The organism is Pseudomonas sp. LBUM1641, assembly GCF_059716235.1.
Window position 1 is genome coordinate 1,437,106 of record NZ_CP166815.1, and the last position, 56,502, is coordinate 1,493,607.

At 60.7% G+C, this 56,502-nt stretch carries 52 protein-coding genes (2 of these 52 cut by a window edge); 17 read left to right on the plus strand and 35 right to left on the minus strand.

The window, feature by feature from the left end:
- The 5 genes from ACA046_RS06480 to ACA046_RS06500 all read right to left on the minus strand — a co-directional run.
- Window positions 1-522 carry the 5' portion of a transporter substrate-binding domain-containing protein gene (locus ACA046_RS06480; protein WP_076016569.1) on the minus strand. It extends 258 nt beyond the left edge of the window, so 522 of the gene's 780 nt are visible here — the first part of the coding sequence; the start codon lies at window positions 520-522; the stop codon falls past the left edge of the window.
- A gap of 329 nt (window positions 523-851) precedes the next feature.
- Entirely contained in the window at window positions 852-2,486 is a 1,635-nt protein-coding gene (locus ACA046_RS06485) for an ATP-dependent DNA ligase (RefSeq protein ID WP_497676123.1), read from the minus strand.
- On the minus strand, window positions 2,483-3,487 hold the full coding sequence (locus ACA046_RS06490; RefSeq protein ID WP_459026515.1) for a ligase-associated DNA damage response exonuclease: 1,005 nt from the start codon (window positions 3,485-3,487) through the stop codon (window positions 2,483-2,485). The genes ACA046_RS06485 and ACA046_RS06490 overlap by 4 nt, the downstream gene beginning before the upstream one ends.
- 199 nt (window positions 3,488-3,686) lie before the next feature.
- Window positions 3,687-6,128 carry a penicillin acylase family protein gene (locus tag ACA046_RS06495; protein WP_497676124.1) on the minus strand — a complete coding sequence of 814 codons (2,442 nt, stop codon included), beginning with the start codon at window positions 6,126-6,128 and terminating at the stop codon, window positions 3,687-3,689.
- 130 nt (window positions 6,129-6,258) lie between these two features.
- Window positions 6,259-6,903, minus strand: coding sequence for a glutathione binding-like protein (locus ACA046_RS06500; protein WP_497676125.1), 645 nt, complete (start codon window positions 6,901-6,903; stop codon window positions 6,259-6,261).
- A gap of 96 nt (window positions 6,904-6,999) precedes the next feature.
- On the opposite strand from ACA046_RS06500, the gene ACA046_RS06505 reads away from it, so the two are divergent.
- On the plus strand, window positions 7,000-7,551 hold the full coding sequence (locus ACA046_RS06505) for a cysteine hydrolase family protein (RefSeq protein WP_459026521.1): 552 nt from the start codon (window positions 7,000-7,002) through the stop codon (window positions 7,549-7,551).
- Window positions 7,552-7,666: 115 nt separating this feature from the next.
- Here the strand turns inward: ACA046_RS06505 and ACA046_RS06510 are convergent, their stop codons facing one another.
- The 3 genes from ACA046_RS06510 to ACA046_RS06520 all read right to left on the minus strand — a co-directional run bounded on the left by ACA046_RS06510 (window position 7,667) and on the right by ACA046_RS06520 (window position 10,790).
- Window positions 7,667-8,455: an ABC transporter ATP-binding protein gene (locus ACA046_RS06510; protein WP_497676126.1), complete on the minus strand. Its 789-nt coding sequence runs from the start codon at window positions 8,453-8,455 to the stop codon at window positions 7,667-7,669.
- Window positions 8,452-9,510, minus strand: a complete 1,059-nt coding sequence (locus ACA046_RS06515) for a FecCD family ABC transporter permease (protein ID WP_459026525.1) — start codon at window positions 9,508-9,510, stop codon at window positions 8,452-8,454. Before ACA046_RS06515 ends, ACA046_RS06510 begins: the two co-directional genes overlap by 4 nt.
- Before the next feature lie 164 nt (window positions 9,511-9,674).
- Window positions 9,675-10,790, minus strand: a complete 1,116-nt coding sequence (locus ACA046_RS06520) for an ABC transporter substrate-binding protein (RefSeq protein ID WP_497676127.1) — start codon at window positions 10,788-10,790, stop codon at window positions 9,675-9,677.
- A gap of 213 nt (window positions 10,791-11,003) precedes the next feature.
- On the opposite strand from ACA046_RS06520, the gene ACA046_RS06525 reads away from it, so the two are divergent.
- Window positions 11,004-11,714 carry a response regulator gene (locus tag ACA046_RS06525; protein WP_017479384.1) on the plus strand — a complete coding sequence of 237 codons (711 nt, stop codon included), beginning with the start codon at window positions 11,004-11,006 and terminating at the stop codon, window positions 11,712-11,714.
- On the plus strand, window positions 11,711-13,096 hold the full coding sequence (locus ACA046_RS06530; protein ID WP_497676128.1) for an ATP-binding protein: 1,386 nt from the start codon (window positions 11,711-11,713) through the stop codon (window positions 13,094-13,096). The genes ACA046_RS06525 and ACA046_RS06530 overlap by 4 nt, the downstream gene beginning before the upstream one ends.
- Window positions 13,097-13,242: 146 nt before the next feature.
- Here the strand turns inward: ACA046_RS06530 and ACA046_RS06535 are convergent, their stop codons facing one another.
- The 4 genes from ACA046_RS06535 to ACA046_RS06550 form a co-directional block, all read right to left on the minus strand.
- Window positions 13,243-13,443, minus strand: a complete 201-nt coding sequence (locus ACA046_RS06535) for an SEC-C metal-binding domain-containing protein (RefSeq protein ID WP_003213695.1) — start codon at window positions 13,441-13,443, stop codon at window positions 13,243-13,245.
- Window positions 13,440-13,940: an LEA/WHy family protein gene (locus ACA046_RS06540; RefSeq protein ID WP_497676129.1), complete on the minus strand. Its 501-nt coding sequence runs from the start codon at window positions 13,938-13,940 to the stop codon at window positions 13,440-13,442. The genes ACA046_RS06535 and ACA046_RS06540 overlap by 4 nt, the downstream gene beginning before the upstream one ends.
- Before the next feature lie 61 nt (window positions 13,941-14,001).
- Complete coding sequence (locus tag ACA046_RS06545; RefSeq protein WP_076016582.1) at window positions 14,002-14,472, minus strand: YchJ family protein; 471 nt, start codon at window positions 14,470-14,472, stop codon at window positions 14,002-14,004.
- Between the two features lie 4 nt (window positions 14,473-14,476).
- Window positions 14,477-14,974, minus strand: coding sequence for a DUF6231 family protein (locus tag ACA046_RS06550; RefSeq protein ID WP_076016583.1), 498 nt, complete (start codon window positions 14,972-14,974; stop codon window positions 14,477-14,479).
- A 180-nt stretch (window positions 14,975-15,154) separates the two neighbouring features.
- On the opposite strand from ACA046_RS06550, the gene ACA046_RS06555 reads away from it, so the two are divergent.
- The 3 genes from ACA046_RS06555 (at window position 15,155) to ACA046_RS06565 (ending at window position 17,023) form a co-directional block, all read left to right on the plus strand.
- Entirely contained in the window at window positions 15,155-15,850 is a 696-nt protein-coding gene (locus tag ACA046_RS06555) for a PA1041 family peptidoglycan-binding anchor lipoprotein (RefSeq protein ID WP_497676130.1), read from the plus strand.
- Between the two features lie 128 nt (window positions 15,851-15,978).
- On the plus strand, window positions 15,979-16,272 hold the full coding sequence (locus ACA046_RS06560; RefSeq protein ID WP_258344038.1) for a DUF1145 domain-containing protein: 294 nt from the start codon (window positions 15,979-15,981) through the stop codon (window positions 16,270-16,272).
- Complete coding sequence (locus ACA046_RS06565) at window positions 16,265-17,023, plus strand: collagen-like protein (protein ID WP_497676131.1); 759 nt, start codon at window positions 16,265-16,267, stop codon at window positions 17,021-17,023. The genes ACA046_RS06560 and ACA046_RS06565 overlap by 8 nt, the downstream gene beginning before the upstream one ends.
- A gap of 119 nt (window positions 17,024-17,142) precedes the next feature.
- Here ACA046_RS06565 and ACA046_RS06570 read toward each other — a convergent pair whose 3' ends face one another.
- Window positions 17,143-17,607: a CopD family protein gene (locus ACA046_RS06570; protein ID WP_497676132.1), complete on the minus strand. Its 465-nt coding sequence runs from the start codon at window positions 17,605-17,607 to the stop codon at window positions 17,143-17,145.
- A 99-nt stretch (window positions 17,608-17,706) separates the two neighbouring features.
- On the opposite strand from ACA046_RS06570, the gene dinG reads away from it, so the two are divergent.
- The 6 genes from dinG (at window position 17,707) to ACA046_RS06600 (ending at window position 26,236) form a co-directional block, all read left to right on the plus strand.
- Complete coding sequence (dinG, locus tag ACA046_RS06575) at window positions 17,707-19,851, plus strand: ATP-dependent DNA helicase DinG (protein ID WP_076016588.1); 2,145 nt, start codon at window positions 17,707-17,709, stop codon at window positions 19,849-19,851.
- 95 nt (window positions 19,852-19,946) lie between these two features.
- On the plus strand, window positions 19,947-22,274 hold the full coding sequence (locus ACA046_RS06580; RefSeq protein ID WP_497676133.1) for a beta-galactosidase: 2,328 nt from the start codon (window positions 19,947-19,949) through the stop codon (window positions 22,272-22,274).
- A gap of 92 nt (window positions 22,275-22,366) precedes the next feature.
- Window positions 22,367-23,512: a serine hydrolase domain-containing protein gene (locus ACA046_RS06585; protein ID WP_497676134.1), complete on the plus strand. Its 1,146-nt coding sequence runs from the start codon at window positions 22,367-22,369 to the stop codon at window positions 23,510-23,512.
- A 142-nt stretch (window positions 23,513-23,654) separates the two neighbouring features.
- Window positions 23,655-24,815, plus strand: coding sequence for an OmpA family protein (locus tag ACA046_RS06590; RefSeq protein ID WP_497676135.1), 1,161 nt, complete (start codon window positions 23,655-23,657; stop codon window positions 24,813-24,815).
- 27 nt (window positions 24,816-24,842) lie between these two features.
- Window positions 24,843-25,490, plus strand: a complete 648-nt coding sequence (gene pdxH, locus ACA046_RS06595; RefSeq protein ID WP_497676136.1) for a pyridoxamine 5'-phosphate oxidase — start codon at window positions 24,843-24,845, stop codon at window positions 25,488-25,490.
- Between the two features lie 281 nt (window positions 25,491-25,771).
- On the plus strand, window positions 25,772-26,236 hold the full coding sequence (locus tag ACA046_RS06600; RefSeq protein ID WP_056857494.1) for an outer membrane lipoprotein: 465 nt from the start codon (window positions 25,772-25,774) through the stop codon (window positions 26,234-26,236).
- Window positions 26,237-26,311: 75 nt separating this feature from the next.
- Here the strand turns inward: ACA046_RS06600 and ACA046_RS06605 are convergent, their stop codons facing one another.
- The 3 genes from ACA046_RS06605 to nhaA form a co-directional block, all read right to left on the minus strand.
- Window positions 26,312-26,647 carry a hypothetical protein gene (locus ACA046_RS06605; RefSeq protein WP_497676137.1) on the minus strand — a complete coding sequence of 112 codons (336 nt, stop codon included), beginning with the start codon at window positions 26,645-26,647 and terminating at the stop codon, window positions 26,312-26,314.
- The gene (locus ACA046_RS06610) at window positions 26,644-27,873 is read right to left on the minus strand and encodes an S-type pyocin domain-containing protein (RefSeq protein WP_497676138.1); all 1,230 of its coding nucleotides are present in this window, start codon (window positions 27,871-27,873) and stop codon (window positions 26,644-26,646) included. The genes ACA046_RS06605 and ACA046_RS06610 overlap by 4 nt, the downstream gene beginning before the upstream one ends.
- A 156-nt stretch (window positions 27,874-28,029) precedes the next feature.
- Window positions 28,030-29,217, minus strand: a complete 1,188-nt coding sequence (gene nhaA / locus ACA046_RS06615; RefSeq protein ID WP_497676139.1) for a Na+/H+ antiporter NhaA — start codon at window positions 29,215-29,217, stop codon at window positions 28,030-28,032.
- A gap of 213 nt (window positions 29,218-29,430) precedes the next feature.
- Here nhaA and ACA046_RS06620 point away from each other — a divergent pair, with 213 nt between their 5' ends.
- Window positions 29,431-30,528, plus strand: a complete 1,098-nt coding sequence (locus ACA046_RS06620; protein WP_497677049.1) for a PLP-dependent cysteine synthase family protein — start codon at window positions 29,431-29,433, stop codon at window positions 30,526-30,528.
- Window positions 30,529-30,663: 135 nt separating this feature from the next.
- On the opposite strand, the gene ACA046_RS06625 is transcribed toward ACA046_RS06620, so the two are convergent.
- The 3 genes from ACA046_RS06625 to ACA046_RS06635 form a co-directional block, all read right to left on the minus strand.
- Window positions 30,664-32,277 carry an NAD(P)/FAD-dependent oxidoreductase gene (locus ACA046_RS06625; protein ID WP_497676140.1) on the minus strand — a complete coding sequence of 538 codons (1,614 nt, stop codon included), beginning with the start codon at window positions 32,275-32,277 and terminating at the stop codon, window positions 30,664-30,666.
- Window positions 32,278-32,384: 107 nt separating this feature from the next.
- Window positions 32,385-33,056, minus strand: coding sequence for a COG3650 family protein (locus tag ACA046_RS06630; RefSeq protein ID WP_459026558.1), 672 nt, complete (start codon window positions 33,054-33,056; stop codon window positions 32,385-32,387).
- Window positions 33,057-33,130: 74 nt separating this feature from the next.
- Window positions 33,131-33,730 carry a short chain dehydrogenase gene (locus ACA046_RS06635; RefSeq protein ID WP_010176697.1) on the minus strand — a complete coding sequence of 200 codons (600 nt, stop codon included), beginning with the start codon at window positions 33,728-33,730 and terminating at the stop codon, window positions 33,131-33,133.
- Between the two features lie 104 nt (window positions 33,731-33,834).
- Here ACA046_RS06635 and ACA046_RS06640 point away from each other — a divergent pair, with 104 nt between their 5' ends.
- Window positions 33,835-34,743: a LysR family transcriptional regulator gene (locus ACA046_RS06640; RefSeq protein ID WP_459026560.1), complete on the plus strand. Its 909-nt coding sequence runs from the start codon at window positions 33,835-33,837 to the stop codon at window positions 34,741-34,743.
- On the opposite strand, the gene ACA046_RS06645 is transcribed toward ACA046_RS06640, so the two are convergent.
- The 10 genes from ACA046_RS06645 to ACA046_RS06690 form a co-directional block, all read right to left on the minus strand.
- The gene (locus ACA046_RS06645; RefSeq protein ID WP_421525472.1) at window positions 34,740-35,225 is read right to left on the minus strand and encodes a DoxX family protein; all 486 of its coding nucleotides are present in this window, start codon (window positions 35,223-35,225) and stop codon (window positions 34,740-34,742) included. The genes ACA046_RS06640 and ACA046_RS06645 overlap by 4 nt on opposite strands.
- Entirely contained in the window at window positions 35,222-35,998 is a 777-nt protein-coding gene (locus tag ACA046_RS06650) for an HvfC/BufC N-terminal domain-containing protein (protein ID WP_497676141.1), read from the minus strand. The genes ACA046_RS06645 and ACA046_RS06650 overlap by 4 nt, the downstream gene beginning before the upstream one ends.
- Entirely contained in the window at window positions 35,995-36,870 is an 876-nt protein-coding gene (gene bufB / locus ACA046_RS06655; protein WP_497676142.1) for an MNIO family bufferin maturase, read from the minus strand. Before bufB ends, ACA046_RS06650 begins: the two co-directional genes overlap by 4 nt.
- A gap of 26 nt (window positions 36,871-36,896) precedes the next feature.
- The gene (locus ACA046_RS06660; RefSeq protein WP_076016603.1) at window positions 36,897-37,202 is read right to left on the minus strand and encodes a BufA1 family periplasmic bufferin-type metallophore; all 306 of its coding nucleotides are present in this window, start codon (window positions 37,200-37,202) and stop codon (window positions 36,897-36,899) included.
- Window positions 37,203-37,462: 260 nt separating this feature from the next.
- Complete coding sequence (locus tag ACA046_RS06665; RefSeq protein WP_017479361.1) at window positions 37,463-38,164, minus strand: ABC transporter ATP-binding protein; 702 nt, start codon at window positions 38,162-38,164, stop codon at window positions 37,463-37,465.
- Between the two features lies 1 nt (window position 38,165).
- Entirely contained in the window at window positions 38,166-38,933 is a 768-nt protein-coding gene (gene livG / locus ACA046_RS06670; RefSeq protein ID WP_076016604.1) for a high-affinity branched-chain amino acid ABC transporter ATP-binding protein LivG, read from the minus strand.
- Entirely contained in the window at window positions 38,930-40,183 is a 1,254-nt protein-coding gene (locus ACA046_RS06675; protein ID WP_076016605.1) for a high-affinity branched-chain amino acid ABC transporter permease LivM, read from the minus strand. Before ACA046_RS06675 ends, livG begins: the two co-directional genes overlap by 4 nt.
- A complete protein-coding gene (gene livH, locus ACA046_RS06680) occupies window positions 40,180-41,103 on the minus strand; it encodes a high-affinity branched-chain amino acid ABC transporter permease LivH (protein ID WP_076016606.1) in 924 nt (307 codons plus the stop codon). The genes ACA046_RS06675 and livH overlap by 4 nt, the downstream gene beginning before the upstream one ends.
- Window positions 41,103-41,285, minus strand: a complete 183-nt coding sequence (locus ACA046_RS06685) for a hypothetical protein (RefSeq protein ID WP_143503643.1) — start codon at window positions 41,283-41,285, stop codon at window positions 41,103-41,105. The genes livH and ACA046_RS06685 overlap by 1 nt, the downstream gene beginning before the upstream one ends.
- A 45-nt stretch (window positions 41,286-41,330) precedes the next feature.
- Window positions 41,331-42,458 carry a branched-chain amino acid ABC transporter substrate-binding protein gene (locus ACA046_RS06690; protein ID WP_076016607.1) on the minus strand — a complete coding sequence of 376 codons (1,128 nt, stop codon included), beginning with the start codon at window positions 42,456-42,458 and terminating at the stop codon, window positions 41,331-41,333.
- Between the two features lie 340 nt (window positions 42,459-42,798).
- Here ACA046_RS06690 and ACA046_RS06695 point away from each other — a divergent pair, with 340 nt between their 5' ends.
- The gene (locus tag ACA046_RS06695) at window positions 42,799-43,101 is read left to right on the plus strand and encodes a DUF2288 domain-containing protein (protein ID WP_010176688.1); all 303 of its coding nucleotides are present in this window, start codon (window positions 42,799-42,801) and stop codon (window positions 43,099-43,101) included.
- 1,075 nt (window positions 43,102-44,176) lie between these two features.
- On the opposite strand, the gene ACA046_RS06700 is transcribed toward ACA046_RS06695, so the two are convergent.
- Complete coding sequence (locus ACA046_RS06700) at window positions 44,177-46,354, minus strand: hypothetical protein (protein WP_459026572.1); 2,178 nt, start codon at window positions 46,352-46,354, stop codon at window positions 44,177-44,179.
- A 206-nt stretch (window positions 46,355-46,560) separates the two neighbouring features.
- A complete protein-coding gene (locus ACA046_RS06705) occupies window positions 46,561-48,822 on the minus strand; it encodes a putative bifunctional diguanylate cyclase/phosphodiesterase (RefSeq protein ID WP_497676143.1) in 2,262 nt (753 codons plus the stop codon).
- Between the two features lie 280 nt (window positions 48,823-49,102).
- Between ACA046_RS06705 and ACA046_RS06710 the strand changes: the two genes are divergently transcribed.
- Complete coding sequence (locus ACA046_RS06710) at window positions 49,103-50,449, plus strand: spinster family MFS transporter (protein ID WP_497676144.1); 1,347 nt, start codon at window positions 49,103-49,105, stop codon at window positions 50,447-50,449.
- Window positions 50,450-50,629: 180 nt separating this feature from the next.
- On the opposite strand, the gene rapA is transcribed toward ACA046_RS06710, so the two are convergent.
- On the minus strand, window positions 50,630-53,476 hold the full coding sequence (gene rapA, locus ACA046_RS06715) for an RNA polymerase-associated protein RapA (protein ID WP_076016548.1): 2,847 nt from the start codon (window positions 53,474-53,476) through the stop codon (window positions 50,630-50,632).
- A gap of 216 nt (window positions 53,477-53,692) precedes the next feature.
- Here rapA and ACA046_RS06720 point away from each other — a divergent pair, with 216 nt between their 5' ends.
- Complete coding sequence (locus tag ACA046_RS06720) at window positions 53,693-54,034, plus strand: aspartate-semialdehyde dehydrogenase (RefSeq protein WP_076016549.1); 342 nt, start codon at window positions 53,693-53,695, stop codon at window positions 54,032-54,034.
- Here the strand turns inward: ACA046_RS06720 and ACA046_RS06725 are convergent.
- The 3 genes from ACA046_RS06725 to ACA046_RS06735 all read right to left on the minus strand — a co-directional run.
- A complete protein-coding gene (locus ACA046_RS06725) occupies window positions 54,031-55,227 on the minus strand; it encodes an aminotransferase class V-fold PLP-dependent enzyme (protein WP_497676145.1) in 1,197 nt (398 codons plus the stop codon). The two genes, ACA046_RS06720 and ACA046_RS06725, sit on opposite strands and share 4 nt — an antisense overlap.
- Window positions 55,224-55,694: a RidA family protein gene (locus ACA046_RS06730; protein WP_497676146.1), complete on the minus strand. Its 471-nt coding sequence runs from the start codon at window positions 55,692-55,694 to the stop codon at window positions 55,224-55,226. The genes ACA046_RS06725 and ACA046_RS06730 overlap by 4 nt, the downstream gene beginning before the upstream one ends.
- A gap of 88 nt (window positions 55,695-55,782) precedes the next feature.
- Window positions 55,783-56,502: the 3' portion of a LysR substrate-binding domain-containing protein gene (locus tag ACA046_RS06735; protein WP_497676147.1), read on the minus strand. Its footprint extends 153 nt past the window's final position; the window shows 720 of its 873 coding nt (coding positions 154-873); its start codon lies off the right edge, out of view — the gene reads right to left on this strand; its stop codon occupies window positions 55,783-55,785.

Consider the following 56,502-nt stretch of genomic DNA (forward strand, 5'->3'; position numbering starts at 1 on the left):
GCCGGACGTCAGGTCGGCGTACACCTGGTCCTGGTTGGCGTAGGCCTTGGTGGTTACACCGGCCTTGTCCAGTACGGCCTTGGCGTAGGCTTCCTGGATGGTGCCTTGCTCATAGCCAACGCTTTTGCCCTTGAGGGACTCAGGCGTGGAGAAGTTCGCGCCCTTTTTGAACACCAGCGAAGTCGGGCCGGAGAACAGCTCGTTGGAGAAGTCGATTGCCTTTTCACGGGCTGTGGTGACCGTCATCGACGAAATCACGCCATCAAACTTGTTGGCGTTGAGGCCTGGAATCATGCCGTCGAAATCACTTTCGACCCACTTGCACTTGACCTTCAGCTCGGCACAGATGGCATTGCCCAAGTCGATATCGAAGCCCACCAGGCTGCCATCAGCGGCTTTTGATTCAAACGGCGCGTAGGACGGATCGACACCAAAACGCAATTCCTTGTATTCCTTGGCCAGCGCGGAACCGGCGGCCATGCACAGAGCCAGTGCAGAAAGGGTCAGCAATGCTTTTTTCATTATGTAATCCCTGGAAACCAAGATAAGCGCTTGTGGCGCGGTTAGGACTGTTACTGAACGGTGTCAGACCTGACTCAAGTAGCAATTTCTGCACCATAGTTCCGAATGGTCGTTTTAAAAGGTGAGATTAAGGAGTTGCGTCGGTAGGAAATGCCCGAAAATGGGCGCTGGTGGTTATGTGCACTATTTTAAGGCGCATGAAGATTTCAAACGTGGGAGCGGGCTTGCTCGCGAAGGCGGTGGGTCAGCAAATACATCGGTCGAATGAACCACCGTATTCGCGAGCAAGCCCGCTCCCACATTGATCGGTGGTGTTCGTGAGAGGCGTGTCAGGTCAGTAAATCCTGCAAGGTCGCCAGGTTGTCTGCGTCCTCGACGGACTTGTCCTGGCGCCAGCGCAACATCCTCGGGAAACGCACGGCAATTCCGCTCTTGTGCCGCTTGGACAGGGCGATGCCCTCAAAGCCCAACTCAAACACCATGCTGGGCGTCACGCTGCTCACCGGGCCGAATTTCTCCAAGGTGGTCTTGCGGATGATTCCGTCGACCTTGCGCATTTCTTCATCGGTCAGCCCCGAATACGCCTTGGCGAATGGCACCAGCGTGCGTTCGCTGCCGGGCGGTCCGTCCCATACGGCGAAGGTGTAGTCGCTGTACAGGCTGGCGCGCCGGCCATGGCCGCGCTGGGCATAGATCAGCACGGCATCGACACTGAACGGGTCGACTTTCCATTTCCACCACACGCCCATGTCCTTGGTGCGGCCCACGCCGTAGAGGCCATCCCGGGCCTTGAGCATCATGCCTTCCACGCCCAGGCTGCGGGAGGCTTCACGTTGTTCCGCCAAGGCCTGCCAGCTGTCGCCGGTCAGCAGAGGCGACGCCCGCAACGTGGGCTGGTCGCAGTCGCTGATCACCTGTTCCAGTTGTGCCCGACGCTCGGCCTGGGTGTGGTTGCGCCAGTCGTCGCCCTGGTGTTCCAGCAGGTCATAGGCCAGTACCGCGACGGGGGCGTCTTCGAGGATTTTCTTGCTCAGGGTTTTGCGGCCGATGCGCTGTTGCAGCAGGGCGAAGGGTTGCACCGCGCCCTTCCACACCACAATTTCGCCGTCGATCACCGTGCCATCCGGCAGGCTGTTTTCCAGCTCATGGAGTTCCGGAAAGCGGTCGGTGACCAGTTCTTCGCCCCGGGACCAGATCCACAAGCGGCCTTCGCGCTTGACCAGCTGTGCGCGGATGCCGTCCCACTTCCATTCCACTTGCCAGTCAGCGGGGGCGCCGAGCAAGGCATCGAATTGCTCCACCGGTTGTGCCAGGCCATGGGCGAGAAAAAACGGATAAGGCTGCCCGCCGCGTTGTGCATGCTCGTCGGACGATTCGGCGGCAATCAGTTTCAAATAGCCTTCGGCGGTCGGACGGTTGGACAGGTCGGTGTAACCCACCAGGCGCTGAGCCACGCGTTTGCTGTCGAGCCCGGCCATGGCGGCCAGGGCGCGGGTGACGAGCAACTTCGATACGCCAACCCGGAAGCTGCCGGTGATCAGCTTGATGCACAGCATCAGGCTCGGTTGATCGAGTTGTGCCCACAGGGCGGGCAGGCGTTCGGCCAACTCTTCTGGCGGCAGGCCGCGCAAGGGCAGAAGCTTTTCTTCGAGCCACACAGCCAAACCGTCGTCGGAGGTGTGGGGCGATTCCGGTAACAGCAGGGAAATGGTTTCCGCCAGGTCGCCTACTGATTGATAACTCTCTTCGAACAACCACGGTTCAATACCGGCGGCTTCGGTGGCCATGTCCCGCAGCAACCGTGTGGGCACCAGTTGTCGCGGGCGGCCACCGGATAAAAAGTACACCGCCCATGCTGCATCTTCCGCTGGCGCTTGTAGGAAGTAAGCCTGCAAGGCCGCGAGTTTGGCATTGCTGGAAGTGGTTGCGTCGAGGTTGGCGTACAGCTCGGCGAAGGCCTTCATGACGTGGCTTCCTCTTCGTCATCGCCGTATTCGGTGGTGAACCCTTGCGCGTCGAGGCCCTTTTCCCGCAGGTGTCGGACCAATACGCCCACAGAACCGTGGGTGACCATCACTCGCTCAGCGCCGGTTTGCTCGATGGCCCACAACAGCCCGGGCCAATCGGCGTGGTCCGAGAGCACAAAGCCGCGATCCACTCCGCGCCGCCGGCGGGTGCCGCGCAGGCGCATCCAGCCGCTGGCGAAAGCATCGCTGTAGTCGCCGAAGCGGCGTATCCAGGTGCTGCCGCCGGCCGAGGGCGGGGCGATGATCAGGGCCTGGCGCAACAAAGGGTCGGTCTTTTTGAAGTCACCGGCGTAGAGGGTTTCGGGGATATAGATGCCCGCTTCGCGGTACACCCGGTTCAGGGGTTCGACCGCGCCATGACTGAGGATCGGGCCGATGCTGGCGTCGATGCCGTGGAGAATCCGCTGAGCCTTGCCGAAGGAATAACAGAACAGCACGCTGGCCTTGCCGGCCGCGATATTCGCCTGCCACCAGTCGTTGATCCCGGCAAAAATCTGCGCCTGGGGCTGCCAGCGGTAGATCGGCAGGCCGAAGGTCGATTCGGTGATAAACGTATGGCAGCGCACCGGTTCAAACGGCGCGCAGGTGCCGTCGGGCTCGACTTTGTAGTCGCCGGAGGCGACCCAGACTTCACCCTGGTATTCCAGGCGCACTTGGGCGGAGCCGAGTACATGGCCGGCGGGATGGAAGCTCAAAGTGACGCCGTGATGTCGCAGTGTTTCGCCGTAGGCCAGGGTTTGCAGGTTGATGTCTTGGCCCAGACGCGAGCGCAGGATGCCTTCGCCGGGGGCGGCGGCCAGGTAGTGTTGGTTGCCGGTGCGGGCGTGATCGCCGTGGGCATGGGTAATGACCGAGCGTTCAACCGGGCGCCAAGGGTCGATGTAGAAATCCCCAGCGGGGCAGTAGAGGCCTTCGGGCCGGGCGATAACAAGGTCCATGGGCGTGCCGTGGAGGTGGGCTTGTTAATTATGAGGCGGGGGCGGGTGTAGAAGTTCTATCGGAATGCACGCAATCAAATGTGGGAGCGGGCTTGCTCGCGAATGCGGTGTGTCAGTCAATATATCTGGTGACTGATCCACCGCATTCGCGAGCAAGCCCGCTCCCACAGTTTGATTCGGTTTTGTCAGGTATATCGGGTTACTTGCCCGGTACCAACGTCAACCGCGTCTTCCCATACACCCCGTCAAAGTTCTGCGGCTGCATCGGGAAGCTCAGGTATTGCGCCTTCAGCCACGGGTCGATGCCATTGGCATAGTTCGGGCTGGCCGGGTTGCCGGATTGGCCGATGCCGCTTTGGCCCATCATGGGTTCCACCTGGCCGAAGTCGACAATCATCCGCAGCGCCGGCACCTGGGTCGTGTCGAAACTCTGGCCCCAGCTATATGGTGCGCTGTTCAGCGTGTTGTGATCGCCGCCCGCTGCCAGTGGGCCGCGAATGTTCTGGCCGCTGGTGTTTTTCCAGGTGTAGCTGTGCAATTTGCCCCACTGCCAGGCCTTGTGATCGGCGCCCAGTGCGCTATCGCCTGCGGTCATTGCGGCGGCCAGGCTGCGGGCCAGGATCGCCGGCTTGTCGGTTTTCTGCCCGGTGCGCGCATCATTCCAGAACGGGCTGTCTTCGCGCCCCAGCAGGTGGTCGGCCACCGCCGAGTACGACAGGTTGGCGTTGCCGATAAAGGCTTTCCAGGGGGCGCTGTTTTCCGGACCGAGTTCGTCGAGGAAAATTTGCTTGGCGCTTTCCTGCAGGAACAGTTCATAAATCGCTGCGTCGGCAGAGGTGGAGACGAGACGGCCATCGAACGCCATCAGGCGACCCAGGGCTTCCCGCGCCTTGGTCTGGTCTGCCGCCGGCAATCCATCGATCGACTGTTTCAGCGGCTGGGCCATGCCCGGCGCCTGGAACATGCTCTTGAGCTTGGCGGCAAACGTGGTGGTCTGGTCGTACTGCATGGCGATCATGCTGCGGCTGTCATGCTTGCCACTGCCGGCCAGCTGCGCGATACGTTCGGCACGTTCCGGCGCGGCCCAGGAGTTGGACAACTGCATGCCGTAGCCGCGCGGAATGGTGCGCTGGTTGGCGGTGCCGATCCAGCCTTGGGCCGGGTCCTGATCGTAAGGGTGCAGCATCGCGTCGGCGTAGCCATCCCAGTCGAAACGCCCGTCCCAGCCCGGCGACGGCACCAGGCCTTCGCCTTCACGGCGGTTCGGGAAGCGCCCGGTCACTTGCCAGCCGATGCTGCTGGCATCGGCGAACACCATGTTCAAGGCAATTGCGCGAATTTCCCGGGTGGCGTCAGACGCTTTACCGGCGGTTTGCGCGCGGGACAGGTCGAAGAACGCGTCCAGGCTCTTGTCGTCCTTGAAATCGGCGGTCTGCAAGGCCAGGCCGTAGCCGCTGCTCAGCGACTGGGCACTATTGAGCAGTGGCCCGTGGCGGGTTTCATACACGGCTTCACGAATCGGCCGCTGGCCCTTGGCGAAGTAGGTTTCGTTGCGCACGATGGCCGGCAGCCATTTGCCGTTGTTCTCGTAGTACAGCGCGTTGCCCTGGCGCTTGACCTTCTCCAGGAACACATCCTGGGTGTCGCCCGAGACCTGGCTCATGCTCCACGCCACCTTGCCGTTGAAGCCGGAAAGCAGGGTTGGCAGGCCAGCGATCGAAACGCCGGCGGCTTGGTATTTCGGCGAGCGGATCTGCACGTAGTTCCACAGCGACGGGGCCTGCATCGAGGTCGACAGGTCATTGGCCAAAAGGCTTTTGTTGCTGCGGCTGCGCTGCGGGCCGATCGCCCAGTTGCTGGAGCTGGAAGTGCCCAAGGTGTTCAAGGTGCCGAGGTGTTCGCTGAGACTGGTCAACGCGGCGAGGCCCGGGATCTGGCTCAGGTTGATGCCCTTGAGCTTGTCGGACTCGGCCACCGGCAACGGTTCATCCGGGTAGCTGGGGGTCAGCCAGGCGAGTTTGTCGGCGCCGACTTTCTGCGCCAGCACCAACGAGGACAACTCTTCCTGCAAGTTGGTCGACTCGCTGAAATTCAGCAGGCAGAACAGCAGCGCCGAATCTTCCGGCTTCCAGTATTCAGGCTTGTAGCCGGTCTGGGCCAGATCTGGCGGCAGCTTGTCGCGGTAGCGGAACAGGTAGGCGTTGACCCCGCGCGCATACACCTCAAAGAAGCGCTTGAGGCGCGGCGACGAGGCGTTGTACAGCTCGCCGGCACTCTTGCGCAGGTTGACCGCCCGCATGAATCGGTCGACATCCAGCACTTGCGGCCCGGACATTTCCGCCAGGCGGCCCTGGGCCAACAGGCGCAGGGTGACCATCTGGGTGATGCGGTCGCTGGCGTGCACATAGCCCAGGGTGAACAACGCATCGTGGAAGGTGCTGCTTTCAATCAGCGGGATGCCCTGGCTGTTGCGGCGTACGGAAACATTCTGCGCCAGGCCCTTGATGGGCTGCACGCCGGAAACCGGAGGCAGGGTGTCCTGGGTGCTTTGTAACTGGCAACCGGCCAGGCCCAAGGCACTGGCAATGGCCGCGGCAACGCCGAACCGGGGAAGAAAATGTGAGAGGGCTGGCGAGGCCATGGCAAAGCTCCTGCGGGGGGTAGCGTCAGTAAAGGCGCTACGTTAGTGAGCGCGGCGAAACGACGCAAGCGGGAGGCGATGCTTATTTTCAGGGGACCTTCCCACACAAGGTGTAGGAAGGTGGCGTCACTCAGGATTTCGGCGGATTGACCTTCTGCACCAGCTCATAAGCACGCACCGTCGCCGGGCGTTGCTTGATGTGGTTGAACCAGCGTTCTACATGTGGGAAGTCTTCCAGCTTCTGGCTCTGCCACTTGTGGGAAACGATCCACGGGTAGATCGCCATGTCGGCAATGCTGTACTCATCGCCGGCCACGAACTTGCGGTCGGCCAGGCGCCGGTCCAGCACGCCATACAGACGGGCGGTCTCATCCACATAGCGTTTGATCGCGTAGGGAATCTTCTCTGGGGCGAACTGGCTGAAGTGGTGATTCTGCCCGGCCATCGGTCCCAATCCACCCATTTGCCAGAACAGCCACTGCAATGCTTCCTGACGACCGCGCAGGTCCTGGGGAATGAACTTGCCGGTTTTTTCCGCGAGGTACAGCAGGATTGCGCCGGATTCGAACAGGGAAATCGGCGCGCCGCCGTCGGTCGGGTTCTGATCGACGATGGCCGGGATGCGGTTATTGGGGGCGATTTTCAGGAAGTCAGGCTTGAACTGCTCGCCCTGACCAATGTTGATCGGGTGCACCTCGTAAGGCAGACCGGCTTCTTCCAGGAACAACGACACTTTGTGACCGTTGGGGGTGGTCCAGTAATACAGGTCGATCATGAAGCTCTCCAAGGGTGGTGATGCTTGAGCGAATGCCTGTAGGTATAGGTGATGTTAGGGTGACGAAAATTCAATGAAACATTTGGGTCTATCGATATGGAAATTCGTGCGGGCGCAGCGTTGGTTTTGATTGATCAGCAAAAAGGCATTCATCATCCCAAGCTGGGGCGGCGTAATAATCCGCACGCCGAGGCGCGCATGCTGGCGTTACTGGGGCATTGGCGGCACGAAGGTTGGCCGGTGATTCATGTGCAGCATTTGTCCCATTCGCCGGAGTCGGTGTTCTGGCCGGAGCAGTCGGGGGTGGAATTTCAGGAGGCGTTTGTGCCCCAAGCGGATGAGCAACTGATCCAGAAGCGGGTGCCGGATGCGTTTTGTGGGACGGGGCTGGAAGCGAGTTTGCGTGACGCCGGGATTCGGCAAGTGGTGCTGGTGGGCGTGGCCACCCATAACTCGGTGGAGGCCACGGCCCGCAGTGCCGGCAACCTGGGGTTTGAGACGTGGGTTATCGAAGATGCCTGCTACACCTTCGACAAGGCGGACTTCTTTGGACAGATGCATTCGGCGGAGGCGGTGCATGCGATGTCGTTGGGCAACCTCCACGGCGAGTACGCCACCGTCATCTCTTCAGAAACCCTCCTCCCGTAGCAGCTGTCGAGCCTCAGCGAGGCTGCGTCGGGCGCGATTCGGTGCAGTGCCAGGCCTGATAGCTGCGGTGCGGCCAACGCAGCCTCGCTGAGGCTCGACAGCTGCTACCGGGGGGTCAGGCTACGGCGCCGTCCACCAACACCTGCAACGTCTGCTGCGAACACCGCTCAATGCGGACCTGCACGCCATAGACTTCGGCAAACAGCGCCGCATCCAGCACTTCGTCCGCCGGGCCACAGGCATGCAACCGGCCTTGTCGCAGCACCGCGATATGGTCGGCATAACGCGCGGCGAGGTTGATGTCGTGCAGCACCACCACGGCGATCAGGTTGTGTTCCCGTACCAGGCCGCGCACGCAGTCCATGACTTTTAACTGGTAGCTCAAATCCAGCGCACTGGTGGGCTCATCCAGCAGCATCACCTGTGGTCGGCGCGCAATCAGTTGCGCCAGGCTGACCAGTTGCCGCTGACCGCCGGATAACGTGCTCAATAGCTGATCCGCCAGATGAGCGATGCCAATCCTTTGCAGCGCATCAAAGGCCTCGCGCATGCATGCGTCGCTTGAAAGCGGGATGCCATCGACATTCGCCACTCGCAACGCCACGATTACGCTTTCCATCACGCTCAGGCTCAACCCTGGTGGCAGGTTTTGCGGCATGTAGGTCACGCGTCGGGCACGCTCGCCGACGGACATTTTCGTCAGGTCCAGGTCACCCAATCTGACAACGCCCTGCATCTTTTCCAGCCCGGCCACCGCTCGCAGCAACGTTGACTTGCCCGCACCGTTCGGTCCGATCAACGCGGTCAAACTGCCGTAGGCCAAGGGCGGCAAACTCAGGTCATGCACAATCTGGCGCCGGCCATAACTGACGTGGGCGTTCTGAATCGACAATCCCGTACTCATAACTGCCTCCCGCGCTTGAACACCAGCAACACGAAAATCGGCACGCCCACCAGTGCGGTGACGATGCCCACCGGCACGATCACGCCGGGCATGATCAGCTTGCTGGCGATGGACGACAGTGACAGCAGCAAAGCACCGACAAGCGCGCTGGCCGGCAGCAGGAAGCGTTGGTCTTCACCCACCAGGATCCGCGCGATATGCGGACCTACCAGCCCGATAAATCCGATGGTTCCCACAAACGCCACGGCGGTGGCCGACAGCAGGCTGATGCGCAGCAACGAGAAAAACCGCAGGCGTTTCACGTCGACACCAAAGCTCTGTGCGCGGTCTTCGCCCATGCGCAGCAAGGTCAGGCGCGGGGCAGCAGCGAAGGAGAAGGGCATGACCACCGCGACCACCAACGCGAGGATGCCGAGCTTGTCCCAGTTGGCCCGGGTCACGCTGCCCAGGGTCCAGAACACCAGTTGTTGCAGCACGTCCTCGGTGGCGACCAGTTGCAACAGCGCGACCACCGCGTTGCAACTGAACACCAGGGCAATCCCGAACAGCACCAGGCTTTCCACCCCGGCGCCCCGCAGACGTGACATGGCTTGCAGCAAAAAGACCGAGGCGGCGGCGAACACAAACGCCGAGATGGAAATCGCCGTATTGGCCGACACCCACAGCGTTGTCACTGGAAACACAATCACCAGGGACGCGCCCAACGCCGCCGCCGAGGAAACCCCCAGGGTGAACGGACTGGCCAGCGGATTGTTGAGGATCGCCTGCATCTCGGCGCCCGCCAGCGACAGCGCGCAGCCGACCAATACCGCCATCAAGGCGTAGGGCAGGCGTACGTTCCAGATAATCACCTGGTCGGTAGCGCTCAGGTGGGCCGGGTGCAATAAGCCATCGAGCAAGGCGCCAAGGCCCATGCCCGAGGGGCCGCTGGCCAGGTCCACGAGGATCGCGCAAATCAGCGCGCCACCCAGCAGGGCCAGCAGCCAGCAACGACGCGCGAGCAGGCGGCGATAGCCTTGGCTGGCGGTGGCGAGGTCGAGGGTTTGAGTGGTCATTGGATTACACAATCTCGAAAACGATGGAGATCAAAATGTGGGAGCGGCGGTGCGACGATTCGACTTGCTCGCGAATGCGGTGTATCAGTCGACATATTCGCTGACGGGTACACCGCATTCGCGAGCAAGCCCGCTCCCACACTTACCGTGTTCCTACAGGAGGATTACTTGGGTTTGCCATCAATCCAGTAAGCACCCTGCAACGGCATGCCGAGGAACTGCTGGTTCATCGCTTCCATGGTCGCCTTCGGATCCAGCTTCGCGAACAACTCCGGATGCACCCACTTGGCCAACGCTTCAATCGCCAGGAGGTTGTACGGCGAGTTGTAGAAGTCATGCCACAAGCCGTGGGAATTGCCCTCACGAATCGCCCGAAGGTTCACAAACTCAGGGCGGGCCAGCACGGCGTCAAACGCGCCACGTGCGTCTTCGTCGCTCACGCCAGCACCCAGAATCAACCCCGGCTTGTGATTGCCGGTGGCCACATACACATCCGGGTCAGCCTTCAGCGCGTACTCGACACTGATGTCCCCCAGCGCTCCCGGCACCACGTCGGCGGCGATGTTGCGGCCGCCCACCAGCTTGATCACTTCGCCCATGCCGCTCTTGCCGGTGGTGTGGCCGGGTGCCTGCCAGGCGCCAGCCAGCAATTCCAGGAACACGCTCGGACGCGGGCCGGCCGGCAAGGTGGCGACGGCGTCTGTGATCACCTTGATGTGCTGGTCATAAAAGTCGAGGAACGCCTTGGCCTGGGTTTCCCGGCCGAGAGCCTGGCCCAAGGCGGTCATGCTGGCGTGGGTGCCTTGCACCGGGTTGATGCGGAAGTCGACGAACAACACCGCGATCCCTGCCTTGGCCAACACGTCCGCCACCGGGCTGTGTTCGGTCGGCCCGTGGCCGGAAATGCTGAACACGGCGAGGTCCGGTTTCAGCGAGAGGATTTCTTCGGCGCTGACGCTTTGTTCCGACGCCTGACCAATCAGCGGGATGTCCTTCACCGTCGGAAATTTCGCCAGGTAGGCGTTGTAGGTGTGGGCGTCGAGCAGCTTCAGATCATTCTGCCAGCCCACAATTCGTTGGAACGGCGCGTCTTTGTCCAGCAACGCAAAGGCCGAAATCAAGCGGCCTTCGCCGAGTACCACGCGTTGCACGTGATCCGGCACGTCGACCTTGCGGCCCAGCACGTCGGTGACTTCATGGGCGGCGGCCGTTTCGGCGTGGCCAAGGATCAGCACGACAAACAGCGCGCCCAGCGTGAGGAAGTTGCGGGGTTTCAGCATGGCGGGAACTCCAGGTGAAGGCTGTTCTTGAGTTAAATTACAATTAATCTCATTTAGATTCGGTAGTCTAAAGACCGATACCGGCCGCCACGCCGTGGCTTTGTAATGGGGATGCGCGATTACCGCTTCCCACAACATTCCATTACATTTGCGCGTACTCCTGGCTGACGTTTCGGCTATCTCCTGCCTTTCGAGTTTCGGACGAGTTGCCCCATGGCCAAGCAAGACCATCTGCTGATCGTTGATGACGACCCGCAAATCCGCCAGTTGTTGTGCGATTACCTGAGTGATGCCGGCTTCCAGGTGTCCACTGCCGGCGACGGCAAGGAAATGCGCCGCCGCCTCGCGCTGAATGTCATCGACCTGATCGTGCTCGACGTGATGCTGCCCGGCGAAGACGGCCTGAGCCTGTGCCGCGAACTGCGAGTCAGCTCCAACACGCCGGTGATCATGCTCACCGCCAAGGGCACGCTGATTGACCGGATCGTCGGCCTGGAAATCGGCGCCGATGATTATTTGCCCAAGCCATTCGACCCACGGGAGCTGCTGGTGCGGATCAAGGTGGTGCTGCGTCGGGTGCAGAGTTTTCCAGACCGGGCGCGGCTGGACGAGGCGCCAAGCATCAGCTTCGCTGGCTGGCAACTGGACACCCGGGCGCGGCAATTGCTCTCGCCGGAAGGCGTGGTGGTCAGCCTCGGCAACTCCGATTACCGCGTGCTGCGCCTGTTGTTGCAGCATCCCAACCGGCCACTGAGCCGCGACTTTTTGCTTAACCATGTGTTCGACAAGGACAGCACGCCGTTCGACCGCTCGATTGATGTGTGCGTCAGCCGCCTGCGTTCGCAATTGCCGGCCGGGTTGATCAAGACCGTGCGCAACGAGGGCTACATGCTCACCGCCGACGACGTGGCACTGCAATCGTGAAACTGCTGCCGCGTTCGCTGTTTGGCCGGCTGGTGCTGATTCTGGTCAGCGGCATGCTCGCGGCCCAGGCCCTGACCAGCAGCATCTGGTACGACATGCGCCACGGCCAGGTCCTGGAAATCCCCAGTCGGCTGATCGCCACGCGGCTGGCGGACGTGGTACGGCTGGTGCACAGCGATCCGGCGCAGGCTGATGGGCTGATCAAGCTGCTCGATACGCCGCGCTTTCACCTGACCCTGAGTGATCACGCCAGTGAGGTGACAAGCAGCATCAGCGACAGCGACCAGGCCACCGAACGCTTGCTGAATACAGTGCTGTCGGAGAAAACCGGCTACACGCAGAACCTGCATCTGTTGAGTCTCAAGTTGCTGGATGCCGAGGGCCAACACGCCGGGCTGTCGACCTTGCTCGGTTCCAAGCCAGTGGTGGGGCAGTTCCTGATTGACCTGAGTTTGCCGGACGGGCGCTGGCTGCAGGTGCAGGCCACCGAGGAACAGGGCTGGACCAGCACCTCGCCGATGGACCTGTTGTTCGACTACGTGATGCGCATTTATCTGCTGCGGGTGCTGGTGCTGGTGATCATTGCCTTGGTGGCGGTTCGTTTAGCCATTCGCCCGCTCAATGCCCTGGCCAAGGCTGCCGAAGCGTTGGGCCGGGACATTCAACGGCCGCCGCTGGCCGTCGATGGGCCCACCGAAGTACGCCGCGCCGCCCAGGCGTTCAACGCCATGCAACAGCGGCTGATCGCCAATATCGCCGAACGTACGCGCTTCCTTGCGGCGATTTCCCACGACCTGCGTTCACCCATCACACGCCTGCGGTTGCGTACGGAAATGCTTGACGACAATCGCACCAAGGAGCGTTTTCGCAGCGACCTGGAAGAAATGGAGCACATGGTTTCCAGCACGCTGGATTTTGTCAGCAGCGGCGAAATCAACGAGAAGCGCCAGAACATCGACATCAACGCCTTGCTGCAGAGCTTGCAGGCGGATCTGCAGGATGTGGGTGAGACGGTCACGATAGAAGGGCGGGCCAAGCAGCCACTGCCGGGGTATGCCCGCAGTCTCAAGCGGTGCGTGCAGAACCTGCTGGAGAACGCGGTGCGGTATGGCAGCGAGGTGGTGGTGCGGGTTGAGGACAGGGCGGACAGCTTGAAGGTTGTCGTCATCGACCGTGGGCCGGGGATTCCCCAGGAACAGCTGGATCAGGTGATGGAGCCGTTTTACCGGGTGGAAGGCTCACGTAATGTGGAAACCGGCGGGTACGGACTGGGGCTGAGCATCGCGCACACGATTGCCAGTGCCCATGACGGGCAGTTGAGCTTGAGCAATCGGGAAGGTGGGGGATTGCAGGTGGTGTTGCAGTTTCAGCGCAAATCCTAGCCTAGAAATGCAGGCTAAATGTGGGAGCGGGCTTGCTCGCGAAAGCGGTGTATCAGTAACAGATAGGTTGACTGACACTGCGCTTTCGCGAGCAAGCCCGCTCCCACATTTGGATGTGCAGTGTTTCGAGAGTCGGGTTTCTTAACTCAGGCTCCGTGGCACTTCTTGAATTTCTTTTCGCTGCCGCACGGGCAAGGATCGTTACGACCCACGTCCTTCAAAGTATTGCGCACCGGCTCCTGGTGAGCGTGGCCGCAGTTCGGGCCGTGGACATGGCCGTGGTCGTGATCATGGTGATCGTGATCGTGGTTGCAGTCAGGACCATGGACATGGGGTTGCTGAGTCATCGATGTCGCTCCGGAATAAAATCGCCGGGGATTATCTCGCCATTGCGCATCACCTGCACGTCGTTCCCGATAAATAAACCGGTTTTCAACTCGCCTTCAAGGCGATAGGGCACGGGGTCGCGCGGGTTTTTCAGCATATCGACCACATCGCGGATTTGTGGCCACAGGTTAGTGCGCACCGATACCCGGAAAAAAGCGTGGCTGTGGGGCGGTACGGTCAGCCACTCGTTGGACTCGCCTTCGCTCAGCACCATCGTGCCGAGGCTGACCTTGTAAACCAGGCCGCGCACGGTCAGGTCGTTGTCATCGCGGTTATCCACACGGAAATACAGCTTGAACTTCTGCTCCAGCAACTTGACTCGCACGGGGTCGACCTTGACCAGCCGCACCTCGGGGGCGGGCGCGTCGTCGGCGAACCACGACGCGCAGCCGGAGAGCCCTAGCATCAATGCCAGCAGAAGGCTGTAAGTCCTGAATACCCGTGCCTGAGAAACCATGCCGTTACTCCGTGTGAAGAGTCAGCATAGCAAGCGAGAGCCTGCCGGGTATCAATGAATGTCAGAGGTAGCTGGCGCAGCACTTCTTGAATTTCTGCCCGCTGCCGCATAAGCAGGCGTCATTGCGCCCAGCCTTAACGTCCACCGTCGGGTCGATAAAGTACCAGTGCTCATTGTTCTGTACGAAAGAGGAACGCTCCCGGTGGCTGTGTTCGCCAGTGCTGTCATGCCAGCGGGCGGTAAAAGTCACGAAGGCATGTTCCGGCTGGCCGCCAAACACCTCGGAGCTTTCCACCGCAAGGCCCAGCCAGGTGCTTTGGGCGCTCCAGGCGCCGATGGCGGCCGTGTCCAGCCCGGCTTGTTGCGCAGGCACGGTGGTTGCTACCAGGTAGTCCACCAGGCCCAGCACATAGGCGCTGTAGCGCGAACGCATCAACGCTTCGGCGCAGGGGGCCGGGTGGCCTGCGTGATAATGACCGCAGCAGGCATCCAGCAGGTTGCCACTGCCGCAGGGGCAAATGGATGTACTCATCGGGTTACCACCAATACTTTCCAAAGTTTTGCGGGTTGGCCCAGAAGCGGGCGTTCAGCCAATCCGGCACCTGTTTATAGTCAAGCAGATCATAGGTAAACAGCGTCAAAACCTGATCGTCGCGCTGGAAGCGTTCGCTGGCTTGCAGGGCCAGGGAAAAGAAGTCGGTGTCTTTCCAGTGGCAGGCGGCCAGGTCCACCAGCACCGCAATGCGGCTGGCATTGAGGTTACGAATGCCCCCCAGCAGGGTCAGGCCCGCAGGTTTTGACAGGTGCTCCAGGCAATCGACCACCAGCGCGAGGTCAAAACGCTGGGCCGCGAGCTCGGCGGGCAAGGGGCCGGGCTCGGCGAAGGACACCACGGTATCCGGGTGTGCTTGCTTAAAGGCGTCCAGCGCCGGGAACTGGCTGGCGCCCAATAACAGCAGGCGTTTGGGCGCGTGAAGATCAAGCAGCGCGGCGAGCGCTTGCTGGGGTGTACGGGAAGAAATACCGGCAGTCATCGAAGATCCTCACATCAGGACCGTAGAGACTAGCCTGCCTGAGCGTGCGGGCCTAGAGCGGGCGGCGAGAATAAACCGCCCGGCCCAATGAATACTGGGGTGTGGCACGCTGGCGCAGATGAAAAGAGCCGTCTTTACTCCACCCGTCGGCCCCCGCCGATCCCCTCAGGAGAAAGTCAGATGAGCATCATGCGGACAGCTCTACCCTTGGTTCTGCTAACCGGAGTATTGACAGGTTGCGCAGGCTTGCAAAAAACCGACTGGCCCACCTGCGCCGCGGTCGGCGGCGTGACCGGCGCGGCTATTGGTGCAACCCAAAGCTCTTCCTATGCGGGCTACGGCGCGTTGTTGATCGGCGGCATGGCCGGCGCCTATTGCTGGGTGCATGGCGATGGTGATGAAGACGGCGACGGCGTACCGGACAGCCGCGACAAGTGCCCTGGCACGCCAAAAGGCGTGCAAGTCGACGCCAATGGCTGCCCTCCGGTGCCGGTAGCGGTAGTTCAAGAAGAGGTGGTGGTGGTCAAGGAAGAAACCATTGTGATTCGTGACGTGCACTTTGAGTTCGACTCCGCCAGGCTGACGGCCGCCGACAAAACCAAACTCGACACCATTGTCACCCGCCTGAAACAAGAAGCCCCAAGTGCGCAACTGCGCGTCAGCGGGCATACCGACAGCGTCGGTAAAGATGCCTACAACCAGAAACTCTCTGAACGACGCGCTCATTCGGTAACCGACTACTTGGTCAGTTCCGGAATACCGCGCAGCAGCTTTGTCTCGGTGACCGGCGCCGGCGAAAGCCTTCCGGTGGCCGATAACAAAACCGCTGACGGCCGCGCGCTAAACCGCCGCGTGGAAATTCAGATCAACCGCTGACCAACCCTCACGGCCCCTGTGGAATCCACAGGGGCCCCTTCATCAATTTTTTAATCCTTCACTGGCACAACGCCTGTAGAAGTCGTTACTGTGCGCCCAAAGAATAATGTGCAAGGGGAGCGTGCGGGATGAAGGTGTTTTGGGGGCTTGGGAAGTTTTTGACGTTGTTGTTCTGGGTCGTGGTGGTGGTCAATCTGTTCACACCGCTGATCAATCCGTTCCACCTGTTGGTCAATCTGGCCGGCAGCTTATTGTTGTTGACCCATATTCTGGAACTGCTGTTATTCAACGGCAGTGTGAAAACCCGTGCCCATCCCTGGCGTGACCGCTTGCAGATCCTGCTGGTGGGTATGTTCCATGTGCAGAGCTTTTCGACGCCGACACCGACTAATGATGTAAACAAGGAGGCCAATCATGCGTAAGGTTTTTCTGTTGGCCCTGCTGGTCAGCCCCATTGCCCTGGCCCAGAGCGTCAGCGTGGAGACCAACTCGTTGATGCGCCTGCCCAACAGCAGCGGCATTTTGCAGTTGGAGCGACTGGATGTAGCGGATTACGGCACCTTGCTGATTCCCGCCAATATCACCCAGGTGACGGTGGACGAATTGCACCTGGGCCGCGACGCGCGCATCGCCATCGTGCCCGGCAGCACCACCCTGCAATTGCAGGTGCGCCAGGCGCAGCTGGGGCATGGTAGCCAGATCACCTCGCGCGGTGCTCCCGGTACCCATGAACGCCCGGCTAAGGCGGGTCGTGACTTGGTCTTGCGGATTAACTCGCTGACGGCTGATGAACTGTCGGTGGATGCCCGCGGTGGTGCAGGTGCCCAGGGGTATGCCGGGCTGGACGGTGCCAACGGCGAAGACCCGGGCTGCACCTGGGGCTCGGCCGGTCGCGGTTCCAATGGCGATAACGGCGGCGACGGTCTGCCGGGCGCGGCGGGCGCACAGGTCCGTGTGGAGTTGCCGCAGGATTTCCCCGGCGAGAAGATCAAAGTCTGGGTGGACGGCGGTGCCGGCGGTTTGGCAGGCACGGCGGGCAAACCGGGTAAAGGCGGGCAGTCCAAGGGTTGCCTGGTGTACCGCGCGGACGGCGGCGAGAAAGGCCGGGCCGGGTTGGAAGGGCAGCCGGGGCCAGCGGGGCCTGCGGGTGCTGTGACCGTTCAGAGGCTCTGAGGCGACTGGCCTGACGCCTTCGCGAGCAAGCCCGCTCCCACACTTGACCGCATTCCCATAGGGTAAACGCGGTCAAATGTGGGAGCGGGCTTGCTCGCGAAAGCGGTATACGGGGCGCCTTAGAACATCGGCCGTGCCGAAGCAATCGCCACCAGCACCAACCCCACAATCAAGTTAATCCCCACCAATTTACGAATCTGCCCCAACGCCGCAGCCCCGGCCGGCCAATCCTCAGCCGCCACCGCCGTGCGCAGCTCCGGCAACTTCAGTGCCTGAATCCGGATAAACAGCGCGGTCATCACCACATACAACCCCATCATGACCTGCACATAACGCGGCGCGGTCTCAAACCCGCTGAAGCGCAGTTGCAGCAGGCCGACACCGCTGATCGGCAATACCAGCACCGCGACCCACACCCACACGAAAAAACGTTGAAACACATTCATCCAGAGTTTCAGCCGGGCAGGCCCGTCCAGCGCGGCCATGGCGGCGGGGCGCAGGATCATCCAGGCGAAAAACATACCGCCGACCCATATCAGGGCGGCCAGTACATGCAGGGTATAAGCAAGGCTAAACACGGTCATTGGGGTACTCCGTTCTGCGCGGGATTAATTAGCGGGGTATGATAGCGGCCGATCCGAACCACTGAAAATTTATCCAGCGTTTTTTGCGCCCGACTATCCATGATCAGCACTGAACTCAAAACCACGATCCAGGGCGCCTACTCGCGTTTTCTCGAAGCCAAGAGCTTGAAACCGCGGTACGGCCAGCGCCTGATGATCGCCGAAGTTGCCAAGGTCCTCGGGGATATCGACACCGACGACGAAGGCCGGCGCAGTGGCGACCCGGCAGTGGTCGCCGTCGAAGCCGGTACAGGTACCGGCAAAACCGTGGCCTATTGCATTGCGGCGATTCCCACCGCCAAGGCCGCCGGCAAGCGCCTGGTGATTGCCACGGCCACCGTCGCCCTGCAAGAGCAGATTGTCTACAAAGACCTGCCCGACCTGATGCGCAACAGCGGCCTGAATTTCACCTTCGCCCTGGCCAAAGGCCGTGGGCGCTACATGTGCCTGTCCAAGCTCGACGTATTGTTGCAGGAAGGCCACGCGCAAACTGCTACGGCCTCGCTGTTCGAAGAGGAAGGCTTCAAGATCGAAGTCGATGAGGTCAGTCAGAAGCTGTTTACCAGCATGATCGAGAAACTCGCCGGCAATAAATGGGACGGCGATCGCGACAGCTGGCCGAATGCCCTGGAGGACGCCGACTGGGCGCGCCTGACCACCGACCACAGCCAGTGCACCAACCGTCATTGCCCCAACTTCGGCCAGTGCGCCTTCTACAAGGCCCGCGAAGGGATGGGCAAGGTTGACGTTATTGTCACCAACCATGACATGGTCCTCGCCGACCTGGCTCTTGGCGGCGGCGCCGTATTGCCCGACCCGCGTGACACGCTCTACGTGTTCGACGAAGGCCATCACCTGCCCGACAAGGCCATCGGTCACTTTGCCCACTACACGCGCCTGCGTTCCACGGCCGACTGGCTGGAAACCACCGCCAAGAACCTCACCAAGTTGCTTGCCCAGCATCCGTTGCCCGGCGACCTGGGCAAACTGATCGAGCAAGTCCCGGAGCTGGCGCGGGAGATCAAGACCCAGCAGCAATTCATGTTCAGCGCCTGCGAGCAGGTGGCAGACTTCAAGCCCGGCGAAGACGTGGAAGGTCGTGAACGGCCGCGCCATCGCTTCGTCGGTGGGCTGATCCCCGAGCACATGCGGGAAATGGGTATCGAACTGAAGAAGGGCTTTTCACGCCTGACCGACCTGTTCACCCGCCTCACCGATTTGCTCAAGGAAGGCATGGATGGCGAGGTCAACATCGGCATCGCCAGCAACCAGGCCGAAGAATGGTACCCGCTGTTTGGCAGCCTGCTGTCCCGCGCCCAGGGCAACTGGGAGTTGTGGACCGCGTTTACTGTCGAAGACCCGGAAGACAACCCGCCTATGGCCCGTTGGCTGACCTTGTCGGAAAGCGGTGCGTTGTTTGATATCGAGGTCAATGCCAGCCCGATCCTGGCCGCAGAAATGCTCCGACGTAACCTGTGGAATGTGGCCTACGGCACCTTGGTCACCTCGGCTACGCTGACGGCCCTGGGCACCTTCGACCGCTTCCGCATGCGCGCCGGCTTGCCGAAAAAGGCCGTCACCGCCGTGGTGCCGAGCCCGTTCCATCACGCCGACGCCGGTGTGTTGCGGGTGCCGGACCTCAAGGCCGACCCACGGGATGCGCCGGCCCATACGGCGGCGATCATTCGTGACCTGCCGTCGTTGGTGGAAGGTTCACGGGGCACGCTGGTGCTGTTCTCGTCCCGCAAACAGATGCAGGACGTGTTCGACGGCCTCGACCGTGACTGGCGCAAGCAGGTGTTTATCCAGGGCAACCTGTCGAAACAGGAAACCCTGAACAAGCACAAGGCGCGGGTGGATGGCGGCGATTCCAGCGTGCTGTTCGGCCTGGCGAGTTTCGCCGAGGGTGTGGATTTGCCTGGCGCCTACTGCGAGCACGTGGTGATCGCCAAGATCCCGTTCTCGGTGCCGGATGATCCGGTGGAGGCCGCACTGGCCGAATGGATCGAGGCCCGGGGCGGAAATCCGTTCATGGAAATCTCGGTGCCGGACGCCTCCTTGAAGCTGGTCCAGGCCTGCGGGCGCCTGCTGCGTACCGAAGAAGACCGCGGCACCATCACTTTGCTTGACCGGCGTCTGGTCACCCAGCGCTACGGTAAAGCTATCCTGAATGCTTTGCCGCCGTTTCGGCGGGAAATTTCTTAAGACCCTGTGGGCGAATTCGCCCACTTCGTGGTCTATCTCACCATTGCTTCACGTCATCAGGCCAGTCACCGGCCGTTTGGGAGAACCTTGTTCACATGATTCGCACGCTGCCCGCTGTTTTTGCCTTGTTGTTTGCCGCGCCATTGCTGGCTGCGCCTGCCGGGCAACAAACCCTGTTCAACTTTGTACGGCCCGCCGATGTGGTCAAGGTGGCGACCCAGGACGCCAGCCTGCCGCAATACAACGCCGAACAAACCCCTGAAGGCGAAGTGCTGCGCCGTATCACGTTCAACCCGGCGGCCGAACCGAGCCTGGTGCTCAGCCCGCAGACCGGTGCCTGGGACTGGTCGCAATCCGGCGCCATGAGCCTGCGCATTCAAAGCGCAATGGACTGGGCGCTGACCCTGTACGTCAAGGTGCAGAGCAATGATGGTCGGACGCTGTTCAGCCGTATCGACCTGCCGGCAGGCCCGGCGCAGACGTTGTTGATTCCGCTGCAAGCCAACTCGCCGCTGAGCCAGGGCATGAAAGCCGGCCCGCCGATGCCGATCACCGTCGATGGCCAGCGTGTATTGCTGGCCAGCAGCGAAGGGGAGATCGACCGCAGCCAGATCGTGTCGGTGACCCTGTCGATGATCAAGCCCAATGTCGCTCAAAGCATCCTGCTGGAGCGCTTTGGCGTGCAAGACGTCGAGCCGGTGCTCAAGGCCACCTACAGTGATCTGGTGGACACTTACGGGCAGTCCACCCGCGCCAGGTGGCCGGAGAAAGTCAGCAGCGACGAGCAGTTGCGGGCCGCAGCGGTCAAGGAGCAGCAACAGCTCAAGGGCTGGCTGGCCGAGCGCGATAAGGCGTCCCTGGACAAGTACGGCGGCTGGAACAAGGGCCCGGCCTTTGACGCCAGCGGCTTCTTCCGCACCGAGAAGCGCGACGGGCACTGGTACCTGGTGACACCGGAAGGCCATCCGTTCTACTCCCTGGGCGTCAACACCGTAGCGCCGGACAACAGCCAGACCTACGTTGCGGGCCGCGAATGGATGTTCGCCGCGCTGCCCAAGGCCGGCGAACCTTTCGACAAATACTATGGAAGCAGCGACAGCCGCAGCGGCAATGGCGCGGATCAGGGGCGCAGCTTTAATGTCGGCCGCTGGTACGACTTCTATGGCGCCAACCTGCAACGTACCTATGGCCTGCCTTGTGTGCCGCCTGCACCTTGCGCGCCGGAAGGTTTCGACCAGAAACGCTGGGTCAGCCACACCCTCGACCGTCTTAAAGCCTGGGGTTTCAACACCGTCGGCAACTGGAGCGCGCCGCAGCTGGCCACCGCCGACCGCGTGCCTTACACCTTGCCCCTGTCGATCGTCGGCGATTACGCGAGCATCAGCACCGGAACCGATTGGTGGGGCGGGATGCCCGACCCGTTCGACCCGCGCTTCGCCATGGCCACCGAGCGTGCGGTGGCGATTGCCGCCCGTGACCATCGTGACGACCCATGGCTGATCGGCTTCTTTGCCGACAACGAACTGGCCTGGGCCGGTCCCGGTGATGATCCAAAATCCCGTTACGCCCTGGCCTACGGCACCCTGCGCATGACCACCGACGTGCCGGCCAAGCGCGCGTTCCTCAAGCAATTGCGCGACAAGTACCGCAACCAGGACGGTCTGTCCAAGGCCTGGGGCATCGAACTGCCCGCCTGGGAGCTGATGGAAGACCCGGGATTCGTGCCGCCCATGCCAAACCCTGAGCACCCGGAAATTGAAGCGGACTTCAAATACTTCCAGAAGACCTTTGCCGATGCCTACTTCAAGACCATCTCCGATGCGCTGAAATGGCATGCGCCCAACCAGCTGTTACTGGGCGGCCGTTATGCGGTCAGCACCCCGGAATCGGTGGCGTCCTGCGCGCAGTATTGCGATGTGCTGAGTTTCAACATGTACACCCTCAAGCCGCAGGATGGTTACGACTTCGCGGCCTTGCGGGCGTTGGACAAGCCGGTGCTGATCACCGAGTTCAACTTCGGCTCGGCAGACCGTGGCCCGTTCTGGGGTGGCGTGACGCAGTTGGCCAGGGAAGAGGATCGCGGGACTGCCTACGCCAACTTCCTCAAGCAGGCCATGGCCGAGCCGTCGATTGTTGGCGTGCATTGGTTCCAGTATCTGGACCAGCCGGTCACCGGTCGTCTGCTGGACGGCGAAAACGGCCACTTCGGCCTGGTAGGCATCACCGATGTGCCGTTCCAGGGCTTTGTCGAGAGTGTGCGTAAAAGTAACCTGGCGGCGGTCGATCAACTGGGCAAAGAGGCCGAGAAGGCCAAGGCGGCTGCTGCGGTTCACACCGCAGAAGGCGGTAAACCGGGGCGTGACGGCAATGCCGCAGGGCCGGGTGCAGGGCATTCCGGCGGGCATTCCGGCAAGGGCCATTGATGGCGCCATATCGATGAGTGCGGGTTCACAAATCACTCAATGACTGGAACAATGTCGGCCACTTTTTGTAGTACTTTTCCGAGGGGGCTTAGGTGCAGATTCAGGGTCATTACGAGCTTCAATTCGAAGCGGTGCGTGAAGCCTTCGCCGCGCTGTTCGACGACCCCCAGGCGCGTGGCGCCGCGCTGTGCATCCAGATTGGCGGCGAAACCGTCGTCGATCTGTGGGCCGGTACCGCCGACAAGGACGGTGCCGAGGTCTGGCACAGCGACACCATCGCCAACCTGTTCTCCTGCACCAAGACCTTTACAGCTGTCACGGCGCTGCAACTGGTGGCCGAAGGCAAGTTGCAGCTAGATGCACCGGTCGCCAAATACTGGCCGGAATTCGCTGCAGCCGGTAAAGAAGCCATCACCCTGCGCCATCTGCTCTGCCACCAGGCCGGTTTGCCGGCCCTGCGTGAGACGCTGCCCGCCGAAGCGCTGTACGACTGGCAGATGATGGTCGACGCCCTCGCGGCCGAAGCGCCGTGGTGGAAGCTCGGGGAAGGCCATGGCTATGCGGCGATCACCTACGGCTGGCTGGTGGGCGAACTGCTCCGTCGCGCCGACGGTCGTGGGCCCGGCGAGTCCATCGTGGCCCGGGTCGCACGGCCATTGGGCCTGGACTTTCATGTGGGTCTGGCAGACGAAGAATTCCATCGGGTTGCCCATATAGCTCGAGGCAAGGGCAATGTAGGCGATGAGGCGGCACAGCGTTTACTTCAAGTAACGATGCGCGAGCCAATGGCGATGACTACCCGTGCATTTACCAATCCACCGTCTATTCTGACCAGCACTAATAAACCCGAATGGCGGCGTATGCAGCAGCCAGCGGCAAATGGTCACGGTAATGCACGAAGTCTGGCGGGTTTTTATAGTGGGCTGCTCGACGGTAGTTTGCTGGAAGCCGACATGCTTGAAGAGTTGACCCGGGAACACAGTATCGGCCCGGATAAAACCTTATTGACACAAACCCGGTTTGGGCTGGGCTGCATGTTGGATCAACCGCAAGTGGCAAACGCTACGTTCGGCCTTGGCCCACGGGCCTTTGGGCATCCGGGGGCAGGTGGCTCGGTTGGGTTTGCCGACCCGGAACATGATGTAGCCTTTGGTTTTGTGACCAATACATTGGGGCCTTATGTACTTATGGACCCGCGGGCGCAAAAGTTGGTAAGAATATTGGCCGGTTGTCTGTAAATAGCTTGCTGTCTTGCGTTTTTTTGTTACAAAGGCACATACAAAAAGACGCTAGGCGAAATGTTGTAACTTTAATGTTCCAGAAGCGTCTGTTTAACGGGTCATTCAGGCCCCTGGTTTTTTCTCATTTTGTGGATATCTCATGTTATCGAACAAGTCCTTGGCACTGGCGCTATGCCTCACTATTACTGGCTGTGCACAAACCCCACAAAATGATGCCGAAGGTGGGCATTGGTGGTCATTTGGCTCTGATAAGGCTGCTACCAAGGACGCAGTGAGCCAAACCGACACCAAGCCGGATGCCAAACCGGCCGTTGCTGCCAAGGCGCCTGCGCCGGTTGCACCTGCCGCTGCAGCACCTGCACCGGTTGCCAAGGCGGATACTGGCTCCAGCTGGTGGCCGTTCTCGTCGAAAACCGACGATGCCAAGGCTGACCTGAAGGCCGACCTCAAGGCTGCAACGCCTGCCTCCGGCGCACCCACTGCTGCACCGGCTGCCGCACCTGCCGTTGCCAAGACAGATACCGATACCAAATGGTGGTGGCCGTTCGAAAGCAAGCCAAAGCCATTGGCCAAGGTCGACGTTGCCAACATTCCAATGCCTGATCCAAAAATCACCCAGGCCTGGCTGGACGACTACGAGCCGCGCCTGCGCCTCGCGATCAAGGACAGCAACCTGCAACTGGAACGTCGCGACAACGTATTGGTCGTGATTGCCCCGGTTGACGGCTCCTACAACCCGAAACGCCCGGCGATGTTGTTGCCGGTGACCCTGGGTCCATTCACCCGCGTTGCCAAGGCTGTTGAAGGCGATCCGAAGACCGCCGTACTGGTCCTGGGCCACGTCGATACCTCGGGTGCCGAGCCGGTGAGCCAGGCCCTGACCAAAGAGCGCGCGCAGTCCATCGCCTCGATCTTCAGCCTCAGCGGCCTGAAGCAGGACCGCCTGATGCTGCGTGGCATGGGCGACCTGATGCCACGTGCCGCCAACGACAGCACCCAGGGCCGTGCCCTGAACCGTCGTATGGAAATCCTGTTCACCCAGCGCACCACCATGCTGGCCTTGCTGAGCAAGTACAACTCGGGCAACCCGCCGAAGGCTGAAATGGTTGCTGTGCAGGACGTTCCTGCTCCCGCCGCTGCTCCGGTCAAAAAAGCTGCTGCTCCGGCGAAAAAAACCGTCGCCAAGAAGGCTGCCGCCAAGCCGGCTGCCAAAAAGGCCCCGGCCAAGCCTGCCGCTAAAAAGCCAGCACCTGCCAAGGCCGCTGCCCCAGCCGCTACCAACGACCAGGCAAAAAACTGATTATTTGAGCAAGAAGGATAAAGCCGCATGACCCAGGCACTGGCCGATATGCGCCGTGACTACACACGGGACGGTTTGAGCGAGGCCCAGGCCCCGGACGAACCGTTTGGCTTGTTCCACCAGTGGTTTGCGGATGCGGTGAAAACCGAGCAGCCGCCGGTGGAGGCCAATGCCATGACCCTGGCAACGGTCGACCAGGACGGTCGCCCGCACTGCCGGATCCTGCTGCTCAAGGGCCTGGACACACAGGGCTTTACCTTCTTCACCAATTATCAGAGTGCCAAGGGCGAACAGCTCGCGGCGCGGCCGTTTGCTGCCATGACCTTCTTCTGGCCGACCCTGGAGCGCCAGGTGCGCATCGAAGGTCGGGTGGTGAAGGTCACTCCCGAGGAGTCGGACGCTTACTTCCAGGTCCGCCCTCTGGGCAGCCGCCTGGGAGCCTGGGCTTCACCGCAAAGCCGGGTCATCAGGGACCGCGAAGAGTTGCAGGACCTGCTCAAGGCCACCGAACAACGCTTCAGCGATACCCAGCCTGACTGCCCCGAGCACTGGGGTGGTTATCGCCTGCTGCCGGAGCGCATCGAGTTCTGGCAAGGCCGCGCGAGTCGTTTGCATGACCGCCTGAACTACCGCTTGCAGGGTGCCGACTGGACCCGTGAGCGGCTGGCGCCCTGAGCCCACCTTTCGTCACCTCGCCTGAATGTAGCGCTGCACGCCGAAGTCTCTAGTCAGAGGCCTTGGATGGGTAGCGTTGCGCCGCGTTATGCCGCCGTTGGCTACAATGATGAAAGCGTCCATCAAGATCCTGAGGGAGGTGGGATTGCTACCGTTCGTCGAGTTTTTCGGTACAGGTTCTCTGTACTAAGGCTGAATGAAAACAATTTTCTGCCCGGCATGCCGTGACAGGCGGCAAGCCACAGCGGTTTAATGGATACCTGTCCTTTGGAGTTGATGCTATGCGTAAGTCCGTTTTACTAGTTGCCTGCTTTACCACCCTGTCGCTGCTGCTGGGTGGCTGCGCCTCGAGTCTGACCGGCGACTCGTACTCCCGTGACGAAGCCCGTCGTGTACAGACTGTTCGCATGGGCACCATCGAATCCCTGCGTCCGGTGAAAATCGAAGGCACCAAGACCCCAATCGGCGGCGCTGCGGGTGCAGTCATCGGCGGCGTTGGCGGCAGCGCCATCGGCGGCGGCCGTGGCAGCATCGTGACCGCCGTTATCGGCGCAGTCGCCGGCGGCCTGCTGGGCTCGGCCACCGAAGAAGGCCTGACCCGCACCCAGGGTGTTGAAATCACCGTCCGTGAAGATGATGGCAGCATGCGCGCCTACGTCCAGGCGGTTGAAGAGAACGAAATCTTCCGCATCGGTGACCGCGTTCGCATCATGACCGTGAACGGAACCAGCCGCGTTACTCGCTAAGGGTAAGGTTGCAGGAAAAGAAAAACCCCAACCGGGTGACCGGTTGGGGTTTTTTGTTGGAGAAAATCCGGGACGTCAGGTGAACATCTGAATATCGTCAAGTGCGTCTTGTACGACCCCACTCAGAGAAGGAGATTTTCTTTTTGCCTGCTGCAGCACGGGCGTAACCTTCGCCATATCCAACTCACCGAAACGGCGCGCAATGTGGCCTATCGCAATGATGGCAGCCGACGCGATGTCCTCGTTGTCATTGTTTGCGTACTTGAGACAGGTTTCTTGTGCCCAGATAGCATCTGTCTCGTTAAGGCCTATGGATATTAGGGCTTCTGTGACCTTGCTCAGGTCATTAGTGGCTATAAAGCTTATAGCTTCATCCTGACTTAAAGACGGGTCGTGATAGCGCAAACTCATTTTTCGGCTCCCAGAATCTTTCCTTTTCGATCTGTTTTGTTCGCTTTTATTAAAGCATTTTTCATCTCTTGTCTTAGCTCACTCCACAGTCTCACATGACCGTGGTAAACGCCTTCTGAGGTGCGATCGATCACTACAAACTCTTTTGTGTGTGGGTCAATCCCTATACGTCTACGTGAGTTTGGCGGATTCAGCTCTACCGAGTTATTAAGCGCATCCAGGCCGTTAGTCGGCTTTCTGCTTTTGACAGCGTTATCTTTTTTTCCGTGATAGGGGGCGTCCTCATACCTCAGGCTTACGACGATATACAGAGGTCGAATACCCGAACCCGCCGGGAACACCAGAATAAAATCCCTGTATTCCGGCGGATAGATCGGATCAACGATGATGTTGTCGGCCTTCTCGGTTGGCGGATACACCCAGATTTGCGGCGCCTGCGGTGCAGCCTCCAACGCAGGAATGCCGAGGGTGTCAGCGGGGTCGACAGCAGGCGTCCAGATCAGCTCGACGCCGTCGCCCAAGTCCGCGACCTGCTGCGTGCCGCGCTGGCCAAACTGCACGACATCAACCATTTCCCAGTCGCGATTTTTCCCGGTGTAGAAGGCGTATCCCTTGAGCGTGCCGTCAGCAAGTTGCTCGATATGCAGGCGGGCTCGGGTGCGTGCCCGTGGCATTGAGCGCAGTTGACGGTCGCTGTAAAGCGCACTATCGCCCAGGCTGGAGGGCCAGACGAGGGCTGCAACCCCAAGCATCAGTCCGGCCCCAGCTGTTCCAACACTCGCTGCGATGCTGGAGGCGCCACTAACCGCTGAGCCACCCAGTGCCAATGTCCCTAGCCCAGCCGGGAGTGCGCTGCCGCTGATCTTTTTGAGTGACAGCAGCCCCTCACTGTCCGTTTCACGGCCACCCAGCAGCACGTGCTCGCCATAGTCTCCTATGGGGTCAAGCGGTATATAGCCGGATGGATTGTTGTAGTCGATGTGGGCGTCCGGCAGGTTGCAGGACTTGGCGAAGACGCAGCCCGCCATGGGCAATGTTGCTGGCGGCCGCTCCACTTTGCGCCTGGCCTCGTAGGCTTCCTGGCGGGCAAGCATGGCTTCATATGCTCGCTGCCTGGCATCACGCTCAGCCAGCTCGCGCTCGTTCATGTTCTCGAGCCGTCGGTAACCGCCCGTGCCGGTCCCGTAGCATCGCCAGACTTGGGGTATATCCTTGTTGTTTGCCATCGTGCCCTCCTGGCGTGTTGCATAACGACGTCCGTCGACAGAGTCGGGAGCACGACGTTATTGCACGCAGAGGAGGGTGGATGTAGGGCGCTTCTGTGAGATGGCGCCGAATGGGCCGAGAGGAGAGTGGAGCCGGCAAGCCGGCTCCAAAAGTGATTACGCCTGAACGACTGCCTGCTTACGACTCGCCATCGCCGTCACTGCATACCCGATCAGCGCCGCCAATATCGACCCGGTCAGGATGCCCATCCGGTCCATCCCGGCGTATTCACTGCTGCCTGGCACAAACGCCAGCGAGCCGACGAACAGGCTCATGGTGAAGCCGATGCCGCACAGGATTGCCACGCCCAACACCTGACCCCAGTTGGCGCCAGCGGGTAGCGCGGCGAGGCCGGTTTTTACCATGACCCAGGTGAAACCCAGCACGCCAATGGTCTTGCCCAGCAGCAGGCCGGCGGCGATGCCCATCGGTACGTGGTGGGTGAAGCTTTCCAGGTTGACGCCGGCCAGCGAAACCCCGGCGTTGGCAAAGGCAAACAGCGGCAGGATCGCGTAAGCCACCCAGGGATGCAGTGCATGTTCCAGGGTCAGCAGCGGCGAAGGTTCGGCGTTTTTGGTGCGCAACGGGATGCAGAACGCCAGGGTCACGCCGGCCAGGGTGGCGTGTACACCACTCTTGAGCACGCAGACCCACAGGATCAGCCCGACAATCATGTAGGGCCCCAGCTTGACCACACCGAGCCGGTTCATCGCAATCAACGCGATCAGGCATGCCGCTGCACCGGCCAACGAGGCCCCGGACAGGTCGGTGGAGTAAAAGATGGCAATGACGATGATCGCGCCAAGGTCGTCGATGATGGCCAGGGTCATCAGGAACAACTTCAGCGACACCGGCAGTCGCTTGCCCACCAAGGCCAATACGCCCAGGGCGAAGGCAATGTCGGTGGCCATGGGGATCGCCCAGCCACCGAGGGCGGCGGGGTTGTCCTTGTTCAGCGCCCAGTAGATCAGCGCCGGCACGACCATGCCGCCGATGGCTGCTGCGCCGGGTAGCACCACTTGCGAGGGTTTGGACAGTTGGCCGTCGAGCAGTTCGCGTTTTACCTCAAGCCCGATCAGCAGGAAGAACAGGGCCATCAGGCCATCGTTGATCCACAGCAGCGCCGGCTTGGCGATTTTCAGTGCGCCAATTTGTGCGACTACCGGGACGTCGAGAAAACTCGCGTAAAAGTGTGACAGCGGTGAGTTGTTGATGATCAGCGCCAAGGCCGCAGCTGCGATCAGGAGCAGACCGCTGGCGGCTTCCAGCTGGAAGAAACGGGTGAAAGTGCTACGCAGAGGCAAGGGATGCTCTCCCATCAAAGTTCAGTAGGTGGGTACCCTAACCCGTACCGTTAGTTGTTAAAACAAAAGTTATATTCTTATTTGTTATAAGTGATCGGTCTCATCACTCGAGCGTCAAACTCCGAAAAGTGTGTGTCCAATTGAGTCATGACTGTATCTGTGTGGAGTGTAGGAAACATCCTAAGATCAAGTCTGAAATCCTTAGAGAAACCGATCATGAGCGACAACCGCCAATGGGCCCGCGAAGCCATTCGTATTATTGAAGCGGACTTCCAACGCAGCGCCGACACCCACCTTATCCCCTTGCCGTTGCCGGGTTTGTCGGGCATCGAGCTGTATTTCAAGGATGAGTCCAGCCATCCCACCGGCAGCCTGAAACACCGGTTGGCGCGTTCGTTGTTTCTCTATGCGTTGTGCAATGGCTGGCTCAAACCTGGCGCTCCGGTGATCGAGGCGTCCAGCGGCTCCACGGCGATTTCCGAGGCGTACTTCGCCCGGCTGTTGGGCTTGCCGTTTATTGCGGTGATGCCGGCCACCACCTCCCAGGAAAAGATTGCGCAGATCGCGTTCTACGGTGGCCAGAGCCATCTGGTACAGGATCCGACGCAGATCTACGCCGAATCCGAGCGTCTGGCGCAGGAAAGCGGCGGCCACTTTATGGACCAGTTCACCTACGCCGAACGCGCCACCGACTGGCGGGCCAACAACAACATTGCCGAATCGATCTTCCAGCAACTGCGCTTTGAGCGTTACCCGGAGCCGAGATGGCTGATTTCCAGCCCCGGTACGGGTGGCACCACGGCGACGTTGGGACGTTATGTGCGTTATCGCCAGCACTGCACCCGGGTGTTGTGCGCGGATGCGGAGCGTTCGGTGTTTTTCGATTACTACCTGAGCGGCGATGCCAGCCTGCGTCTGGAGTGTGGTTCACGCATTGAAGGTATTGGTCGGCCACGGGTTGAGGCGTCGTTCTTGCCCAAGGTGATTGATGCGATGGTCAAGGTGCCGGACGCGCTGTCCCTGGCGGCCATGCATTACCTGGCGCAGCGTTTGGGGCGGCGAGTGGGCGGGTCCAGCGGCACCAACCTGGTCGGCGCGTTGATCGCGGCACAGCAGATGAAAGCGGCGGGAGAGTCGGGCTCGATTGTGGCGATCTTGTGCGACGGTGGGGAGCGCTATGCCACGACCTATTACGATCAGGCTTGGCTGGCAGGGCAGGGGTATGCGTTGGAGGGTTTGATTGCGGCCGTTGCGGCGAGTGTCGAGCGGGGAGAGGCGCTGCCAGATAGCGTGTTGCGCGCCAATATCTAAAACACCGCATAACCATTGTGGGAGCGGGCTTGCTCGCGAATGCGGTGTGTCAGCCAATACATCATTCGGCTGATCCACCGCATTCGCGAGCAAGCCCGCTCCCACATTTGATCTGCTGCGTTTTCAGCGCAGTGGTTAAGCTTCGATACCCAACATATCCCGCGCCAACGCTTCGGCAATCCGAATCCCGTCGACACCTGCCGACAAAATCCCACCGGCATAACCGGCACCTTCGCCCGCCGGGAACAGGCCTTTTACGTTCAGGCTCTGCATCGAGTCGTTACGGGTAATCCGCAGCGGCGATGAAGTGCGGGTCTCGATCCCGGTCAGCACCGCATCGTGCAGGGAGTAGCCCTTGATCTGCTTCTCGAACGCCGGCAGCGCTTCGCGGATCGCTTCGATGGCAAAGTCCGGCAACGCCAGGGCCAGGTCACCCAAGGCCACGCCGGGCTTGTAGGACGGTTCCACGGTGCCGATGGCGGTGGACGGCTTGCCAGCAATGAAGTCGCCCACCAGTTGCGCCGGCGCTTCGTAGTTGCTGCCACCGAGGATGAACGCGTGGGATTCCAGGCGCTCCTGCAACTCGATCCCGGCCAGCGGGCCGCCCGGGTAATCCACTTCCGGGGTGATGCCCACCACGATCCCGGAGTTGGCGTTGCGCTCGTTGCGCGAGTATTGGCTCATGCCGTTGGTCACCACGCGGTTCGGCTCGGATGTCGCCGCGACCACGGTACCGCCCGGGCACATGCAGAAGCTATAGACCGAGCGACCGTTCTTCGCGTGGTGCACCAGTTTGTAATCGGCAGCGCCAAGTTTCGGGTGCCCGGCGTACTTGCCCAGGCGCGCAGCGTCGATCAGCGATTGCGGGTGTTCGATACGGAAACCCACCGAGAACGGCTTGGCTTCCATGTACACGCCGCGGCCATGCAGCATGCGGAAGGTGTCACGGGCGCTGTGGCCGAGGGCCAGGATCACGTGCTTCGACAGGATCTGTTCGCCGCCATCCACCACCACGCCATTCAACTGGCCGTCTTCGATCAGCACGTCGGTAACCCGCTGCTCGAAGCGCACCTCACCGCCCAGGGCGATGATCTGCTGGCGCATGTTTTCCACCACGCCGGTCAGGCGGAAGGTACCGATGTGCGGCTTGCTGACGTAGAGGATTTCGTCCGGCGCACCGGCTTTGACGAACTCGTGCAGCACCTTGCGACCGTGAAATTTCGGGTCCTTGATCTGGCTGTAGAGCTTGCCGTCGGAGAAGGTCCCGGCGCCGCCTTCACCAAACTGCACGTTGGATTCGGGGTTCAGCACGTTTTTGCGCCACAGGCCCCAGGTGTCCTTGGTGCGCTGGCGTACTTCGCGGCCGCGTTCGAGGATGATCGGCTTGAAGCCCATCTGCGCCAGCAACAGCCCGGCGAAGATCCCGCACGGGCCAAAACCGACGACGATCGGCCGCTCGGTCAGGCCTTCCGGCGCATGGCCCACGACCTTGTAGCTGATGTCCGGTGCCGGGTTGACGTTGCGGTCGTCGGCGAACTTGAGCAGCAGGGCCGCCTCGCCTTTGACTTCCAGGTCGATGGTGTAGATGAAGCACAGCTCCGACGATTTCTTGCGGGCGTCGTAGCTGCGTTTGAACAGGGTGAAATCGAGCAGGTCATCACTGGCGATGCCCAGGCGCTGCACAATGGCAGGCCGCAGGTCTTCTTCGGGATGGTCGATGGGCAGCTTGAGTTCGGTGATTCGTAACATGACAGGAATCCGGTAGGCGGCGGGCAAAGAGGCCGGCTGTTTTGCAAACCGGCGATTATAAGCCCCAACAGCGGTTTCCCGTCATGTTAAAACAGCGCAGCGGATAATCAGTCGTCCCGCGAGCCGCCGAACGACGCGCAACCGCGCTGCACCTGGCCGTTGACCCGAAGCTCGGCGGACATGTGCTGCAGGCTGCCGCTGGCGCTGTCGACACAGCGTTGCGGGGCCACCCAGAGTTCGATGTGCTGGTTGTTGGCTTCGGTCATCAGGTTGAACCGTCCGTCGCCCGATTGTTCTTCCACATACGGCACGGCCAAGGGTGGCTGGCCTTCACGCTCCAGCACCATGCCCTTGGCGGTAACGTTCATCGCCCAGGCCGGTTTGTGGCCGTTGGCCCGCAGGATCATGCGCTTGAAATCCGGGTCATCGCAGGCCGAGGTCGAGCGCTCGACGCGGTACACCTGTTGCAGGTCTACGGTGCCCTGGGTGCCGCTGGCAACGCCGGAAAACTTGCCACGCAAGTCGGCAAACAGCGCGCCTTGCTGGCCGGCCAGGGAGGCGGCTTCCTGCAGGATGCTGGTGCCGCCGGTGTCGTTGACCACGTAGTTGCGTTTGTCGTTGCAGGGCTGGAACAGCAATTTGTCACCCTGCGCCGTCAGCTCACCCTGCATGCGGGTCAGCCCGGCGAGAGAGGGTTTGGCCGGCTCGTTCTCGAACATCTGGCAGGCGGCGAACAGGGGCAACAGGGCAAACAAAGCTAGGGTACGGGCGGCACGCATTATCGGGTCTCCTGATAAGTGCCGCCACGTTACGCAGGCTGGCGGTGCATCACAAGCCCGGGACACAGGTTGAATCAACCAACAATAAACGTCTGCCCCGTTTGCAAGCCTTCCACGCTTTTCGCGTAGGCCAACGCCACCTCAGCTCCAGGAGCCGGTTTGTAGCCACGGAAGTACGGCGCGTAGCTGCCCATGGCTTCCAGCAGCACGGTCGGACTCACCGAGTTGATACGCAGGCCGCGAGGCAGTTCGATCGCTGCAGCTTTCACGAATGCATCCAGCGCGCCGTTGACCAGGGCCGCCGAAGCGCCGGTGCGAATTGGATCGCGGTTGAGAATGCCGCTGGTGAAGGTGAACGACGCACCGTCATTGGCGAACTCGCGGCCAATCAGCAACAGGTTCACCTGGCCCATCAGCTTGTCTTGCAGGCCCAGGTCAAAATCGGTTGCGCTCATTTCGCCCAGGGGCACGAAGTTGACGCTGCCGGCGGCGCAGATCAGTGCGTCGAACTTGCCGGTCTGTTCGAACAGTTTGCGGATCGAGGCGCTGTCGCTGATGTCGACCTGGAAGTCGCCACTCTTGCGACCGATGCTGATCACTTCATGCCGTTGGGACAGTTCTGCCTTGACCGCCGAACCCACGGTGCCGCTTGCGCCAATCAACAGGATTTTCATCGTGCCTTCCTCCAGATGTGTAGGTGAGTTTTCAGTCTAAAGTGATTTTTTGCGCGGATAAGTGCACTAATAGGCAACCTTTGGTTTTCAAATGGAAACAATCCATGAGCGAAATGGATGACCTGGCGGCGTTTGCGGTGTTGATCGAAGCCGGCAGCTTTACCCTGGCGGCCCAGCAGTTGGGCTGCAGCAAGGGGCAGCTGTCCAAGCGCATCAGCCAGTTGGAGGCACAGTTTTCGGTGGTGTTGTTGCATCGCACCACGCGCCGTTTGAGCCTGACGGCGGCGGGGGCGGCGCTGTTGCCGCAGGCCCAGGCGTTGGTGGTGCAGGTGGAGCGGGCACGTCAGGCACTGGCCAGGCTCAAGGACGATTTGGTCGGCCCGGTGCGTATGACCGTTCCGGTTTCCCTGGGTGAAACCTTCTTCGATGGTTTATTGCTGGAGTTTTCCCGGGAGTACCCGCAGGTGCAGATCGAGCTGGAGCTCAACAACCATTATCGAGACTTGTCGCGGGACGGTTTTGACTTGGCGGTACGCTCCGAAGTCGCCAACGACGAGCGATTGGTGGCCAAGCCGTTACTGGCCTGGCACGAGATGACCTGCGCCAGCCCGGCTTATCTGGAACAGCACGGCGAGCCGCTGACACCGGCTGAGCTGGTGGGGCACAACTGCCTGCTGAACAGCCACTACAGCGGTCGTGAAGAGTGGCTGTATCACCAGCAACATGAGCTGCTGCGGGTTCGTGTATCCGGGACCTTTGCTTCCAACCATTACAACTTGCTGAAGAAGGCGGCGCTGGTGGGCGCAGGCATCGCGCGTTTGCCTTCCTACGTGTTGCACACGGAATTGGCTGACGGTCGCCTGCGCTGGCTCCTGCGGGATTATCAGACCCGCAGCATGCCGATGTACCTGGTCCATCCGTATCAGGGCGGCCTGCCGCGCCGCACTCAGGTCCTGGCGGATTATCTGGTGGGCTGGTTCAAGCGCAGCGGCGAGGCCCTGGATCGCCTTTAGCGCAAGCGTCGCGCGATCAGGTGATCAATGGAGAAGCAGCCTGGCCCCTTGGCCATCAACAGCAACAGCAGCGCGATCCAGGTGCCGTGGGTCGGGTAAGCGTCCGGGTAGACGAACAGCTGGATGGTCAGGGTCATGCCCAGCAACGCCAGCGCCGAGAACCGTGTGGCAAACCCCACCAGGATCAGCACGGGGAAGAAATGTTCGGCGAACGCGGCCATATGCGCTGCGACTTCCGCTGACAGCAGCGGCACGTGGTATTCGCTGCGAAACAGCGGCAGGGTGGACGGCGCCAAGTGCGGCCAGCCCAGCTGGAACGTGCCGCCGATCAGGTCCACGGCGAAGCCTTCGACCTTGGTCTGGCCGGATTTCCAGAACACCGCTGCAATAGAGAAGCGTGCGACGAAGGCGATCAGGCTGTAGGGGATTTTCTCGAAGAGCTGGATGATCCGTTGGATCAGCCCGGGAGCGGCGGTGTTCATGGCGATACCTTGGGTTCTGTGTGCAAGTGGGTGATGGCGCCGTGGCCGACCAGCAGGGCCAGGCAGTGGTGCAGGTCAAATTCGGCGGCCGCATCGAGTGCGTAGGCCACGGCCATTTCCAGCGGCCAACCGTTGTTCAGGCTGTTGATAAACGCGGCGGCGCCGCTGCCGATGTGAAATACCTGTACGTGCAGGCCGTTGCGCAGTACCAGCGCGCTTTGGGCATGGAAGGGGTCGAGAGTGGCGAGGGATTCGTCTGTCTGGTGCGCAGCCCATAACGCCACCACGGCGTAGGCCGAGTTCAGGAGGGCAAGGGATGGATGCAGTTGCAGGCGCAGTTCGCCCAGGTCTGACTGTTGTTGCAGGGTGGCGATGACCTCCTGCTGATCCAGTGGCATTGCGTCTGCCGCGTGGTAGGCCCTGACCCGCAGCCGCTCCAGGCGCGCCACGTCAGCCAGGTAGGGCACGCTGGCGGCGGGCGCGAAGCCTTGGATAAAGTCAGCCAGGTCGCCGCCGTACTCGTTGATCAGCGGACTGGTTGGGGGGAAATCCTGGACATACAAGCCGGCCATCGCCCGAAAAAACTCATCGCCCACCAGTTGCAAGGTGACCGGGTAGCCGGCGGCCAGGGCGTTGATCAGTGAGCTGTGGACATTGTTTCGGTACACCGCAAAACGACTGGCCGGATCGGCGCCGTTACGGCTGAACACACCTTGCGGGCAGCTTTCGTCGGGCGACAGCAGGGCGCAAGCAAACACATCCTGGCCGCTCATGCGCGCACCTCCAGCAGGAACCGTTCGGCCTCGCGGGCCTCGGCGTGCAGCACGCTGAACGCGGGCACCTGATTGTCGCGCTCGATCAGCGTGGCGACCGGCCCGGTGCGCGCAAGGACCTGTTGGTAGAGCTGCCATACCGCGTTGTCGATCGGCGCGCCGTGATCATCAATCAGCAAACGATCACCGAGGCTGTCGGTGTCTTCGGCAAACCCTGCCAGATGAATCTCGCCCACGGCGTGCAGCGGCAAGGCATCGATGTACTTCAGCGGGTCTTGCTGATGGTTGATGCACGACACATACACATTGTTGACGTCCAGCAGCAGCCCGCAGCCGGTGCGGCGGATCGCTTCGCTGATGAAGTCGGTCTCTTCCAGGGTGGAACACTGGAACTGCAGGTAGGTCGACGGGTTCTCCAGCAGCATTGGCCGTTGCAGGCGGGTTTGCACCTGGTCGATGTGTTCGCACACCCGCTTCAGGGTTTGATCGTCATACGCCAGCGGCAGCAAATCATTGAGAAACACCGGGCCGTGGCTGGACCAGGCCAGGTGTTCGGAAAACGAGTGGGGTTGATAGCGTTCGATCAGCGCGGCCAAGCGCACCAAGTGCTCATCGTTCAGCGGACCTTCGCCGCCGATGGACAGGCCTACACCGTGCAGCGACAGCGGGTATCGTTCGCGGATCAAGCCCAGGTAGTGATGGAAAGGCCCGCCGGCCACCATGTAGTTTTCGGCGTGGACTTCGAAAAAACCGATGTCGGGGGCAGTCTCGAGCACTTCGCTGAAGTGCTCGCTCTTGAGCCCCAGCCCGGCCCGATAGGGGAGGCCGGGCGCCTGAGCCTGGGAGATGGAATAGGTGCATGCAAGCGTCATCGTCAGTACTCAGGCTGCGCAGGGATTCAGGACTTGGCGGTGAAGGCGGCTTCCTGGCCGAAGCCGGTTGGCGAGGTGGCGCTTGGGGTTTTCAGGCAGGTGCCGGCTGGGACCAATTTCCAGGCGTTGGCTTGGTCCTTGACCTTCGAGGTGCCGGCGCAGGAAGTGCCCGCGCCTGCAGCGCAATCGTTCTTACCGGCTTCGGCTACACCGAAGCATTTCTGCATGTCGTCAGCAGCGTGGGCGGTGGAGGTCAGGGCGGACAGACTCAGGGCCGAACCCAGGGCCAGGACGAGGGTGGCAGCGGACAGCGAACGGGTTTTGGTAGTCATGGTGTATCTCCAGCAGTGGGTTGAGTTGGCAAGCGTAGTTGCCTGCTTACACCACTAGAGATAAGGGGAAGGGATTCGTTACAAACCTGGGGAAAATAATTTCAGGTTTCGCCAAAGTCTTTGGTTCACACAAAACAAATGTGGGAGCGGGCTTGCTCGCGAAGGCAGTGGTTGAGTCACCCAATAAGTTGGCTGATCCACCGCCTTCGCGAGCAAGCCCGCTCCCACAAAAGCCCGCTCATACATTAGCCAGATGGGCATCAACCGCCCAAATAAGCCTCACGCACTTTCGGATCGGTCAGCAGTTGTTCGCCGCTGCCCTGCATCACCACCCGGCCGTTTTCCAGCACATAGGCGCGGTCGGCGATCTTCAGTGCCTGGTTGGCGTTCTGCTCCACGAGGAACACCGTTACACCGTCCTTACGCAGTTGTTCGATGATGTCGAAGATCTGCTGGATGATGATCGGCGCCAGGCCCAGGGACGGTTCGTCCAGCAGCAACAGCTTGGGCTTGCTCATCAGCGCACGGCCGATGGCGAGCATTTGCTGTTCGCCACCGGACATGGTGCCGCCGCGCTGGCTGAAGCGTTCCTTGAGCCGAGGGAACAGGTGCAGCACCTTGTCCATCTGCTCCTGGTAATCGCCCTTGTCGGTAAAGAACCCGCCCATGGCGAGGTTCTCTTCCACGGTCAGGCGGGCAAATACCCGGCGACCTTCCGGAACCACGGCAATGCTCTTGCGCATGATCTCGGAGGAGGCCTGGCCCACCAGTTCCTCACCCATGTAGCGGATGCTGCCGCTATGAGCCTGGGGCGAACCGCACAAGGTCATCAGCAGCGTGGATTTGCCGGCACCGTTGGCCCCGATCAGGGTGACGATCTCGCCCTGGCGCACTTCGACGTTGACGTTGTGGAGCGCCTGGATCTTGCCGTAGAAAGTGGAAACGTTTTCGAATTGCAGCATTTTACGCTTCCCCCAAATAGGCTTTGATCACGGCCGGGTTGTCGCGGATCTGCTCCGGCGTTCCGTCGGCCAGTGGCGTGCCCTGGTTGATCACGACGATATGGTCGGAAATGCTCATGACCAGTTTCATGTCGTGTTCGATCAGCAGCACAGTGGCGTTGTTTTCTTCACGCAGCACACTGATCAGCGCCTTGAGGTCTTCGGTTTCCTTTGGGTTCAGGCCGGCGGCCGGTTCGTCGAGCATCAGGATCCGCGGACGGGTCATCATGCAGCGGGCGATTTCCAGGCGACGTTGCTGACCGTAGGCCAGGGTACCGGCAGGGCGGTTGGCAAACTCGGTGAGGTTGACCTTGTCCAGCCAGTACGCGGCGTATTCCATGGCCTCGCGTTCGCTCTTGCGGAACGACGGGGTCTTGAACAGGCCGGCAAAGAAGTTGGTGTTCAAGTGACGATGCTGGGCGATCAACAGGTTCTCGACCGCTGTCATGTCCTTGAACAACCGCACGTTCTGGAAGGTACGCACCACGCCTTTGCGGGCGATTTCGTGGCCGGCCAGGCCCTGAATTGGCTGGCCATCCAGCAGGATGCTGCCGCCGCTTGGTTTGTAGAAGCCGGTCAGGCAGTTGAACACCGTGGTCTTGCCGGCGCCGTTGGGGCCGATCAGAGCCACAACCTGCTTCTCTTGTACGGTCAGGGCCACGCCGTTGACCGCGAGCAAACCGCCGAAGCGCATGCTCAAATTTTCGACTTTCAGGATCTCGCGGCTCATTTGCGCAGCTCCATGTGTGGACGTTGCATGGGCAGCAGGCCTTGAGGACGCCAGATCATCATCAGCACCATCATGGCGCCGAACATCAACATGCGGTATTCGCTGAACTCACGCATCATTTCCGGCAGCAGGATCATTACGATCGCCGCGAGGATCACACCCAGCTGCGAGCCCATGCCACCCAGCACCACGATGGCGAGGATGATTGCCGACTCGATGAAGGTGAACGACTCCGGAGTCACCAAACCCTGGCGAGCGGCGAAGAAGCTGCCTGCGAAACCGGCGAAGGTTGCCCCGAGGGTGAATGCCGAAAGTTTGATGACGGTCGGGTTCATGCCTAATGCACGGCAGGCGATTTCATCTTCGCGCAGCGCTTCCCACGCACGGCCGATTGGCATGCGCAGCAGACGGTTGATCACGAACAGTGCGGCCAGTGCCAGCAACAGCGCCACCAGGTACAGGAACACCACTTTGCTCACCGGGTTGTAATCCAGCCCGAAGTACTCGTGGAAAGTCTGCATGCCTTCGGCTGCGGTGCGGTCGAACGTCAGCCCGAAGAACGTTGGCTTGGGAATGCTGCTGATGCCATTGGGCCCGCCGGTGATATCGGTGAGGTTACGCAGGAACAGACGGATGATTTCACCGAAGCCCAAGGTCACGATCGCCAGATAGTCACCGCGCAAGCGCAGTACCGGGAAGCCCAGCAGGAAGCCAAATGTGGCGGCCGCCATGCCGGCCAGTGGCAGGCAGATCCAGAAGCCCCAGCCCAGATAATGCGAGAGCAGCGCGTAGGTGTAGGCACCCACCGCATAGAAGCCCACATAGCCCAGGTCGAGCAAGCCGGCCAGACCCACCACAATGTTCAGGCCCAGGCCCAGCAGCACGTAGATCAGGATCAGCGTTGCGATATCCACCGCGCCACGGGAACCGAAGAACGGCCAGATCAACGCGGCCACGATCAGGCCGATGATGATGTAGCGCTGGGTACGCGGCAGGGTCAGGAACTGGCTGACCTTGGGCGAAACCAACGGCCCACGGTTGGACTTGAGGAGTGCCCCGACCTGCTGGGTGAACAGCACGCGCAGGAACATCAGCACCGAGCACAGGGCAATGATGGTCAATGTGACGGGACCGGTGCCATGCACTTCCAGGTTGATCCCGACAATGCTCAGCTTGAGCCCGAGTACCGGAAAGGCCACGGCCCACACCAGCAAGGCGCTGAAAAACGCCGATTTAAGATATCTGCTCATACTTTCTCAACCTCCGGACGGCCCAGAATGCCGGTCGGCCGGAACAACAGCACCAGAACCAATAGACCGAATGCCACCACGTCCTTGTACTGGTCACCGAACACATCGGCGCCAAAGGCTTCAGCCACACCCAGCACCAGCCCGCCGAGCATCGCACCCGGAATGCTGCCGATGCCGCCCAATACCGCTGCGGTGAAGGCCTTGAGGCCCACCAGGAAACCAGCGTTGGGGTTGATCACGCCATACTGCATGCTCAGCAATACAGCGGCGACAGCCGCCAGTGCGGCACCGATGACGAAGGTCAGGGCGATGATGTTGTTGGTGTTGATGCCCAACAGGTTGGCCATCTTGATGTCTTCGGCGCAGGCCCGGCAGGCGCGCCCCAGACGGGAGCGGGAGATGAACAGGGTCAGGCCGAGCATTGCCACCAGGGTGACGACGAAGACCAGGACCTGCATGTAGGAAATCAGCACTTCTTGTGCGCCACCTGGGCCGAAGGAGAAGCTCCCCGGGATCAGGTTGGGAATGGATTTGTCCTTGGAATCCTGGGACAGCAATACGGTGTTCTGCAGGAAAATCGACATGCCGATCGCAGAGATCAGCGGGATCAAGCGGTTGCTGCCACGCAATGGGCGGTACGCAACGCGTTCGATACTGTAGCCATAGGCACTGGTTACGACGATGGACGCCAGGAATGCAGCGGTCATCAACAGCGGCAGGGAGTGGATACCCATCATGGCCAGCCCGGCAAGGGCGATGAAGGCCACGTAGGAACCAATCATGTACACCTCGCCATGGGCGAAGTTAATCATTCCAATGATGCCGTAAACCATTGTGTAGCCAATGGCTATCAAGGCATAGGTGCTGCCAACGGTCATGCCGTTAACCAGCGTTTGGAAAAAATGATAGATCTCAGGCATTACAGCGCTCCTAAAAACCCGATACGCATTTCACTGGTGGAGTCAATTTCCGGCTCGGTGCCCTGTTCTGTGATCAGGTTGCACAAAGCGTTTGCCAGCGAACCGCTGGTGACGGTTTTAAGATTTTCAGGTGAACCCACTCCCGGATCGCGGGTGTCAGGCCCATAAACCTCGTAAAACAAAGCCCACTGCTTGCACAGTGGGCTTGTTGACCAGTAACGCCTGGCTTACTGAGGGGAAACTTCGGTTTTTGGTTTGCCGAAGTGCCATTCGTAGACCACGAACTTGAAGTCCTTCAGGTCGCCCTTGGCGTCGAAGCTCAGGTCGCCGGTTGGGGTCTTGAAGGTACCGGCGTGAATGGCAGCAGCCACTTTGGCGGTGTCTTCGCTTTTCGCGGCAGCGATACCGCCGGCGATCACTTCAACAGCCGAGTAGGCCGGGAACACGAACGGACCGGTTGGGTCCTGCTTGTTCTTGGCGAACTCTTCAACGATTGCCTTGTTGGCAGGATCGGTGTCGAAAGACTTCGGCAGGGTGACCAGCAGGCCTTCGGAAGCGCCCTGGGCGATTTGCGAGATGGAGTCGTTGCCGACGCCTTCCGGGCCCATGAACTTGGCGTTCACGCCTTTTTCCTTGGCTTGGCGCAGGATCAGGCCCAGCTCAGGGTGGTAGCCGCCGTAGTAGACGAAGTCGACGTTGGCTTGCTTGAGCTTCTGAATCAGCGAGCCGAAGTCTTTGTCGCCAGCGTTGATGCCTTCGAAGAGGGCAACTTTCACGCCTTTCTTCTCGAGGGTCTGCTTGACGGCGGTGGCGATGCCTTCACCGTACTGCTGCTTGTCGTGGATAACGGCTACGACTTTCGGCTTCACGTGGTCGGCGATGTAGTTGCCGGCCGCAGGGCCCTGGGCGCTGTCCAGGCCGATGGTACGGAAGATCAGCTTGTAGCCACGGGAAGTGATTTCCGGGCTGGTGGCTGCCGGGGTGATCATGATCACGCCTTCGTCTTCGTAGATGTCGGATGCTGGCTGAGTGGAGCTGGAGCAAAGGTGACCGACCACGAACTTGACGCCGTCGTTGACCACTTTGTTGGCTACGGCCACGGCTTGTTTTGGATCGCAAGCGTCGTCGTATTCTTTGGCTTCGAGCATTTTGCCATCCACGCCGCCCTTGGCGTTGATGTCGGCGATGGCCTGCTTGGCGCCCATGAACTGCATGTCGCCGTATTGGGTCACAGGGCCGGTTTTAGGGCCGGCAATACCGATCTTGATGGTGTCAGCTGCGAACGAATGGCTGGCAACCCCGGCCAGGACCATAGCGGCAAACAGTTTGGAAATCTGCTTAGTAGCCTTATTCATAGTGCTCCACTCTTACTGTTGTATTTTTTATAGTTCTAGCGGCCTTGTGAGCTGCAGAACCGGATCAGATATCTCGGATATCCCCCGGCAGCGGCCTGGCAACTGTACCGGTACAGTGTAGAGCGCCGGTTGATCGCTTGAAAAGCTGGCTGCTAGGGGCAAAACCCGGGTGTGTCGCTTAAATGAAAGAAAAAGACAGAATTGCGGCGGGGTGATGCCAGAGTTTCGGGCAATCCTTGGCTTTCCTGACACTTTCGTTCGGTGCCTCATTTGCAACTGGGTTTTTCTGCCTGGTGCTCGACGGTATGATTGCGCCGATTTTTTCTTCAGGTGAACTCCCATGACGCAAGAACCTAGCACCCTCTATGCCAAGCTGCTTGGTGAAACCGCCGAAATTTCCTGGAAGGAGCTTGAGCCGTTCTTTGCCAAGGGTGCCCTATTGTGGGTCGACGCCGGGCTGGATTTGATCGAGGCCGCTGAGGGTATGGCTGAGGATAACCGTGAGAAAGTCGCTGCCTGGCTGGCTGCGGGGAGTCTTGGCGAGGTGTCTGCGACGCGGGCATTGGACCTGGTTGAGCGGGATCCGAGCTTGTGGGCGGTGGTGGTTTCGCCGTGGATTCTGATCCAGGAAAGGGCGGGGTAGGAAATCGCTGCGCGAAAATGGTGCGTGAATTTTCAGGGTTTGAGTGTGTAGCGGGGTAACTGCATTTGCGGTGATGGCATGTTGCCGTAGAGAAAGGTCACAGGCGGGGGTTACGTGCGCGTCATGGGAACAGTTTTGTTCGCGGCGGAATGTGGGGGGAATTGTTTCTGGGTGTGAGTTTTTGGAGTACATATCCGTTATTTAGGTAACGGCCGCCTATGGTTCCGCTCTTACAGCGGGTCACTTTTGGCAAACGCCCGGAATGCCGGCCCAGCCAAAAGTAACCAAAAGGTCTTTGCCCCACCACTCGGTGCCTCGCCCAGGCTCGGCATGCCCGCACTCCGGCCCGGTTCCGCGGGCCGCCGCGACGGGCCATCCATGGCCCGGCGCGGCTAAATCGGCTTCCCTGCCGATTTAGCCGCTCCACCGTGCCTACTTGCGGCCATCGTGGTTGACGGGGTCCGCAGATCAAGATCACAAGCAGATCAAAAGCAAGAGCACAGCGGCCTACAGGCCGGCTTGAGTGTTAGAAGCAGAGGCAAGATCCAGAGCGAAAGCAGAGCTGCTTTTCTGTGGGAGCGGGCTTGCTCGCGAAAAACCTGAGGGCGCCGCGCTCATTCAGGATGCCCGCGTCATCGTTAACGACCTTCGCGAGCAAGCCCGCTCCCACATTTGGACCGTGCCCGCTTTAGCTTTTGATTTGGCTGTTGCTGTTGCTGTTGCTGTTGCTTCACCACACTCAAGCCGGCCTGTAGGCCGCTGTGCCCTTGATCTGCTTTTGATCTTGATCTTAGGCGCCCCGTTAAACCACGCTGGCCGAACGCAGGCAGTACGGAGCGGGTAAACCGGCAGGACGCCGGTTTAGCCGCGACGGGGCAGGGACGCCCCGTCGCGGCGGCCCGCTTCGTGCTGCCGGAGCTGAGGGCACACCGAGCCTAGGCGAGGTGCCGAGTGGTGGGGCAAGAGCGTTTTGCTTACTTTTGCGCTGTTCAAAAGTGAGCCGCTGTAAGAGCGGAACCCATATCAGCCCCAACCCAAATAACGGATATACACCCCACCTCAGCAACAAAAGCGCCTACGCAGTCTTCCCAGTATGGTTATTCAGCGAAATAACCTTGGTCTTCCCAATCCGGTGACGATAAATCTCACGCAGGTACTTGATCGCCTTCTTCACACAATCCCGCGACAGCCGAATATCGTTGATCGACACAAACTTGTCCTTGTCGTTGATCAACTCACGATACTTCTTCTCATACATCGGCTTGATGGCATACCAGTTGGTATCCAGAATCTTCGCCGGGTTCTCAAACTCATTGAGCAGCTCATCAATCCGGTCCTCATCAAAATCATCATGGATGATGAAATCCAGAATCGAATTATCCAGCGTGTCATCAAACCGATATGGATTCCTCGCAAAGCAGCGCTTGATAAACGCCACGATCAACGTCAAAAAATCATCCGACAGGCACGGGCTTTTAGCGATCAAGGTCGTGAGCGACAAGTTGGCCGACGCCCCGATCACCAGCGCATACCGCTTGAGCGTGGTGTTTGGGAACAGACTGTTGAGGTGCGTCTTGAGCCGATTCAGGTCCATATAGGACAGCTTGTAATCCTTGGGCAACGACACAATCGACACCACCGACGAGCAGTTCTTGAAGAAGTGCAGGTCATGCAGCGCCGCCGCGTCATACCCGGAGTTCTTGTACTGCTCCAAGGAGGCCTTGTAGCGCTTGGACTCAATCGGCAACAGGCTGATGCCCTCGATCGCCTGGGTCACCTTGTTGAAGTGCGGCAGATCAATGGAACGGAAAAACAGGTCATCGATATTCAGCCGCTGCGGCTCTTTTTCGAACACCTTGAACTTGTCGCTCGAAGGCGCCGGCGTTTCCGGCACCACCGATTCGGCGTAGGCAATCGCCACCGGGCCCGCCAGGCTCATGAACAGGTCGTTGGCATCCAGGCGGATGGTCTCGCCGATGTCGATGCCGGCCCGACGGAAGTAGTTCTGGTCGTAGTCGGTCGTAACCGCCTGAGCCGTCAGAATGTTGAAGATCTGCTGCGAGATGTATTGGTTGGCGTGCTTCTCCATGGCATTGACATCAATGTTCTGGATATTGCCGTCATCGCTTTCTTCGGCATACCGCATGATGTCGTTGGAGATCAGCATCATCGCGTTCCACGGCCGGATACGGCCTTTCACGCTGGCCTCGCTGCTGTCTTCATTGTCGAAGTTGTACGAGAAATCCCATTCTTCCGACAGGTATTTGCACAACAGCCGCCCGGCGTTGATGTGCAGTGCCTCGGACATTTCGCTGCGGTGATCGGAGATGTTCGGCAGCACACAAATGCCGCTGGTGAAGATCGGCTCGAACACAAAGGCGTGGCCGCTCTTGCTGTCATGCTCGTCGGCGGGCTTGGTGTCGAACGTCTTGTTCATGTACGAGTGCTGCTGGGCCAGGCCGAATTCCGAGGCCATGCCCGAGCCGGTACCGCCGCCGGCGCTGAAGATCGAGAAGTACAGGCGCGACTGGTTGGCCTTGATGCCGCAGGAGTCGATCAGGTACGAGTGGATCATCTTCCAGTCGGGGCTGGAAAAGCGCTGGGTGTCTTTGTTGAGGATGATCTTGGCCAGGTACTGGCCAAGGATCGGCGCGTTACCGGCGCCACCGGCATGGACTTCCGAGAGGTCCATGATTTTCATCTTGCTGTAGTCCCGCAGGAATCCGCTTTTCTCTCCCTTGCGCGAGAAACGGATGCGCCCGGCGATGTCCTTGTCCAGGTCGCCCAGCATCACCAGCGGCTCGACCAGGAACACCGGCTTGGTGCCTTTGTTCGAACCCAGGCGCAGGTTGTTGCGAATCCACTGGGCGGGGCGGTAGCCCTTGTCGGTGGATTTGTCTTCGTTGCTGAATTCGTTGAGGTAGAACTTGCGGGCGTTGTACACCAGCTCCGCCACATCCAGGGCAATGTTCGAGCCGCAGCGGCCCAGGCCGATCAGGCACACCGAGGGGAATTCCTGCTCGTTGCGCAGTTCGCCGTCAACTTCCAGGTGCGGAGCGCGCGGGAACACCATGTCGCGCAGGCCGTCGAGGTTGTCGAGGATGCGGTCGGTGTTGGTTTCGGTGAAGTACAGGTACTGCTGGGTGGCCAGTGGGCGGGCGCTGCTCAATGACTTTGAACCTGAGGGTTTTTCCGCAGGGGCTGTCAGCAACACGTCGGATACCGCGGTGGCAGAGTTATTTTTAGAAGTCATTGTGCGCCATGTGCCTGGACGGATGGCTGAAAAAGTATCAAATAGCCATCACGGAATGAGAGATCGCGACTTTACAGTGCGTCCTGGTCCTGGGCGATAGGGTTTAACCCTAGGGTTTTAAGGGGAAATCCTGGCCGGACTCTGATGAATCGGCCGTTCGTCGGGGTTCTTTAGTGAAATGATGGCGATTTGCCAAATAAACGGCGTCAGCGAATTGGCCTGACGATGGACGCCGGGCCTGTGCGCTCCGAAGGCGGGTCTTTCTGCGTGGGTTCACCTCCCGTAAGACCCAGCAGGCTGAACATGTTGTGCTGATCAAGGCCATTGATCACCGCGCCGATATCACTCATCGGCACCGCAGCGCTGAGCAAGTAACCCTGAACGAAATCACAACCGTGTTTTTGCACCACTTCAAATTGTTGCAGGGTTTCCACACCTTCGGTCACCACCTGCAAATGCAGGGTGTGGGCCATGCCGATGATCGCCTGGACGATCTCGATGTCGGCATTGGACTTGGGAATGTCCTGGATAAATGAACGGTCGATTTTCAAGGTGTTCAGCGGCAGGCGCTTGAGGTAGGCGAGGGACGAATAGCCGGTGCCAAAGTCGTCGATGGACAGCGAGACGCCCAAGGCGCGGATTTGCCGCAGCAGTGCCAGGGTGCTGCTGATATTGCCCATCAGGGCGTTTTCGGTCACTTCCAGTTCGAGGCGGTTGGCGGCAATTCCACCGAAGCGCAGGGCACTTTCGATTTCATCGGCCAATTCGTCACGGGTCAGGTTCAGGGCCGAGCAGTTCACGGCCATGATCAATTCAGTGTGGCCCTGCTCCGACAGCAGGCTCAGGTCGTGACAGGCCTGGCGCAATACCCAGTGATCGAGTTCGGCAATCAGCCCGTTGTTTTCGGCAATGCTGATGAACCGGTCCGGGGTCAGCAGGCCATGTTGCGGATGTTGCCAGCGCACCAGGGCTTCGAGGCGGGTGATCTTGCCTTTTTTCAGGTCAAGAATCGGTTGGTAAAACAGCACCAGTTCGTTCTTGCCGCGCAGCGCGGCGCGCAGTTCTTCTTCCAGTTGCAGTTCCAGGAAGGCCCGGGTTTTCAGGTTGGAGCTGAAGAAGTTCAGGCTGTTACGCCCGGCATCCTTGGACTGATACAACGCCAGGTCGGCAGTTTTCAGCAGCTCTTCGCTGGTTTTGCCGTCTTCAGGGAAGAGGCTGATGCCGATGCTGGTGGTCATCACCATGCGCCGGCCGGCCAACTCTACGGGGTCTTTCATTTTCTGCATGATGCGCTGGGCCATGTGCCGCGCTTCATCGCGATGATGGATGCTGATCAGGATGCAGAACTCATCACCGCCAAACCGCGCGACCACGTCGTCATGGCTGCGCACCGAGCTTTTGATATGGCCGGCCAGCACGGTCAGCAGTTCGTCACCGGCGTCATGGCCGAGGCTGTCGTTGATGCGCTTGAAGTGGTCGATATCCAGGAAGATCACCGCCAGCATGCCGTCGGTGGCGGTTTTTTCCGCGAGCTTCTCGGCGAAGATCTGGTTGAAACCACGGCGGTTGAGCAGGCTGGTCAAGGCGTCGTAATGCGCCACTTGCTGCAGGGAGGCGCGGGCCTGGTCGAGTTCGGTGAGCAGGGCGTTGACCCGGCGCAGGTCGGTTTCCTTGTGTTGCAGTTTTTTGTCTGCCAGGGCGGCGCTGATGCTGCTGCCGATCACCAGCAAGGCGATGACGGCGACCAGCAGGCCCAGTTGGATCGGGTTGTTGTCCACCGGCAACGCCGACGGCACCACGCCCTCGGGCAACAGCAGTTGCATGGCCGCCATGCCGGTGAAGTGCATGCTGATAATCCCGGCGCCGAGCACCAGGCTGGCCGCGTACTTGAGCAATTGATGGAACATGCCGGTGCCGTTGCGCAGGTAGAGTGACAGCAGCAACGCGGCCAGGCTGGCGCCGATGGCGATCACCACTGAGGCCAGAAACAATCCGGTCTGAAAGTACACGCCTGCTTCGGATTGCATGGCCGACATGCCGACGTAGTGCATCAGTGCAATGCCCAGCCCCATCCATACCGACGCCAGCACATATTGGTGAAGACGCAGCTTTGGATGACTGAGGGTTTGCATGGCGAACAGCGAGGCAATCAGGGCGATCAGCAGCGAGGCAAACGTCATGATCAATTCGTAGTGAATCGCGATAGGCGCCTGGAAGGCCAGCATGCTGATGAAGTGGGTCGCCCAGATTCCGCCAGCCAGGCAGCCCGCGCCTACCCAGCGCCAGTGCCGTTGAGCCTTGGGGTTGTCGACGTGGCCGACACGTTCGGCCATGTCCAGGGTGCCGAAGCCCGCCGCACACGCCACTACGTAAGCCAGTAGCACCAGAAAGGGGTTATGACTGCAATTGAGTAATAAGTGCCCGCTGTCCGGAAGGTCGGTAAAAAAATGCAAACCAAGCCATTCCATAGCATGTCCCGTCACAGAGTCTTTGTCTGACAATGCTCTAAGTATAGAGAGCCTGAGCGGGTTGCAAGGGCTGATGGCAAATTGCTTCTAATTATTTGGCGATGAGTTCATAAACAACTAGAACCAAATGCGTAGGGATGACAGCACGGGTCGCCCGATGGAGTGACATCAGACTTACGAATCATTACAGACAATCATCACAGGGCTGACTAGATTGCAGGTTCCGGGCTCAGGATGCGTCTGGCATCGCGGCTCACATAACAATAAAAGAGACGGACCCATGCAGAACTCGACCCAAGCGGCGAATGCCTGGCGCATTCTGTTCCTGTTGTTCCTGGCCAACCTGTTCAATTTTTTCGACCGCACCATCCCCGCGATCATCATCGAACCGATCCGGATGGAGTGGCACCTCAGCGACTTCCAGCTCGGCATCATCGGTACTGCGTTTACCATTGTTTATGCGATTGCTGGCTTGCCCCTGGGGCGCATTGCCGATACTGGCTCGCGCAGTAAGCTCATGGGCTGGGGCCTGGCGGCGTGGAGCGGCCTGACGGCGGTCAATGGCTTGGTGGGCAGTTTCTGGACCTTTTTGCTGGTGCGCATGGGCATCGGCATCGGCGAGGCCAGCTATGCACCGGCGGCGAACTCGTTGATTGGCGACTTGTTTCCGGCCCACCGCCGGGCGCGGGCCATGGGCATCTTTATGCTGGGTCTGCCTTTGGGCCTGTTGCTGGCGTTCTTCACTATCGGTGCGATGGTCAAGGCGTTCGACAGCTGGCGCGCGCCGTTCTTTATTGCGGCGGTGCCGGGGCTGATCCTCGCGGTGTTCATGTTCTACATCAAGGAACCCAAGCGCGGCGCCGCCGAAACCGTGCAAGTCTCCCAAGAGAAAGTCGACCGCCCGATTCGCCGGGTGCTGGCGGTACCGACGTTCCTTTGGCTGGTGCTGGCAGGCTTGTGCTTCAACTTCGCCACCTACGCCTGCAACTCGTTCCTGGTGCCGATGCTGCAGCGCTATTTCCTGCTGCCGTTGCAGGATGCGGCGGTGGCGACCGGGGTGATTGTCGGGGTGACGGGGTTGTTTGGCCTGACGCTGGGCGGTTGGGTGGCGGACAAGATCCATCAGCGGGTGGCCAATGGGCGGCTGTTGTTCGCGGCCTGCAGCTTGATTATCTCCACCGTGACCACCGCCTGGGCGTTGCATGCCGGGCGGATCGAAATTGGTGTGTTTGTGGCGCTGTTCAGTGTCGGCTGGTTGTTTGCCTACAACTTCTATACCTGTGTTTATACGGCGATTCAGGACGTGGTGGAGCCGCGCTTGCGGGCGACGGCGATGGCATTGTTCTTCGCCGGTTTGTATTTGCTGGGTGGTGGCATGGGGCCGATTGTGGTGGGCGGGTTGTCGGATCATTTTGCCCATTCGGCGATGTATGCGGCGGGGGCGGAGCAGATGACCGAGGCTTATAAAGCCATAGGCTTGCACGATGCCATGTACCTGATTCCGGTGGCGCTGTTTCTGACCATGCTGTTTTTGTTCCAGGCGTCGCGGTGTTTTGTGCGGGATGCCCAGCGGATGAAGGATGGGTTGGGGGTGGTGGAGGTGCCGGCTACGGCGGTTACTGCCTGAATACATAATCCCTGTGGTGAGGGGGCTTGCCCCCCGTTGGAGTGCGCAGCGCTCCCGCTCTTTTGGGGCCGCTACGCAGCCCAACGGGGGACAAGCCCCCTCGCCACAGAGGTTACCGATACCCATAAAAAAGGCCCGCATTGCGCGGGCCTCTTTGTTCAGCAGGGCGGGGCGGCGAGGTTAGCCCGCTACCAGCACCCGAATCGCTTCCAGTCGCAGCGCAGCCTTGTCGAGCATGGCCAGACCTTGCTCGCGCTGTTGGCGCAGGGCAACCAGTTCGCTGTCACGCACGGTCGGGTTGACCGCTTGCAACGCGGTCAGGCGCGCCAGTTCTTCGTCGGTGTCCGCCGCCAGGCGACGTTGAGCCTCGGCCACGCGCTCGGCGTGACGCGGGGCGATCTTCTCTTCACCGGCGTTGATCCGTGGCGTCAGTTGGTCGCGCTGGGCCTGGACGAACTTGTTGGCGCTGGCCCGCGGCACGCTTTCCAGCTGGTCGTTCAAGGTCAGGAACGAGACGCGGCCCGACAGGTCATTGCCGTTGGCGTCCAGCAGGCAGCGCAGCGCGGCCGGTGGCAGGTAGCGGCCCAGTTGCAGCGAGCGTGGGGCAACCACTTCGCTGACGTAGAGCAGTTCCAGCAACACGGTGCCCGGCTTGAGCGCCTTGTTCTTGATCAGCGCCACAGCGGTGTTGCCCATGGAACCGGACAGCACCAGGTCCATGCCGCCTTGCACCATCGGGTGTTCCCAGGTGATGAACTGCATGTCTTCGCGGGACAGCGCCTGGTTGCGATCGTAGGTGATGGTCACGCCTTCGTCGTCGCCCAGGGGGAAGCTGGCGTCGAGCATTTTCTCGCTCGGCTTGAGGATCAGCGCGTTTTCCGAATGGTCTTCGCTGTCGATGCCGAAGGCGTCGAACAGGGTTTCCATGTAGATCGGCAGGGTGAACTGGTCGTCTTGCTCCAGGATGTCTTCCACCAGCGCATCACCTTCGCCAGCGCCGCCGGAGTTGAGCTCCAGCAAACGGTCGCGGCCGGTGTGCAGCTCGGCTTCGAGGCGCTCGCGCTCGGCACGGGCTTCGTCGATCAGCGCTTGCCACTCGCCGTCGTCGGCATTTTCCAGCAGCGGCAGCAGGCGCGGGCCGAACTGGTGCTGCAAGGCGTTGCCGGTCGGGCAGGTGTTGAGGAACGCGTTCAGCGCTTCGTGGTACCACTGGAACAGGCGCTCTTGCGGGCTGGTTTCCAGGTACGGCACGTGGAGTTCGATCACATGCTTCTGGCCGATCCGGTCCAGACGGCCGATCCGCTGTTCCAGCAGGTCCGGGTGGGATGGCAGGTCGAACAGCACCAGGTGGTGGGAGAACTGGAAGTTGCGGCCTTCACTGCCGATTTCCGAGCAGATCAGCACCTGGGCGCCGAACTCTTCATCTGCAAAGTAAGCAGCGGCGCGGTCACGCTCGAGGATGTTCATGCCCTCGTGGAACACCGTGGCCGGGATGCCGGAGCGCACGCGCAGGGCGTCTTCCAGGTCCATGGCGGTTTCGGCGTGGGCGCAGATCACCAGGACTTTGGTGCGCTTGAGCATTTTCAGCTGATCGATCAGCCACTCGACGCGCGGGTCGAAACGCCACCAGCGTTGTTCTTCATCCACATCCGGCTGCGACTGGAAGCTGACTTCCGGGTACAACTCGGCGTGTTCGCCCAGGGGCAGTTCGAGGTATTCGTCAGGGCACGGCAGCGGGTAGGCGTGCAGCTTGCGCTCCGGGAAGCCTTGCACCGCGGCGCGGGTGTTGCGGAACAGCACGCGGCCGGTGCCGTGGCGGTCCAGCAGTTCGCGTACCAAACGGGCGCTGGCTTCGGCGTCGCCATCGTTGACGGCGGTCAGCAGCGCTTCGCCTTCGTTGCCGAGGAAACCCTGGATGGTCTTGTGGGCGGCCGGCGAGAGGCGGCCCTTGTCCAGTAGCTCCTGAACGGCTTCGGCCACCGGGCGATAGTTTTCGCTCTCGGCGCGGAAGGCGTGCAGGTCGTGGAAACGGTTCGGGTCCAGCAGGCGCAGGCGCGCGAAGTGGCTGTCCTGGCCCAGTTGCTCAGGGGTTGCGGTGAGCAGCAGCACGCCCGGAATCACTTCGGCCAGTTGCTCCACCAGCGTGTACTCGGGGCTGGCTTTTTCTTCGTGCCACACCAGGTGGTGAGCTTCGTCGACCACCAGCAAATCCCAGCCGGCGGCGAACAGCGCGTCCTGGGCCTTCTCGTCGTCCACCAGCCATTCCAGGGCCACCAGCGCGAGCTGGGTGTCTTCGAACGGGTTGGCGGCATCGCTTTCGATAAAGCGCTCTTCGTCGAACAGCGCAACCTGCAGGTTGAAGCGGCGGCGCATTTCCACCAGCCACTGGTGCTGGAGGTTTTCCGGCACCAGGATCAGTACGCGGTTGGCGCGACCCGACAGCAATTGGCGATGAATCACCAGGCCGGCTTCGATAGTCTTGCCCAGGCCCACTTCGTCTGCCAGCAGAACCCGCGGCGCGATACGGTCGGCGACTTCACGGGCGATGTGCAGTTGGTGCGCGATAGGTTGCGCACGCACGCCGCCCAGGCCCCAGAGCGAGGACTGCAACTGGCGGCTGGTGTGTTCAAGGGTGTGGTAGCGCAGGGAGAACCAGGCCAGCGGGTCGATCTGGCCGGCGAACAGACGGTCGCTGGCCAAACGGAACTGGATGAAGTTCGAGAGTTGGGTTTCCGGCAGGGTGACCTGCTCGTTCTGCCCATTGAGGCCGTGGTAGACCAGCAGGCCGTCGACATCGTCGACTTCTTGCACGGTCATTTTCCAGCCTTCGAAATGGGTGATGGTGTCACCCGGCGAAAACCTCACGCGAGTGAGGGGCGCATTCCGTAGCGCATACTGGCGAGTGTCGCCAGTGGCCGGATAGAGCACGGTTAACAAGCGGCCGTCCTGTGCCAGAACGGTGCCTAACCCCAGCTCTGCTTCGCTGTCACTAATCCAGCGTTGCCCCGGTTGATACTGCTGCGCCATGCTGCCTGACTCCCGCCGTGAAAAAGCCGACTATTCTAACGGAACACGGCTTCCAGACCAAAAGGAATAGGTGCAGCTTCAAGCTTTAAGCTACAAGCGGCAAGAAAAAGGGCTGTATGTTCGTCGGATAGATGACGATTGGTTCACAAGTTGGCGGCTTGACGCTCAAGTCGTCACCCACGCAGCCGACAGTCTGCTGAACAGGAGACTATTAATATGCTGCCACCCATGCTGCCCCTGAGTGTTGTGCCGGTCACGTCGCAGCTTGACCCGGTGCGCCAGAAACCGGATATCCCGCCCGTGGTGCCGGTTCAACCAGGCTCCAACGAAAGCACCATCGACCTGCAAAAGCGCGACCCCGAGGAAGCGGCACTGTTGCTGCGCGAGGAACAGCGACGCCAGCAGGAACAGCAAAAGCGCCGCCGCGAAGCCGATGAGGATCCGCAGGAGCACCTGGCTGTTCCCGGTGACGAACTCAACGCCGACAACACCGTGCCGGTGGTGCCGCTGATTGAAGACGCGCCACGCCAAGGCTTGTGGGTGGACGTCGAGGTTTAATCCTGCAGTTCGTGCAGGGCGGCGATCAGTTGCCCGATGTCTTGTGCCGTGTTGAGGTAGCTCACGGAGATTCGCGCCACGCTGTCCAGCTCGCGGGCTTGCATGTCCAGCGGCGTGTAGGGCACACCGTTGGCACCGATGTTGATTCGCTTGAGCCCCAGGCGGCGCTTTAGCTCGAAGGCGTCCCAGCCGGCGAGGTTGAAGGCGATCAGGGCGGACTGGTTTGCGGCAATACCCAAATCATGCAGGGTAATCCCCTCGATCCCGCGTAGTTCTTCGCGGATCGTGTCACTTAGAAGCCGAACCGTCCGGCGAATCCGCTCAACGCCCAGTCGATTGACCTCCAGCAACGCATTGCCCAGGCCTGCCAACAGCGCGAATGACACTTCGCTGGTTTCAAAGCGCCGGGCGTCGTTGCGCAAATCGAAACCCGCAGGGCTCCAGGGCGCAGAAAACACATCGCGTTGGGCCGGGTTCAAGCGCTCGAGAAAATCCGGCCGCACATACAGCAATGCGGTTCCCCGCGGGCCTCGCAGATGCTTGCGCCCGGCGCCCTTGAGCACATCGCAGTACAGTGCTTGCACATCCACCGGCACTTGGCCGAGGGCTTGCCCGGCGTCGATGAAATAAGCTATGCCATGACGCTTGGCCAACGCGCCGATGGCCTCGGCAGGGTTGATCAAGCCGCTGTTGGCGGGGAGCCAGGTCAGGTCGATCAACCGCACCCGGGCGTCGAGCATGGCTTCCAGGCCGGCGACGGACACCGCGCCGGTTTCATCGCAAGGGATCACCTCTACGTGCGCACCCGCTTGCACGGCTGTCTGCATGCTGGCCAGGTTGCCGCCCCATTCGTGGCGGCCCACCAGAATACGGTCGCCCGGTTTCCACGGCCCCAGCGCCTGGAACGCCATGCTCCAGGCGGTCGAGCCGCTGCTGGCAAAGGCAATCGATGACACCGGCGCGTTGAGCAATTGCGCGGCGGCGCGACGGGCTTTTTCCGCCAATAGTGCACCGTGTTCGCCGGCCTCCATCGGCCCATCCCGGGCTTCGCGTTGCAACTGGTCAATGATTGCGTCGAGCGTCCCTTGGCTCGGCAGGGAGGCCCCGGCGTGGTTGAAGTGGACGATGCCGGACTGGCAGCCCGGCGTTTCGTCCCGCAGTTCCCGGACTTGCGTCAGGGACAGCGCGGTCACGGCTGCAGCTCGAAAATCGCATCGATCTCCACTGCCACACCGCCCGGCAAACTGGCGACGCCCACGGCAGTACGGGCGTGCCGGCCTTTGTCACCCAGGGCGTTGACCAGCAGGTTCGAAGCCCCATTCGCGACTGCGCCCTGGCGCTGGAAATCACCGCTGCTGGCGATAAACACGCCCAACCGAATGATGCGCACCAGCCGCGACAGGTCATCGCCCAGGGCATCGCTCAATTGCGCCAGCAAGCCCAGCGCGGCGAGTTCGGCGGCCTTGGCACCTTCTTCTTCGCTGATGGACTCGCCAAGCCGGCCGATGTAGGTGGGTTTGCCGTCCTGCAGCGGGATTTGGCCGGAGATGAACAGTTGGTTCTGGCTGATCACGTAATTGACGTAGTTGGCGATCGGCTGGCTGGGTGTCGGCAGGCTCAGGCCGAGGGCTTGTACACGTTGCGAGATGGAATGGCTCATGTTGAATCCTCTTGGGAAGAGTCTTCAGCATGGGCGGCGTGGTTTTGGTCGACAAACGGATAGATCTCACTCGACGTATCGAAATAACTCATGCGTCGGCACAGATTTCCCGTAGCCATTCACTGAAACAGGTGGCCGCTTGGCTGGTGTCGCCTTGCGGGGTGATCAGCCAGTAGCCGATCTCGCTGTGGTAGGGCGGCCAGTCGAAGGCTTCCACCAATGTGCCATCCTTCAACCTGCGCTCGATCAGGCGGTGGCGCCCCATGGCGATGCCTTGGCCGGCGACGGCGGCTTCCACCACGATGTTGTAGTCGTGCAACAGTGCCTTGGGGTAATGCTCCACATCCACCTGGTAATGCCGGGACCAGTCGGTCCACTCGAAAGGGCGGTGCGAGGTGGCCATCAACAGCGGGCCGTTCTCCAGTTGGCTGGCCTTGAATGCCGGGCTGCACACCGGTGACAGGGTTTCGCTCATCAGGCGCGTGGCCTGCACGTCGGCCCAGTCGCCCTTGCCGTAGCGAATCGCCAGGTCGACCTCGGCGGCGGCGACATCTGCCAGTTGAATCGCGGGCACCAACTCCACCTGAATGTGCGGGTAGCGGCTGAGAAACCCGGCCAGGCGCGGCGCCAGCCACAAGGTGGCGAACGAAGCGAGCAGGCCGACGCGCAGCACGGTGGTGGCGGGCGGGGTTTGTTGCTGGCGGGTAGCGGCGGCGATGATGTCGAGGGCGGGGCGGATTTGGTCGTAGTAGTGTTGACCGTCTTCGGTCAGATCGATGGCGCGGGTTCGTCGGATAAACAGAGGCTT

Excerpts from the sequence above, each read along its gene's own strand:
- dinG (WP_076016588.1), top strand. The coding sequence starts at position 17,707 with ATGATCAGCACTGAACTCAAAACCACGATCCAGGGCGCCTACTCGCGT.
- ACA046_RS06650 (WP_497676141.1), bottom strand. The coding sequence starts at position 35,998 with ATGAGCGGCCAGGATGTGTTTGCTTGCGCCCTGCTGTCGCCCGACGAA.
- ACA046_RS06730 (WP_497676146.1), bottom strand. The coding sequence starts at position 55,694 with ATGAGCCATTCCATCTCGCAACGTGTACAAGCCCTCGGCCTGAGCCTG.
- ACA046_RS06610 (WP_497676138.1), bottom strand. The coding sequence starts at position 27,873 with ATGGCAAACAACAAGGATATACCCCAAGTCTGGCGATGCTACGGGACC.
- ACA046_RS06675 (WP_076016605.1), bottom strand. The coding sequence starts at position 40,183 with ATGAGCAGATATCTTAAATCGGCGTTTTTCAGCGCCTTGCTGGTGTGG.
- ACA046_RS06640 (WP_459026560.1), top strand. The coding sequence starts at position 33,835 with ATGAGCGAAATGGATGACCTGGCGGCGTTTGCGGTGTTGATCGAAGCC.
- ACA046_RS06580 (WP_497676133.1), top strand. The coding sequence starts at position 19,947 with ATGATTCGCACGCTGCCCGCTGTTTTTGCCTTGTTGTTTGCCGCGCCA.
- livH (WP_076016606.1), bottom strand. The coding sequence starts at position 41,103 with ATGCCTGAGATCTATCATTTTTTCCAAACGCTGGTTAACGGCATGACC.
- ACA046_RS06660 (WP_076016603.1), bottom strand. The coding sequence starts at position 37,202 with ATGACTACCAAAACCCGTTCGCTGTCCGCTGCCACCCTCGTCCTGGCC.
- ACA046_RS06545 (WP_076016582.1), bottom strand. The coding sequence starts at position 14,472 with ATGAGTACATCCATTTGCCCCTGCGGCAGTGGCAACCTGCTGGATGCC.
- ACA046_RS06590 (WP_497676135.1), top strand. The coding sequence starts at position 23,655 with ATGTTATCGAACAAGTCCTTGGCACTGGCGCTATGCCTCACTATTACT.
- ACA046_RS06555 (WP_497676130.1), top strand. The coding sequence starts at position 15,155 with ATGAGCATCATGCGGACAGCTCTACCCTTGGTTCTGCTAACCGGAGTA.
- ACA046_RS06690 (WP_076016607.1), bottom strand. The coding sequence starts at position 42,458 with ATGAATAAGGCTACTAAGCAGATTTCCAAACTGTTTGCCGCTATGGTC.
- ACA046_RS06550 (WP_076016583.1), bottom strand. The coding sequence starts at position 14,974 with ATGACTGCCGGTATTTCTTCCCGTACACCCCAGCAAGCGCTCGCCGCG.
- ACA046_RS06510 (WP_497676126.1), bottom strand. The coding sequence starts at position 8,455 with ATGAGTACGGGATTGTCGATTCAGAACGCCCACGTCAGTTATGGCCGG.
- ACA046_RS06700 (WP_459026572.1), bottom strand. The coding sequence starts at position 46,354 with ATGACTTCTAAAAATAACTCTGCCACCGCGGTATCCGACGTGTTGCTG.
- ACA046_RS06710 (WP_497676144.1), top strand. The coding sequence starts at position 49,103 with ATGCAGAACTCGACCCAAGCGGCGAATGCCTGGCGCATTCTGTTCCTG.
- ACA046_RS06565 (WP_497676131.1), top strand. The coding sequence starts at position 16,265 with ATGCGTAAGGTTTTTCTGTTGGCCCTGCTGGTCAGCCCCATTGCCCTG.
- ACA046_RS06705 (WP_497676143.1), bottom strand. The coding sequence starts at position 48,822 with ATGGAATGGCTTGGTTTGCATTTTTTTACCGACCTTCCGGACAGCGGG.
- ACA046_RS06635 (WP_010176697.1), bottom strand. The coding sequence starts at position 33,730 with ATGAAAATCCTGTTGATTGGCGCAAGCGGCACCGTGGGTTCGGCGGTC.
- ACA046_RS06570 (WP_497676132.1), bottom strand. The coding sequence starts at position 17,607 with ATGACCGTGTTTAGCCTTGCTTATACCCTGCATGTACTGGCCGCCCTG.
- pdxH (WP_497676136.1), top strand. The coding sequence starts at position 24,843 with ATGACCCAGGCACTGGCCGATATGCGCCGTGACTACACACGGGACGGT.
- ACA046_RS06520 (WP_497676127.1), bottom strand. The coding sequence starts at position 10,790 with ATGCTGAAACCCCGCAACTTCCTCACGCTGGGCGCGCTGTTTGTCGTG.
- rapA (WP_076016548.1), bottom strand. The coding sequence starts at position 53,476 with ATGGCGCAGCAGTATCAACCGGGGCAACGCTGGATTAGTGACAGCGAA.
- ACA046_RS06720 (WP_076016549.1), top strand. The coding sequence starts at position 53,693 with ATGCTGCCACCCATGCTGCCCCTGAGTGTTGTGCCGGTCACGTCGCAG.
- ACA046_RS06665 (WP_017479361.1), bottom strand. The coding sequence starts at position 38,164 with ATGCTGCAATTCGAAAACGTTTCCACTTTCTACGGCAAGATCCAGGCG.
- ACA046_RS06515 (WP_459026525.1), bottom strand. The coding sequence starts at position 9,510 with ATGACCACTCAAACCCTCGACCTCGCCACCGCCAGCCAAGGCTATCGC.
- ACA046_RS06500 (WP_497676125.1), bottom strand. The coding sequence starts at position 6,903 with ATGATCGACCTGTATTACTGGACCACCCCCAACGGTCACAAAGTGTCG.
- ACA046_RS06605 (WP_497676137.1), bottom strand. The coding sequence starts at position 26,647 with ATGAGTTTGCGCTATCACGACCCGTCTTTAAGTCAGGATGAAGCTATA.
- ACA046_RS06535 (WP_003213695.1), bottom strand. The coding sequence starts at position 13,443 with ATGACTCAGCAACCCCATGTCCATGGTCCTGACTGCAACCACGATCAC.
- ACA046_RS06645 (WP_421525472.1), bottom strand. The coding sequence starts at position 35,225 with ATGAACACCGCCGCTCCCGGGCTGATCCAACGGATCATCCAGCTCTTC.
- ACA046_RS06600 (WP_056857494.1), top strand. The coding sequence starts at position 25,772 with ATGCGTAAGTCCGTTTTACTAGTTGCCTGCTTTACCACCCTGTCGCTG.
- livG (WP_076016604.1), bottom strand. The coding sequence starts at position 38,933 with ATGAGCCGCGAGATCCTGAAAGTCGAAAATTTGAGCATGCGCTTCGGC.
- ACA046_RS06560 (WP_258344038.1), top strand. The coding sequence starts at position 15,979 with ATGAAGGTGTTTTGGGGGCTTGGGAAGTTTTTGACGTTGTTGTTCTGG.
- ACA046_RS06485 (WP_497676123.1), bottom strand. The coding sequence starts at position 2,486 with ATGAAGGCCTTCGCCGAGCTGTACGCCAACCTCGACGCAACCACTTCC.
- ACA046_RS06505 (WP_459026521.1), top strand. The coding sequence starts at position 7,000 with ATGGAAATTCGTGCGGGCGCAGCGTTGGTTTTGATTGATCAGCAAAAA.
- ACA046_RS06695 (WP_010176688.1), top strand. The coding sequence starts at position 42,799 with ATGACGCAAGAACCTAGCACCCTCTATGCCAAGCTGCTTGGTGAAACC.
- bufB (WP_497676142.1), bottom strand. The coding sequence starts at position 36,870 with ATGACGCTTGCATGCACCTATTCCATCTCCCAGGCTCAGGCGCCCGGC.
- ACA046_RS06525 (WP_017479384.1), top strand. The coding sequence starts at position 11,004 with ATGGCCAAGCAAGACCATCTGCTGATCGTTGATGACGACCCGCAAATC.
- ACA046_RS06625 (WP_497676140.1), bottom strand. The coding sequence starts at position 32,277 with ATGTTACGAATCACCGAACTCAAGCTGCCCATCGACCATCCCGAAGAA.
- ACA046_RS06540 (WP_497676129.1), bottom strand. The coding sequence starts at position 13,940 with ATGGTTTCTCAGGCACGGGTATTCAGGACTTACAGCCTTCTGCTGGCA.
- ACA046_RS06630 (WP_459026558.1), bottom strand. The coding sequence starts at position 33,056 with ATGCGTGCCGCCCGTACCCTAGCTTTGTTTGCCCTGTTGCCCCTGTTC.
- ACA046_RS06495 (WP_497676124.1), bottom strand. The coding sequence starts at position 6,128 with ATGGCCTCGCCAGCCCTCTCACATTTTCTTCCCCGGTTCGGCGTTGCC.
- ACA046_RS06490 (WP_459026515.1), bottom strand. The coding sequence starts at position 3,487 with ATGGACCTTGTTATCGCCCGGCCCGAAGGCCTCTACTGCCCCGCTGGG.